Origin of the sequence: Kineococcus sp. G2, assembly GCF_037154035.1 — a bacterium.
In the GTDB taxonomy this organism is placed as follows: Bacteria; Actinomycetota; Actinomycetes; order Actinomycetales; family Kineococcaceae; genus Kineococcus.
In genome coordinates this window covers 1-43,099 of the sequence record NZ_JBBBEM010000114.1, presented here as the reverse complement: position 1 = coordinate 43,099, position 43,099 = coordinate 1, and the positions used below count along the sequence as shown (strand labels likewise).

40 protein-coding genes and 1 riboswitch are annotated in these 43,099 nt (G+C 76.3%); of the genes, 15 read left to right on the top strand and 25 right to left on the bottom strand.

The window, feature by feature from the left end; all coding sequences use genetic code 11:
- Positions 1-69: 69 nt before the first annotated feature.
- Together V9U69_RS16420 and V9U69_RS16415 are read right to left on the bottom strand one after the other, a co-directional pair.
- Complete coding sequence (locus V9U69_RS16420; RefSeq protein WP_337062931.1) at positions 70-1,155, bottom strand: arabinan endo-1,5-alpha-L-arabinosidase; 1,086 nt, start codon at positions 1,153-1,155, stop codon at positions 70-72.
- Between the two features lie 129 nt (positions 1,156-1,284).
- Positions 1,285-2,100 carry an MBL fold metallo-hydrolase gene (locus V9U69_RS16415; RefSeq protein WP_337062930.1) on the bottom strand — a complete coding sequence of 272 codons (816 nt, stop codon included), beginning with the start codon at positions 2,098-2,100 and terminating at the stop codon, positions 1,285-1,287.
- A gap of 86 nt (positions 2,101-2,186) precedes the next feature.
- Between V9U69_RS16415 and V9U69_RS16410 the strand changes: the two genes are divergently transcribed.
- Positions 2,187-2,738, top strand: a complete 552-nt coding sequence (locus tag V9U69_RS16410) for a hypothetical protein (RefSeq protein ID WP_337062929.1) — start codon at positions 2,187-2,189, stop codon at positions 2,736-2,738.
- A gap of 95 nt (positions 2,739-2,833) precedes the next feature.
- On the opposite strand, the gene V9U69_RS16405 is transcribed toward V9U69_RS16410, so the two are convergent.
- The 10 genes from V9U69_RS16405 to V9U69_RS16360 are packed head-to-tail and all read right to left on the bottom strand — an operon-like array spanning position 2,834 to position 13,718.
- Positions 2,834-3,823 carry a methyl-accepting chemotaxis protein gene (locus V9U69_RS16405; RefSeq protein ID WP_337062928.1) on the bottom strand — a complete coding sequence of 330 codons (990 nt, stop codon included), beginning with the start codon at positions 3,821-3,823 and terminating at the stop codon, positions 2,834-2,836.
- Between the two features lie 27 nt (positions 3,824-3,850).
- The gene (locus tag V9U69_RS16400; protein WP_337062927.1) at positions 3,851-4,219 is read right to left on the bottom strand and encodes a response regulator; all 369 of its coding nucleotides are present in this window, start codon (positions 4,217-4,219) and stop codon (positions 3,851-3,853) included.
- Positions 4,216-4,539, bottom strand: a complete 324-nt coding sequence (locus V9U69_RS16395) for a hypothetical protein (RefSeq protein ID WP_337062926.1) — start codon at positions 4,537-4,539, stop codon at positions 4,216-4,218. Before V9U69_RS16395 ends, V9U69_RS16400 begins: the two co-directional genes overlap by 4 nt.
- Positions 4,520-6,970, bottom strand: a complete 2,451-nt coding sequence (locus V9U69_RS16390) for a chemotaxis protein CheA (RefSeq protein WP_337062925.1) — start codon at positions 6,968-6,970, stop codon at positions 4,520-4,522. Before V9U69_RS16390 ends, V9U69_RS16395 begins: the two co-directional genes overlap by 20 nt.
- The gene (locus V9U69_RS16385) at positions 6,967-7,422 is read right to left on the bottom strand and encodes a response regulator (RefSeq protein ID WP_337062924.1); all 456 of its coding nucleotides are present in this window, start codon (positions 7,420-7,422) and stop codon (positions 6,967-6,969) included. Before V9U69_RS16385 ends, V9U69_RS16390 begins: the two co-directional genes overlap by 4 nt.
- Positions 7,419-8,297: a CheR family methyltransferase gene (locus V9U69_RS16380; protein ID WP_337062923.1), complete on the bottom strand. Its 879-nt coding sequence runs from the start codon at positions 8,295-8,297 to the stop codon at positions 7,419-7,421. Before V9U69_RS16380 ends, V9U69_RS16385 begins: the two co-directional genes overlap by 4 nt.
- On the bottom strand, positions 8,294-8,908 hold the full coding sequence (locus V9U69_RS16375; RefSeq protein ID WP_337062922.1) for a HEAT repeat domain-containing protein: 615 nt from the start codon (positions 8,906-8,908) through the stop codon (positions 8,294-8,296). The genes V9U69_RS16380 and V9U69_RS16375 overlap by 4 nt, the downstream gene beginning before the upstream one ends.
- A gap of 57 nt (positions 8,909-8,965) precedes the next feature.
- On the bottom strand, positions 8,966-10,078 hold the full coding sequence (gene cheB, locus V9U69_RS16370; RefSeq protein WP_337062921.1) for a chemotaxis-specific protein-glutamate methyltransferase CheB: 1,113 nt from the start codon (positions 10,076-10,078) through the stop codon (positions 8,966-8,968).
- A 17-nt stretch (positions 10,079-10,095) separates the two neighbouring features.
- On the bottom strand, positions 10,096-11,757 hold the full coding sequence (locus V9U69_RS16365; RefSeq protein WP_337062920.1) for a chemotaxis protein CheW: 1,662 nt from the start codon (positions 11,755-11,757) through the stop codon (positions 10,096-10,098).
- A gap of 26 nt (positions 11,758-11,783) precedes the next feature.
- Positions 11,784-13,718, bottom strand: coding sequence for a methyl-accepting chemotaxis protein (locus tag V9U69_RS16360; protein WP_337062919.1), 1,935 nt, complete (start codon positions 13,716-13,718; stop codon positions 11,784-11,786).
- Between the two features lie 211 nt (positions 13,719-13,929).
- On the opposite strand from V9U69_RS16360, the gene V9U69_RS16355 reads away from it, so the two are divergent.
- Positions 13,930-14,358 carry a hypothetical protein gene (locus V9U69_RS16355; protein WP_337062918.1) on the top strand — a complete coding sequence of 143 codons (429 nt, stop codon included), beginning with the start codon at positions 13,930-13,932 and terminating at the stop codon, positions 14,356-14,358.
- A gap of 247 nt (positions 14,359-14,605) precedes the next feature.
- Positions 14,606-16,009, top strand: a complete 1,404-nt coding sequence (locus tag V9U69_RS16350; protein WP_337062917.1) for a glucose-6-phosphate dehydrogenase — start codon at positions 14,606-14,608, stop codon at positions 16,007-16,009.
- A gap of 9 nt (positions 16,010-16,018) precedes the next feature.
- On the opposite strand, the gene gcvP is transcribed toward V9U69_RS16350, so the two are convergent.
- Positions 16,019-18,853 carry an aminomethyl-transferring glycine dehydrogenase gene (gene gcvP, locus V9U69_RS16345; protein WP_442907796.1) on the bottom strand — a complete coding sequence of 945 codons (2,835 nt, stop codon included), beginning with the start codon at positions 18,851-18,853 and terminating at the stop codon, positions 16,019-16,021.
- A 148-nt stretch (positions 18,854-19,001) separates the two neighbouring features.
- Positions 19,002-19,091: riboswitch (glycine riboswitch) on the bottom strand.
- A 96-nt stretch (positions 19,092-19,187) separates the two neighbouring features.
- On the opposite strand from gcvP, the gene V9U69_RS16340 reads away from it, so the two are divergent.
- Complete coding sequence (locus tag V9U69_RS16340; protein WP_337062915.1) at positions 19,188-19,973, top strand: ParA family protein; 786 nt, start codon at positions 19,188-19,190, stop codon at positions 19,971-19,973.
- A gap of 144 nt (positions 19,974-20,117) precedes the next feature.
- Positions 20,118-20,840, top strand: coding sequence for a hypothetical protein (locus V9U69_RS16335; RefSeq protein ID WP_337062914.1), 723 nt, complete (start codon positions 20,118-20,120; stop codon positions 20,838-20,840).
- A gap of 69 nt (positions 20,841-20,909) precedes the next feature.
- Here V9U69_RS16335 and V9U69_RS16330 read toward each other — a convergent pair whose 3' ends face one another.
- The 9 genes from V9U69_RS16330 to V9U69_RS16290 all read right to left on the bottom strand — a co-directional run bounded on the left by V9U69_RS16330 (position 20,910) and on the right by V9U69_RS16290 (position 26,743).
- On the bottom strand, positions 20,910-21,509 hold the full coding sequence (locus tag V9U69_RS16330; protein WP_442907793.1) for a MerR family transcriptional regulator: 600 nt from the start codon (positions 21,507-21,509) through the stop codon (positions 20,910-20,912).
- Between the two features lie 118 nt (positions 21,510-21,627).
- A complete protein-coding gene (locus V9U69_RS16325; RefSeq protein ID WP_337062913.1) occupies positions 21,628-22,110 on the bottom strand; it encodes a bifunctional nuclease family protein in 483 nt (160 codons plus the stop codon).
- 72 nt (positions 22,111-22,182) lie between these two features.
- Positions 22,183-22,878, bottom strand: coding sequence for a transcriptional regulator FtsR (gene ftsR / locus V9U69_RS16320; protein WP_442907795.1), 696 nt, complete (start codon positions 22,876-22,878; stop codon positions 22,183-22,185).
- A 44-nt stretch (positions 22,879-22,922) separates the two neighbouring features.
- Positions 22,923-23,447 carry an FHA domain-containing protein gene (locus tag V9U69_RS16315; RefSeq protein WP_337062911.1) on the bottom strand — a complete coding sequence of 175 codons (525 nt, stop codon included), beginning with the start codon at positions 23,445-23,447 and terminating at the stop codon, positions 22,923-22,925.
- 168 nt (positions 23,448-23,615) lie between these two features.
- Positions 23,616-24,002, bottom strand: coding sequence for a glycine cleavage system protein GcvH (gene gcvH / locus V9U69_RS16310; protein WP_337062910.1), 387 nt, complete (start codon positions 24,000-24,002; stop codon positions 23,616-23,618).
- Positions 24,003-24,068: 66 nt separating this feature from the next.
- A complete protein-coding gene (locus V9U69_RS16305) occupies positions 24,069-24,863 on the bottom strand; it encodes a DUF881 domain-containing protein (RefSeq protein WP_337062909.1) in 795 nt (264 codons plus the stop codon).
- A gap of 10 nt (positions 24,864-24,873) precedes the next feature.
- Positions 24,874-25,206, bottom strand: coding sequence for a small basic family protein (locus V9U69_RS16300; protein WP_337062908.1), 333 nt, complete (start codon positions 25,204-25,206; stop codon positions 24,874-24,876).
- A complete protein-coding gene (locus tag V9U69_RS16295) occupies positions 25,203-26,087 on the bottom strand; it encodes a DUF881 domain-containing protein (protein ID WP_337062907.1) in 885 nt (294 codons plus the stop codon). Before V9U69_RS16295 ends, V9U69_RS16300 begins: the two co-directional genes overlap by 4 nt.
- Positions 26,088-26,149: 62 nt before the next feature.
- A complete protein-coding gene (locus tag V9U69_RS16290; RefSeq protein WP_337062906.1) occupies positions 26,150-26,743 on the bottom strand; it encodes a CDP-alcohol phosphatidyltransferase family protein in 594 nt (197 codons plus the stop codon).
- A gap of 167 nt (positions 26,744-26,910) precedes the next feature.
- Here V9U69_RS16290 and V9U69_RS16285 point away from each other — a divergent pair, with 167 nt between their 5' ends.
- From V9U69_RS16285 to V9U69_RS16255, 7 genes are read left to right on the top strand one after another with little or no spacing between them, the layout of a single operon-like run.
- Positions 26,911-28,587: a carbamoyltransferase family protein gene (locus tag V9U69_RS16285; RefSeq protein WP_337062905.1), complete on the top strand. Its 1,677-nt coding sequence runs from the start codon at positions 26,911-26,913 to the stop codon at positions 28,585-28,587.
- The gene (locus V9U69_RS16280) at positions 28,584-30,131 is read left to right on the top strand and encodes an HAD-IIIA family hydrolase (RefSeq protein WP_337062904.1); all 1,548 of its coding nucleotides are present in this window, start codon (positions 28,584-28,586) and stop codon (positions 30,129-30,131) included. The genes V9U69_RS16285 and V9U69_RS16280 overlap by 4 nt, the downstream gene beginning before the upstream one ends.
- On the top strand, positions 30,128-31,195 hold the full coding sequence (locus tag V9U69_RS16275; protein WP_337062903.1) for a glycosyltransferase family 9 protein: 1,068 nt from the start codon (positions 30,128-30,130) through the stop codon (positions 31,193-31,195). The genes V9U69_RS16280 and V9U69_RS16275 overlap by 4 nt, the downstream gene beginning before the upstream one ends.
- Positions 31,192-32,163 (top strand): glycosyltransferase, encoded by a 972-nt coding sequence (locus tag V9U69_RS16270; RefSeq protein WP_337062902.1) that lies wholly within the window; start codon positions 31,192-31,194, stop codon positions 32,161-32,163. Before V9U69_RS16275 ends, V9U69_RS16270 begins: the two co-directional genes overlap by 4 nt.
- Complete coding sequence (locus tag V9U69_RS16265; RefSeq protein ID WP_337062901.1) at positions 32,160-34,055, top strand: glycosyltransferase; 1,896 nt, start codon at positions 32,160-32,162, stop codon at positions 34,053-34,055. Before V9U69_RS16270 ends, V9U69_RS16265 begins: the two co-directional genes overlap by 4 nt.
- The gene (locus V9U69_RS16260; protein ID WP_337062900.1) at positions 34,052-35,458 is read left to right on the top strand and encodes a PfkB family carbohydrate kinase; all 1,407 of its coding nucleotides are present in this window, start codon (positions 34,052-34,054) and stop codon (positions 35,456-35,458) included. The genes V9U69_RS16265 and V9U69_RS16260 overlap by 4 nt, the downstream gene beginning before the upstream one ends.
- A complete protein-coding gene (locus tag V9U69_RS16255) occupies positions 35,455-36,411 on the top strand; it encodes a glycosyltransferase family 9 protein (protein ID WP_337062899.1) in 957 nt (318 codons plus the stop codon). The genes V9U69_RS16260 and V9U69_RS16255 overlap by 4 nt, the downstream gene beginning before the upstream one ends.
- Positions 36,412-36,453: 42 nt before the next feature.
- Here V9U69_RS16255 and V9U69_RS16250 read toward each other — a convergent pair whose 3' ends face one another.
- Both V9U69_RS16250 and V9U69_RS16245 read right to left on the bottom strand, forming a co-directional pair.
- Positions 36,454-37,920 carry a protein adenylyltransferase SelO gene (locus tag V9U69_RS16250; RefSeq protein WP_337062898.1) on the bottom strand — a complete coding sequence of 489 codons (1,467 nt, stop codon included), beginning with the start codon at positions 37,918-37,920 and terminating at the stop codon, positions 36,454-36,456.
- 26 nt (positions 37,921-37,946) lie between these two features.
- A complete protein-coding gene (locus tag V9U69_RS16245; RefSeq protein ID WP_442907794.1) occupies positions 37,947-38,891 on the bottom strand; it encodes a UDP-glucuronic acid decarboxylase family protein in 945 nt (314 codons plus the stop codon).
- 159 nt (positions 38,892-39,050) lie between these two features.
- Here V9U69_RS16245 and V9U69_RS16240 point away from each other — a divergent pair, with 159 nt between their 5' ends.
- Complete coding sequence (locus tag V9U69_RS16240) at positions 39,051-39,935, top strand: glycosyltransferase family 2 protein (RefSeq protein WP_337062896.1); 885 nt, start codon at positions 39,051-39,053, stop codon at positions 39,933-39,935.
- Complete coding sequence (locus V9U69_RS16235; protein WP_337062895.1) at positions 39,932-40,888, top strand: glycosyltransferase family 2 protein; 957 nt, start codon at positions 39,932-39,934, stop codon at positions 40,886-40,888. Before V9U69_RS16240 ends, V9U69_RS16235 begins: the two co-directional genes overlap by 4 nt.
- On the opposite strand, the gene V9U69_RS16230 is transcribed toward V9U69_RS16235, so the two are convergent.
- Positions 40,879-41,907: a LacI family DNA-binding transcriptional regulator gene (locus tag V9U69_RS16230; RefSeq protein WP_337062894.1), complete on the bottom strand. Its 1,029-nt coding sequence runs from the start codon at positions 41,905-41,907 to the stop codon at positions 40,879-40,881. The genes V9U69_RS16235 and V9U69_RS16230 overlap by 10 nt on opposite strands.
- 121 nt (positions 41,908-42,028) lie before the next feature.
- Between V9U69_RS16230 and V9U69_RS16225 the strand changes: the two genes are divergently transcribed.
- Entirely contained in the window at positions 42,029-43,054 is a 1,026-nt protein-coding gene (locus V9U69_RS16225; protein ID WP_337062893.1) for a Gfo/Idh/MocA family protein, read from the top strand.
- Positions 43,055-43,099 lie beyond the last annotated feature (45 nt).

The window sequence follows — 43,099 nt, the reverse complement described above, 5'->3', positions numbered from 1 at the left end:
GCGGCCGGCGCCCCGGTGGGCGCCGGCCGCGCGGGCCCGGGGAGCCGGGGTCGACTCGCCCGGGCGGCCTCACGACGGCGGCGCGCCGTCGCCCGGGCCGTAGCTGAAGTACGGCCAGCCGTCCCGCCACTCCACCTCGCGGATCTGCATGCGGATGGTGCCGCCGGTGGCGGCGTCGTAGTAGTGGTGCACGGCGTAGGTGCGCCCGCGGTCGTTGAGCACGTCGAGGGCTCCGGTGCCGACCTGGTTCCCGCGCCGGTCCAGCAGCAGGGTGCCACCACCGTCGGTCATGGGGACGCCGTCGCGGTCCACGAACGGGCCGGTGGGGCTCTTCGAGCGGCCGACGACGGTCTTGTAGGTGCTGTTCACGCCCTGGCAGCAGGAGTCCCAGGACACGGTGAGGTACCAGTACCCGCCGCGCTTGAAGACCTGCGGGTTCTCGATCGCGTTCGGCGGGTCGACCGGGTTGCTGGCCAGGTCCATCACGGGCCCGGTCGGGGTGAACATGTCCGCCAGCCGCTGGATCTTCACGCCGGTCCAGAAGGAGCCGAAGGCGATGTACCACTGGCCGCCGGAGGAGAAGACCTGCGGGTCGATGGCGTTGAAGTCGTCGTCGGTGTCCGAGCGCAGCACGGGGCCGTGGTCGACCCAGCTGTCCAGGTCCCCGGGGGTGCGGGTGGTGGCGACCCCGATCGCGGAGTTGTTGGAGCCGAACGAGGACGCCGCGTAGTACAGGTAGAAGGTGTTGCCCCGCTGCACGACGTGCGGAGCCCACAGGTGGCCGACGCCGTACGCCTTCGTCCACTCCGGCAGCTCGATCGCGCCGACGGACTCCCACGGACCGGCCAGGTCGGTGGCCTTGCGCACGAAGACGCCGCCCGGGTCCTCGGGGTTCGCCACGCCGGTGGAGAACACGTAGTAGGTGCCGCGGTCGCTGAACAGCGTGGGGTCGTGCACGGGGTCGTCGACGACGCCGGGCACGTAGTTCCCGGTGTCCCCGCTCATGGGCAGCTTGCCGCTGGGCGGGGGGCCGGACGGCGCGGCGTTCGCGGTGGCGGCACCGGTCAGCAGGCACAGCGCCGCGGCGGCCGCGGCCAGGGTGCTGCGGCGACGCCGCACGGGGACCGTCTCGTCGCCGGTCGTGGGTCGGGGCACGGGTTTCCTCCTGCTCCTCGTCGAGCGCACTGCGTGCGAGTGCCCTCGCAGCATGCCCGGTGCTCACAACGTTGTAAAGGCGACGGCCCGCGAGTTCGGCCGGTGCGCTCCCCGGAGCGGTTGGTGCGGTCAGCGGGGGTCGAACACCGCGGTCTGCCCGCGCGCGAGGTAGCGCACCACCTCGGCCATCCCCCGGCGCTCCACCTCCCGGCGGAAGTGCGAGAGCGGCGAGCGGAAGAGGCGGTAGTCGTCCACGTGCACCGGCACGGCGCGCACCGGGTCCACGACCTGCAGCAGGTCCGCACCCTGCACGCCGCCCATCGTCACCACCAGCCCGCCCGGCAGGGTGGTGCCGCCCAGGTGCAGCACCGCCAGGTCCACCTCCGGGTAGCGCAGCGGCACCTCCCGCAGCTCGGGGACGTTCAGCGTGTCCCCGGAGACGTAGACGGTGAACTCGGCCCGCCCGCCCACCGGGCCGAACTCCCACACGCTGCCCATCACCGGCGGCAGCAGGCGCTGCCAGGGTTCCGGCGCGTGCCGCCCGGGCGCGGCCGTCACCCGCACCTCGGCGTCGCCGCGGCGCAGGGTGCGCGACTCCCACGTGCCCAGCCCCGTGACGTCGGTGAACCCGTGCACCCCGGCGAGGCGGCGGCGGGCGTGCGGGGTGGTCAGCAGCGGCACGTCCTGCGGCAGGCCCCGGCGCGCCACCCGGTCGAAGTGGTCGCCGTGCAGGTGCGAGAGGACGACCCCGTCCAGCGGGGGCAGGTCGCCCACGTCCAGCGCCGGGTCGGTCAGCCGCTTCGCGACCAGGCCCTTGCCCAGCCAGGCGTACTGCCCGCGGTGCAGGAAGTTCGGGTCGGTCAGCAGCGTCAGGGGGCCGTAGCGCACCAGCGTCGTGGCGGTGCCGACGAAGGTCAGGGACAGCTGCCGGGGCGAGGGTTCCACACCGCTCCCCTACCCCGCCACCACCGCGCGGAACCGCGCGCCGGCGAGCGCGGTTGCACCCGCCCCCGCGCGGGTAGTGCACCGGCGTGGACGACGATCGCACCCCCTCGCCGGACCGGCAGCACCTGCTGGCCATCTACCTCAACGACCACCTCGCCGGGGCGACCGCCGGCCGGGCGCGCTTCGCCCGCGCGGCCCGCAGCCACCGGGGCACCGACGCCGGCAGCGCCCTGGGGCGCCTGACCGCGGAGGTCGACGAGGACCGGCGCACGCTGACGCGCCTCATGCGCACGCTGGGGGTCGAGCCCGACCGCCGGCTGCAGGCGCTGGGCCGGGCCGGCGAGGCGCTGGGGACGCTGAAGACGAACGGCCGCCTGCTGCGCCGCTCCCCGCTGAGCTCGGTGGTCGAGCTGGAGATGCTCTCGCTGGGCGTGCAGGGCAAGGGGGCGTTGTGGCGCGCGCTGCGGGAGCTGGCGCTGGAGGACGCCCGGCTGGACGCGGAGGAGCTGCAGGAGCTCGCGCACCGCGCCGACCGGCAGGCCGCGGAGCTGGAGTCGCTGCGGCGCACCGCCGTGGTGGAGGCGCTGGGGTCCGGCCGCACCGGTGGGCAGACCGCGGTGCCGCCGCAGGCCGGGTAGCGCCCCGCCCCGGCAGCGCACGCACGACGCCCCCGGCCGGAGAACCGGCCGGGGGCGTCGTGCGTGTCACCCAGGGGGTCGGGACGATCGAGCGGTCAGAACAGCTCGATCGCCGCGGTGACCGCCTCGACCCGGCCACCGGTGCGCTGCGCGTGCACCGCGCGCTGGCGCTGGGACACGTAGGAGGAGCGCAACGCGCCCACGGCGTCGTCGAGCTGGGCCAGCGCCGCCGCGTCCGCGCTGCCGCGCAGGTGCTCCGCGACAGTCGCCAGCTGCCCGGCGAGCGCCCCCAGCGACGCCACGACGCCCTCGACCGCCTGGCGCGTCATGTCCTGGAACTGCGCCTGCCCCAGGACGGCCGTGGTGCGCAGGCCCAGCGCCTCGATGGAACCGGCGATGCGGCCGGCCGCGTCGCGGGTGCCCTCCACCGAGGTGGACAGCACGGCCGCCGCCTCCTGCTGGGCGGCGGCGATGCTCTCGAGCTTGGCGCTGATCTGCGCGGAGCCGGCACCGCCGGTGCCGGTGCCGGAACCGATGCGGGCCTCCATGAGCGAGGTGACCCGGGTGATGCCGGCGCGGATGCTCTCGGCGGCCTGGGCCGACTGCCGGGACAGCTCGCGCACCTCGTCGGCGACGACGGAGAAGCCCTCCCCCGCGTCCCCGGCGCGCACGGCCTCGATCTTGGCGTTGAGCGCCAGGATCGTGGTGGCGTGCGCGACGGCGGCGATGGCGTCGACCTCGTGGTCGAGCGCCCGCACCTCGCCGACCAGGTCCATCACGGCGCTGTCGCGGTCGGTGACGATCTGGACGAGCTCGGCGACGTCGGCCGCGCTGGCGCGGGTGCGGTCGGCGACCTGGCTGGCGCCGTCCGCGCTGAGCCGGACGAGGTCCTGCGCGAGGCTCGAGAGGGCCTCCACCTCGCCGTCGACCTGCTGGACCTCGGACATGACCCCGAAGGCGGCCTCCTCGGTGACGGAGACGACGTCGCCGAGCTGGTCGGACAGGATCCCGATCAGCTCCTGCGAGCGCCCGAGCACCTCGGCCGAGCGTTCGGCGTCGACCGGGGCGGGCGACTGCTCCGCCACGGGAGCCCCCTTCCTGAACCAGGACACTCAGGCCCCCGGCACGACCTGCCGGATGACGGTCATGAGCGCCTCCGGCTGCACGGGCTTGACGAGCCAGCCGGTGGCGCCGGCGGCCTTGGCCTCGTCGCGCTTGGACTGCTCGGACTCGGTGGTGAGCATCAGGATGGGCGTGAAGCGCAGTCCGGCCCTGCGGGCCTCGCGCACGAAGCTGATGCCGTCCAGGCGGGGCATGTTCACGTCGCTGATGACGAGGTTCGGCTTCAGGCCGCCCCTGATGCGGTCCAGGGCCTCCTGGCCGTCGCCGGCGGTCTCGACGGAGATGCCGGCCTTGGTCAGGACGGACTTGATGCTCATCAGCATGGTCGGGGAGTCGTCGACCAGCATCACGGTGGTCATGAGGGGACCTCTTCGGGTGCGAGGGTTTCGGCGGGGGTCTCGGCGAGGGGCTCAGCGGGGGTCTCGGCGGATTCCTCGGCGGGGGCCGGGCCCAGCAGCGGCAGGACCCAGGCCCTGAGGAAGTCATCGGCAGGTGCGGCGGCCACCTTGACCCGCGCTGCCAGCAGCGCCTGCAGGGCGGCGGTGTGCAGGTGCTCGCACCCGGCGAGGTCGACGGCGGGACCGTCGGCGGCGCGCAGCCACGCGGCGAGGGGTTCGGCCTCGTCGACGACCACGGTGCCGGTCAGCACGGCGGTGCCCTCAGCGAAGTGCAGCGGCACGGTTGTTCAGCTCCTTGACGTCGAGGACCAGCAGGACGAGGCCGTCTCCCAGCAGGGCGGTGCCGCAGTAGCCGGGGGTGCCGGCGAGGAAGCCCTCCAGGGGCTTGAGGATGACGTCGGTGTTCTGGTGGAAGCGGTCCACGACGAGGCCCAGCGGGCCCGTGGTGGTGCGCACGACGAGGACGCTGAGCGCTTCCGCGCCCAGGTCGCCGCCGGTGCCGAGCAGGCCGCCCAGGGACACCAGGGGCACGACGTCGTCGCGCAGCGCGAGCACGGGGTGCCCGGCGACGCGGGTGACGGCCGAGCCGTCGACGCGCACCGTCTCGACCACGTCGTCCAGCGGGACGCCGAAGCGCTGCCCGCCGGCGGTCAGCAGGAGCACCCGCGAGACCGCCATGGTCAGCGGCAGGCGCAGGCGGACCGTCAGGCCCCGGCCGCGGCGGTTCTCGGTCGTGACGGAGCCGCCGAGGCGCTCGATGGAGCTGCGCACCGCGTCCATGCCGACGCCGCGGCCGGAGACGTCGGAGACGACCTCCGCGGTGGAGAACCCGGGCGCGAAGATCAGCTGGGCGGCGTCCTCGTCCGGCATGGACTCCAGCGCGTCCTCGCTGATGAGCCCGCGCTCGTACGCCTTGCGGCGCACCGCGTCGGTGTCGATGCCGCGGCCGTCGTCGACGACCTCGACCAGGACCGCGTCGCCGTCGGGGGCGGCCCGCAGCAGGAGCGTGGCCTCCTCGGGCTTGCCGGCGGCGGCGCGCTGCTCGGGGGTCTCGATGCCGTGGTCGAGGCTGTTGCGGACCAGGTGCACGAGGGGCTCGGTGAGCATCTCGATGACGTCCTTGTCCGCGGCGGTGTCCTCGCCCTCCTGCACGAGGCGCACCTTCTTGCCCAGCTTGCGCGACAGGTCGCGCACCAGGCGGGGGGCGCGGGCGAAAGCGGTGGACACCGGCAGCATGCGCACGTCCATGACGGCCTGCTGCAGCTCCTCGCTGACGCGGCTGACGACGGCGTACTCGTCCATGACGCGGCGCGCCAGGGCGCGCGAGCCGGCGTCCTCGGCCTCCTGCGCCACGAACGGCAGCGCGTTCTTGGCGACGACGAGCTCGCCGACCAGGTCGAGCAGCTTGTCGACCTTGGCCTGCTCGACCTTCAGCACGCGCGAGGCGCGCGCGGGGTCCTCGCCGTGGGCGGCGTCCGCAGCCGCGGCGGGTTCCGCGGTCCGCGCGGTGGGGCCCTCGGGAGAGGTGCGCGGGGCGGGCAGGCTCGCGGCGGCCGCCTCGCCCTGCTGGGCGAGAGTCGGGGCCGGGGTCCCGGCGCCGGCGGCGGTCCCGGCGATCCAGTCCACCAGGGGACCGGGGGAACCGGTGGCGAGGAACTCCTCGAGGGCGGCGACGCCGGGGGCGGTGTCGATGCCGGCGGCCGTGGCGATGCGCAGCGCCACCCCGGCGGCGGAGCGCACGCGCGCCGCCCCGGCCGGGGGACCGTCCGCCACGTCGTCGCCGTCGGCGCCGACGCGCGCCAGCAGGCGGCACTGGGCCTGCAGCAGCAGCGCGTGCAGCGGGTCCGCGGCGGGTGCAGCGGGGGCCGCGTCCTGCTCGGCGGGCGCGTCCGGCTCGGCGGGGGTGCCGTCGAGCAGGCGGCCGAGGTTGGCGGCGGAGACCTCGACGACCTCGACCTGTTCGGGCACGTAGCGGAAGACGTGCGCCAGCTCGCCGGCGGCGGCGCGGGTCAGCGCGGTGAAGCGCAGCACGCACTCGTACTCGTCGACCTCGTCGATGCCGGCGAACGGCTCGGCGGGCGCGGTGTGCAGCAGTTCGAGGGCCGGCACCTGGCGGAACAGGTTCAAGGGGTCCTCGCCGCGGAAGAAGCACTCGGTGTCGGGTTCGTAGCGCACCGCGCGCAGGGTCGAGGACGTCGTCGCCAGCCAGGTGCGCAGCTGCTCCAGGTGCCCGGCGGGCAGGTCCAGCACCCAGCGGGGCAGGTCGGTGGGCGCCTCGGGCGCGACCGGCCCGGTGGGCGCGACCTCGTGCACCACGGGTGCGGGCTCGCCCAGCCACGAGCGCAGCATCGCCGACTGGGTGTCGGCCTCGCGCCCGGCGTCCTCGGGGGTGCGGCCGGTCGCCTCGATGACGGGCATCCAGCGGCGCACGGTGTCGAACGCCCACAGCAGGGCGTCGACCATCTCACCGCTCAAGGCGAGCCGGCCGGCGCGCACGGCGTCGAGGAGGTCCTCGGCGGCGTGGGTCAGCCGGGTCAGCTCCGGCAGGTCGAACAGGCCGGAGGAACCCTTGAAGGTGTGGGCCGCGCGGAAGACGGCGTTGACGAGGTCGGCGTCGCCCGGGTCGGCCTCCAGGCGCAGCAGGCCCTCGTCGACGTCGGCGAGCAGGTCGGCGGACTCGGCGACGAACTGCACGAGCAGGGGGTTGGTCACGACCGGCTCCCGGTGGTCGGGCCGGCTGCGGCTGAGGCCGGCAGGGGCGAGGTGAACAGGTCCGCGACGCGCGTGAGCAGGTCGGGCGCGACGGGCTTGACGAGGTACAGGTTCGCGCCGGACGCGTAGGCGGCGTCGGCGTCGGACTCCTGCGACTCGGTGCTGATGGTGATGACGGGCACCGAGCGCGTCAGCGCCTCGGCCCGCAACCGGCGCACCAGGGCGTAGCCGTCCAGGTGGGGCATGTTCACGTCGGTGACGACGAGGTCGTAGCGCTGCGCCAGCAGCATCTCCAGCGCCTCGAAGCCGTTGGCGGCCTCCTCGACGGTGAAACCGGCCGAACGCAGGACGCCACCGTGGTACAGGCGCACCGTCGGCGCGTCGTCGACCACGAGGGCCAGGCCCCGCGACGGCTGCCCGTCGTGCCCGGGGTTCTCGGTGGGGGTGCTCATGCCGTGGCTCCGATCGCGGGACGCTGGTAGGCGATCCCCTCCGGCAGCCGGACGGGATCGAAGATGGGCGAGATGCGGCTCATGGACTCGGAGTGGCCGAGGAAGAGGAAGCCTCCGGGGCGCAGGGCGCCGAAGAGGTTCTCCGCGGCGCGGCGCGAGGAGATCTCGTCGAAGTAGATGAGCACGTTGCGGCAGAACACGACGTCGAAGGCCCGGAAGGACCGCATCTGCGCCGTGTCGGTCAGGTTGGCGAGGGTGAAGTCGATGGCCTCGCGCACGTCCCCGCGGACGCGGTACCGTTCCCCCTCGGTGCGCTCGAAGAACTCCGAGCGCACGGCCGGCGGGACGCGGTGCATCGAGCGGGCCCCGTACTCGCCGCGCTGCGCCTGCTCGAGCACGCGGGTGTCGATGTCCGCGGCGACGATCTCGACGTCGAACTCCTCGATGCCGGGCCAGTCCGAGAGCAACCGGATCGCGATGGAGTACGGCTCCTCCCCGGTGGAGCAGGGGACGGACAGGATGCGGATCGGGCTGCCGTCGCCGGTCGCGCGGCGGCGCTGCGCGATCCCCGGCAGCACCGAGCGCACCAGGGAGTCGAACTGGTGGTCCTCGCGCAGGAAGTACGTCTCGTTGACCGTCAGCTCGTTGACGAGCTGCTGCGCGACGCGCTCGTTCGCTCCGGTGCGCAGGGAGGCGAACCACAGGTTGAAGTCGCCGCCGTTGTCGCGCACGCAGTTGGTGACGCGCTTGTCGACGAAGTACCGCTTGTTGTCGCCGAACTGGATGCCGGTGCGTCGGTACACCCACTCGCGCACGCGGGCGAACTGCGCGTCGGTGAGCCGGCCACCGACGGCGCTGGTGCTGGCCAGGCTCATCGAGCACCCGCCGCCAGGGTGGCGAGGAACTGCAAGTAGGGGTTGGCGGGAAAGCGAGCGGCAGCCGCGGTGGCCAGCTGCCGCGCCAGGTCGTCCTCCAGCTGCTGGGCGGTGTCGACGGCCGCGGCCACGACGTTCTCGTCGGGGTCGGCGTCGACGACCGCCTCCAGCCAGTCGGGCACGCCCGGGTGGACGAGCGCGCTGATCACCATGACGGCCAGGGTCCGCACCCGCGCGTCACCGGTCACCAGGAGGTCGTCCAGGACGGCCGCCGCTCCGGTGGGCATGGCCTGGAGCGTCACCACCGCGGCGTTGCGCCGGGCGGCGTCGTCGTCACCGAGCCAGCCCGCGAGCTCGCGGGCCACCTCGGGCAGGTCGTGCGCGGCGAGCGTGGTGAGGACCGCGTCGCGCACCGTCGGCTGCTGCTCGGCCCGGGCGGCCGTCAGCAGGGCGGGCACGGCCTCGGCGACGCCTGCCAGGTCGAGGGCGGCGCGCCGGCGCTCCTCGGGGTCGGCGCTGCGCAGCTGCGCCAGCAGACCCTCCGGGTCGCGCCCGGCGTCGCGCCGGTCTTCGGCCGGCGCCTCGGCGGCGGCCTTCTTGACCAGGCCCATGACATCTCCTCGGGGTGGTGCGGGAAAGGGGGACGCGCGGGGGCGCGCGGGAGCCGGTCAGCTCCAGGCGACGACCTGCGCCGCGATCTGGTCGGCGTGCAGGACGCGGGTGGCGCCGTCACGGGCCACGAGCTGGCCCGGCATGCCCCACACCACGGCCGACTCCTCGGACTCGGCGACCGTGCGCCCGCCGCGGGCCTTCAGCTGCGCCATCTGCTCGGCGCCGTCGTCGCCCATGCCGGTGAGCAGGACGCCGACGGTGCGGCGCGGGTCGACGTGCTCCAGCGCGCCGGCGACCATCCGGTCGACGCTGGGGTGCCAGCGGTACGCCGCGCCGGCGGGTGCGGGGCGGACCGTGAGGTCCCCCCCGCGCCGGCCGAGCACCACGTCGGCGTCGCCGCGGGCGACGTACACGTGCCCGGGCAGCACCGGCACCAGGCCGGTGACCTCCTGCACCGGGAGCGAGCAGGAGGCGTCCAGCCGGTTCGCCAGCGCGCCGGTGAACGACGCCGGCATGTGCTGGGCGATGACGACCGGCGGGGCGAAGTCGGCCGGGAACCGCGACAGCAGCGCCGACAGGAGCGCCGGGCCGCCGGTGCTGGACCCGATCAGGACCAGGTCGGTGGTGCCGGCGCGCGTGGTGTCCGGCGCCCCGGCGCCCACCGCACCGGCCACCGTGCGCGCCCGTGGGCGCACCGGGCGCGAGGAGGCGTACGCCTCCTCGCGCTGGCGGCGCAACCGCGCCGTCAGCGACCCGGGACGCACCCGCGCGGCGGCCGCGCGGCGCACCTTGCGGCGGATCTCCTCGGCGGCCTCCGACAGGTTCATCGAGACCGTGCCGCCGGGTTTGGCGACGTAGTCGACAGCGCCGAGCTCGAGGGCCTCCAGCGTGACCACGGCCCCCTGTTCGGTGATCGAGGAGACCATGACCACCGGGACCGGGCGTTCCTGCATGATCCTGGACAGGCAGGTCAGCCCGTCCATGACGGGCATGTTGACGTCGAGGGTGACGACGTCGGGCTGCTCGCGCTCCAGGACCTCGAGGGCGTCCTCGCCGTTGCGGGCGAGGACGACCTCGACGTCACCGTCGGCGGTGAGCATGTTCTTCAGCGCCTTGCGCATGAGGGCGGAGTCGTCGACGACGAGCACCTTCAGGTTCGAACCGACCACCGGTACGACTCCTCCGCTCAGGCCGCGGTGGGCGAGTCCGGCACCTCGTCCGCGAGCCGGGCGACCTGCTCGCCGGCCAGCAGCTGGCCGGGTTCCAGGACGAGGAGCATGCGCTCCTGACGGGGCAGGTTCGCCACGCGGGTGACGACCTCGGCCTGCTCCGGCGACAGTTCCGGTGCCAGCTCCAGCTCGGCGCCGGAGACGCGCAGGACCTCGGCGACCGAGTCCACGACGAACCCAGTGCGCACGCCCCCGATGATGAGCACCACGATGCGCTGGCGCTCGTCGCGGGCGCTGCGGTCCAGGCCCAGGCGGGTGCGCAGGTCCACGACCGGGAGCACCGCGCCGCGCAGGTTGACCAGGCCCTCGACGAAGTCGAGGGTCTTGGGAACCCGGATCAGCGTCTCGGGGACGCGGATGATCTCCTGCACGGCGTCGACCGCCACGCAGTACTCCTCGCCCTGCAGGCGGAACACGACGAGCAGCTCGTCGTCCCCGCGGCCGTCGTCGACCACGTCACCATCCTCCTCGTCGCGCTTGCGGGTCACGACCGACGCCGTGTCGCCGACCTCGGACAGGTCGCCGACGTCGACCAGCGAGTCGGCCGACAGGACCGACACCAGGCGCTTGCCGTCCTCCAGCCGGCACACCGACTGCACCTCGCGGTTCCTGCCGCCGCCGGAGACGACGTGCGGCAGTGCGCCGACCAGTTCCGCCGGAACCCGCAGCACCTCGCGCACGGTGTCCATGACGACGCCCACGAGGGACTCGCGGCCCTCGCGCTCGACCGTCACCACGACGATGCGGTTGTGCGCCTGCAGGGCCGGGACCTCCAGGCCGAACACCTGGCGCAGGCTGACGACGGGCAGCAGCCCGCCGCGCAGGTCCATGACGCCCAGGACGCGCTCGGCCGCGTTGGGCACGGCCGTGACGCGCTCGGGCGCCTGCACGATCTCCTGCACGCGGTCGATGGGCAGCGCGTACTCCTGCCCGTCGACGGCGAAGCTGACCAGCTCCAGGGTGTCGGAGGAGTCCTCCTCCGCCACCGCCGAGGACGGCGACCAGCCGCTGGACCCGCCGCTCGCGGCGACCCTGCGGGCCAGGACGGCGAACTCGGTCTGCACCAGGCGCTGCACGTCCAGCACCGTCGTCATGCGGCCCGAGCCCTGCTTGCCGGAGGTGCCCTTCAGGACCGCGGCCAGCAGCTCCGAGCGCACGGTGCTCTGCACGCCGTCGGCGCTCTCCAGCTGGTCCGGCTCCACCGACACGACCGCGGTGACGCGGTCCACCACGAGGCCGAGGGTGGCGCCCGCGGCCTCGATGACGACGACGCGGGTGGCCTCGTCGTGCTCGGTGCCGGCCAGCCCGCAGCACGAGCGCAGGCTCACCACCGGCAGCACCCGCCCGCGCAGGTTGGCCAGGCCCTCCAGCGCGGCGGGGCCCAGCGGGACCCGGATCAGCTCGGGCATCCGGATGATCTCCTGCACGCGCTCCATCTGCAGCGCGTAGGACTCCCCCGCCATCTCGAACGTCACGAAGTCGTTCGTGCCGTCGGCCTCGTCCTCACCGGTGGGGCTCTCGGGCCCACCGGTCGTCAGCGGCTCCTCGTCCCAGCCCGCCGCCTCCGCCGCGGCACGCGCGGCGGTCCCCTCCTCCAGAGGGGCTTCCATGGTGCTCATCGCACTCCTCGTCGGTACGGCGCGGGTCAGGGCTGCTGCAGCTCGTCGGCCAGGGCGGCGATCTCCTCGATGGCGGTGGCGAGCTCCTCGGCGCCGGTGGACTGCTGACGGGCGGCGGCGGAGGCCTGGCCGGACAGGGTGTCGGCCTGGTTGGCCGCCGAGGAGATCTGGTCCAGGGCGGTCTTGACCTGCGCGAGCGCCGAGGCGATCTCGGCCGACGCGGCACGCACCTCCTGGTTGCCCTCGCGCACGTCGGCCATGTCGCGCTCGACCTCGACGAGGCGGGCGGTGCTGGCCTTGGCGCGCTCGACCTCCACGAGGGCCTGGCGGGAGGTCTCCTCCAGGTCCGCGCGCACGGCGGCGATGCGGTCCTGCACCTCCTTGACGAGGTCCTTGATGCGCTCGGCGTTGTCGGCGGAGTCGCGGGCCAGGTTGCGGATGTCGGTGGACACGACCGCGAAGCCCTTGCCGTACTCGCCGGCGCGCGCGGACTCCACGGAACCGTTGACGGCCAGCATGTTCGTCTGGATGGAGACGTTGGCGATGGCGTCGACGATCTTGTCGATCTTGCGGGAGACGATCTCCAGCTCGACGACCTGCTTGACGCTGTCCTTGGCGGCGGCCGACGCGGCGGTGATCGCGGTGATCATGGCGTCGACGGCGTCCTTGTTGGTGCCCAGCTGCGCGATCATCTCGCCGGCCTTCTCCACGGCCACGCCGGCGCGGCTCTCGGCGAGCTGAGCGCCGGACTCGATCTGGTTGATGGCGCTGGAGGACTCCTGCGTCTTGGCGGACTGCGCCTGCGCACCGCTGGAGATCTCGGTGATGGCGGTGGAGATCTGCGTCGCGGCGCGGTTGATCTCCTCGGCGGCGGCGGCCAGCTCCTCGGCGGAGGCGGCGACCTCCTCGGCGCTCTTGCCGATGTCGGCGCTGCCGCGCAGCTCGTCGGCGATCTCGGAGAGCTGCTCAGCGGCCTGCTCGCTCTGCTGCAGCGCGGCGCCCTGCTGGTCGACGGTCTGCAGGACCTCCTCGGCCGCGGCGGACTGCTGCTCGGCGGCGGCGGCGATCTCCTCGGCGCGCAGCTGCGCGTCCTGGGAGGCCTTCTCCGCCTGGGCGGCGGCGGCGGCGATCTCGCCGGCCCCGTCGAGGATGACGACCATGTCGTCGCGGATCTGCGCGAGCTGGGCGGTGACGGCGCGGCCCTTCTCCACCTCGCCGCGGGAGGTGTCGGCCGAGGCCTGCACGCCCTCGGCGACGGCGGTGACGCCGGTGCGGATGGAGTCGATGAGCTCGCGGATCTGGCTGGCGGAGCGCTCGGAGGTCTCGGCCAGGGTGCGCACCTCGTCGGCGACGACGGCGAAGCCCTTGCCGTGCTGGCGGGCGCGGGCGGCCTCGATGGCGGCGTTCAGGGCCAGCAGGTTCGTCTGGTCGGCGATGCGCGCCACGGCGGCGACGATCGTGCCGATCTCCTCGGCCTGCTTCTCCAGCTCGGTGATCATCTCCACCGACGCGGTCTGGCGGTCCGCGGCCTCACCGACGTTGGCGACCAGGTTGCTGATGCCCTCGGCGGTCTCGCCGAGCAGCGTCTGCAGCTTGGCGGTGGTGGCCTGGACGCGCTTGCTGGTCTCCTGCTGGGTGCGGATGCGACCGGCGACCTGGTTGGTGGCGGCCAGCGACTCCTGCGTGGCGCCCGAGGCCTCCTCGGCGCCGGCGGCGATCTGCTGCATGGCGTCGCGCAGCTGGCGGGAGGCCTCCGCGGACTGCGCGGTCGAGGCGGCCAGCTCGGTGGTCGCGGCGGCGATGCGCTCGGCGGCCTGCTGCTGCTTGGCGACCGTGCGGGCGCGGCGGCGCGCCTCGTCGGACTCACGGGCGTCCTTGCGGGGCGCCGGAGCGGCGGGGGTGCTGAGGGCGCTCCGGGCAGCGGGGACGCTCGCCTTGACGCCGTTCTTCGTGAGGGGCATGGAAGCCGCTTCCTTCGAGGTGGAGGGTCCGCTGGGGCCAGCGGCGGTAGAAGCCCTCGCTCCCGCTGGTGGAGCCGGGGCGCTTCACCACATCCATCGGCCGGGCGGGACGTCGTCTTGAACCCCCGTTGCAAGGGCGGCTCGAGGAACGGTTCGACGAACGGTCCGGGGAAGGGGTTCAGGAACGGCACCCCGGTGCCGAGGACAGCGCATGAGCACTCCACTCGTCCGCCCCGGCGCAGAGGCGGACGACCCGACCGCGCAGGCGCTGGCGCACCTGCGCGAGCAGGCCCTGGCCACCATCGAACTGCTGGAACAGGTCGTCGCCCGCGCCGACCTGGTCGCGCAGCACCGCGCCGCCGGAGCGCCCTACGCCCGGATCCTCGCCGGCAAGCAGCGGCCGCTGATCGTGGAACTGCTCAGCAGCGCCGCGCGCACCCTGAGCGACGCGGGCGGCCGCTACCGGCGTGAGCAGGCGCAGGCGCTGGCCGACGAGGGCCTGCACGTCGAGGAGATCGCCCACCTGTTCGGCGTCACGCGCCAGCGCGTGTCCGCGCTGCTGAAGTCCCGCACGCCACCGGCGACCGGCGCCCGCCGGCGGGTCACCCCTCTCGCGGTGGAACCCCGGCCGTCCCGCTGACCCTGCGGGTGGCGCCCCCGGCCTCGCGCGCCGGCGGGTGCCTCGGCCACGCGCCGGCGCCGCGGTGCGGCACCACCGTCCGGGCAGCCGTCGACACCGGTGGCCGGAGAGCGGGGCCCAACGGGTCCCGCAGCCGCTCCACGGCGATCACCCCGCGGTGGTCCCCGGGCGCTGCCCGGCGCGCGGGCGGGGCGCGCAGCTGGTGTGCTGGTGCGCGGACGCACCAGAACGACCGTGAGGAGCTTCCGTGACCGCGCAGTTCGTCGTCCTCGGCGCCACCGGGGACCTGACCGCCCGCTACCTGCTGCCCGCCCTGGCCCAGGTCGTCCCGCTGCACCCGGACGGGGTTCGCCTGGTCGGCGTGGCCCAGGACGACCTCGACGACGACGCCTTCCGCCGCCACGTGCGCGGCGCCCTCGACGAGGGCGCCGGCGACGCACCGCAGGAGGTGCGCGAGGAGCTGGCCGGCACCGCCGCCTACGTCCACGGGGACGTCACGGACCCCGCGGTGCTGCGCAGCGCCCTCGAGCGCGCCGGCGACGGCGAACCGGTGGTGGTGTACCTGGCGCTGCCGCACGTGCTGTTCGAGCGGGTCGTCGCCGCGCTCGGGGAGTGCGACCTGCCGCCGCACGCGCGCGTCGTCGTGGAGAAGCCCTTCGGGGAGGACCTGGCCGGCGCCGAGCGCCTGAACGCGGCGCTGGGGCGCGTGGTGCCCGAGGACCGCACGTTCCGGGTGGACCACTTCCTGGCCAAGCAGACCGTCCTGAACGTGCTGGGGCTGCGCTTCGCGAACCGCCTGTTCGAGTCGGTGTGGAACCGCACCCACGTGGAGTCCGTCGACATCGTCTTCGACGAGACCGTGGACGCGCAGTCCCGCGCCAGCTACTACGACCGCTCCGGGGCGCTGCGGGACATGGTGCAGAACCACCTGCTGCAGCTGCTGGCGTACGTGGCGATGGAGCCGCCGCAGTCGATGCGCCCGGCGGACCTCAGCGCCCGCAAGGTGGACGTGCTGCGCGCCGTGCGGACCCTCGACGACGACGAGGTGGCCCGCTGCACCGCTCGCGGGCGGTACACGGCGGGCACGGTCGACGGCCGGCACGGCCGGCGCGAGGTGGCCGCCTACGCCGACGCGCCCGGCGTCGACGCCGGGCGCGGCACCGAGACGTACGCCGAGGTGGTGCTGCACGTGGACACCTGGCGCTGGGCGGGCGTGCCGTTCCGGCTGCGCACCGGCAAGGCGCTGGGGGCCGACCGGCGCGAGGTGGTCGTGCGCTTCGCGGAGGTGCCGCACGCGGTGTTCGAGGGCCCTCGCCCGCACCGCAACGAGCTGCGCCTGCAGCTGGACCCCGACCGGGTCTCGCTGCGCTTCGACCTCAACGGCGCCGGTGACCCGTTCGAGCTGGAGGCCGTGGAGATGGGTGCCGACCTGGCGCGGCAGGAACCGGGCCCGTACGGGCAGCTGCTGCTGGCGGTCCTGGCCGGTGACACGCGGCTGTCGGCGCACGCGGCGGAGGCCGAGGAGGGCTGGCGGATCGTCGAGCCGGTGCTGACGGCCTGGCAGCGCGGGGCGGCGCCGCTGCAGGAGTACCCGGCCGGCAGCGACGGCCCCGCCGGCCCGCCCGCCCTCGCCGGGGCGGACGGGCGCTGACCGCGTCGCTCACCCCTCGGCGAGCTCCTCCAGCGGCGGGCAGGAGCACACGAGGTTGCGGTCGCCGGCGGCGCCGTCGATGCGGCGCACCGGCGGCCAGTACTTCGCGCGCGGGTCGGCACCGCCCGGGTAGACGGCCTCCTCGCGGCTGTACGGGTGGTCCCACTCCCCCGTCAGGGACGCGGCCGTGTGCGGGGCGTTGCGCAGCGGGGAGTCGGCCACCGCCCAGCGGCCGCGCTCGATCTCGCGGACCTCGGCGGCGATGGCGAGCATCGCGTCGCAGAACCGGTCGATCTCGGCGAGGTCCTCGCTCTCGGTGGGCTCGACCATGAGGGTTCCGGCGACGGGGAACGACATCGTCGGCGCGTGGAACCCGAAGTCGATGAGCCGCTTGGCGACGTCCTCGACGGTGACGCCGGTGGTCCTCGTCATCGGCCGCAGGTCCAGGACGCACTCGTGGGCGACGAACCCGCCGGGCCCGCGGTACAGCACCGGGTACGCCTCCTGCAGCCGGGCGGCGACGTGGTTGGCGCTGAGCACGGCCTGCACCGTGGCGGCGCGCAGCCCCTCGGCGCCCATGAGCCGCACGTACGCCCACGAGATCGGCAGGATCCCGGCGGAGCCGAACGGCGCGGCGGAGACCATGCCGACGCGCTCGGGGTCGGCGTCCGGGGAGGTGGCGGGCAGGAACGGCGCCAGGTGCGCGCGCACCGCGACCGGGCCGACGCCGGGGCCGCCACCGCCGTGCGGGACGCAGAACGTCTTGTGCAGGTTCAGGTGCGAGACGTCCGCGCCGAACCGGCCGGGGCGGGCCAGGCCCACCAGGGCGTTGAGGTTCGCGCCGTCGACGTACACCTGCCCGCCGGCGTCGTGCACCAGCGCGCACACCTCGCGGATCGACTCCTCGTACACCCCGTGCGTGGACGGGTACGTCACCATGATCGCCGCGAGGTCGTCGGCGTGCTGGGAGACCTTCGCGCGCAGGTCGTCCAGGTCGACGTTCCCCTCGTCGTCGCACGCGACGACGACGACGCGCAGGCCGGCCATGACGGCGCTGGCGGCGTTCGTGCCGTGCGCGGAGCTGGGGATCAGGCAGACGGTGCGGTGCGCCTGGCCGCGGGAGCGGTGGTGCGCGCGGATCGCCAGCAGCCCGGCGAACTCGCCCTGCGAGCCGGCGTTGGGCTGCAGCGAGACCGCGTCGTAGCCGGTGACCTCCGCCAGCCAGCGCTCCAGGTCGGCCACGAGCTGCGCGGTGCCGGCGAGCTGGTCGGCCGGGGCGTACGGGTGCAGGTCGGCGAACTCCGGCCAGGACACCGGTTCCAGCTCGGTGGTGGCGTTCAGCTTCATCGTGCACGAGCCCAGCGGGATCATCCCGCGGTCCAGGGCGTAGTCGGCGTCGGAGAGGCGGCGCAGGTAGCGCAGCATCGCCGTCTCCGAGCGGTGCTGCGAGAACACGGGGTGCGTCAGGAACCCGGAGGTGCGCAGCAGCGGCGCCGGCAGCGCGTGGGCGGGCGCCTCCCCGGCCGTGGTCAGGCCGAAACCGGCCAGCGCCGCCGCGACGTGCTCGGCGGTGGTGGTCTCGCCGCAGGTGAGGCCGACGTGGTCGTCGTCCACGAGCCGCAGGTTCACCCCGGCCGCCAGCGCCGCGGCGACGACCTGACGGGCGCGGCCGGGCACGCGGGCCAGGACGGTGTCGAAGAACTCCTCGTGCACCACCTCGACACCACCCGCGCGCAGCGACGCCGCCACCCGCGCGGCGGTGCCGGCCACCTGCGCGGCGATCGCGCGCAGACCCCGCGGGCCGTGGTGCACGGCGTAGCAGCCGGCCATCACCGCCAGCAGCACCTGCGCGGTGCAGATGTTGCTCGTGGCCCTGTCGCGGCGGATGTGCTGCTCGCGCGTCTGCAGCGCCAGCCGGTACGCGCGAGCCCCGTCGGCGTCCCTGGAGACGCCCACCAGCCGGCCCGGCAGCGAGCGTTCCAGCCCGGCGCGCACGGCCATGAACGCGGCGTGCGGGCCCCCGGCGAACATCGGCACCCCGAAGCGCTGCGCGGAGCCGACGGCGACGTCCACGCCGAACTCGCCGGGGGCGCGCAGCAGCGCCAGCGCCAGCAGGTCCGCGGCGGCCACGGCCACGGCACCGCGCTCCTTCGCGGCGGCCACGACCGGCTCGAGGTCGCGCACGCGCCCGCAGGTGCCGGGGTACTGCACGAGCAGCCCGAACAGCGCCCGCTCCCCCAGCACCGCCAGCGGGTCCGGCGCGTCCAGGTCCACGCTCACCAGCTCGATCCCCACCGGCACCGCACGGGTGCGCAGCACCGCCAGCGTCTGCGGCAGCACGTCCGCGTCCACGGCGAACACCGCACCGGCGGGCGCCTTCGAGACGCGCCGGGCCAGCGCCATCGCCTCCGCGGCGGCGGTGCCCTCGTCCAGCAGGGAGGCGTTCGCCACGGCCAGGCCCGTCAGGTCGGCCACCGCGGTCTGGAAGTTCAGCAGGGCCTCCAGGCGCCCCTGGGAGATCTCCGGCTGGTACGGGGTGTAGGCGGTGTACCAGGAGGGGTCCTCCAGCACGTTGCGCCGCACCACCGCCGGGGTGCGGGTGCCGTGGTACCCCAGCCCGATCATCGAGGGCACCACCCGGTTGCGGCCGGCCAGCTCGCGCAGGGCCGCCGTCACCGACGACTCGTCCAGGGCGGGCGGCAGGTCCAGGGCACCGGGGGCGTCGAGGATCCCCGCCGGCACGGCGCGGCGCACGAGCTCCTCGGCGTCGGCGACGCCGACGGTGGCGAGCATCCGGGCGGCCTCGGCGGCGTCCGGGCCGGTGTGGCGGGCGCTGAACGGCAGCGGGCCCGGCGCGTCGAGGGCGGTCGGCGCAGCGGTGGTTCCAGCGGGTGCGGTGGCGGGTGCGGTGGCGGTCACGGGAGCTCCGGGGGTTCGCGGCGATCGGGACGCCCCCGTCTGTCGGTGCGCGCGGCGCCACCTCCAGAGCGGCCTGTCCCCCGCGGTCCTTCCGCCTGAGAGGTTCCGGGGATGTTGCCCCTTCGGCGCCCCAGTGGGCCGGGGTCTCTCCCGCGCGGGATGCGCAGCCAGTCTTCACCCCCACTGTAGGCCATCGGGGCCGTGCCGCGGAGGTGTCGCCGGTCCCCGAACCCCCGGCCCGCAACGGTATCCTCCCGCGGTGATCACCGTGGCCGTCTGCAGCGCGAAGGGCGGTGTGGGCAAGACGTCGGTGGTCCTGGGACTGGCGTCGGCCGCCCTGCACCGCTCCGTCAGCACCCTCGTCGTCGACCTCGACCCGCAGGCCGACGCGACCTCCGGGCTGGACGTGACGGCCCAGCGCTCGCACGACGTGGCGGCGGTGCTGCGCACCCCCAAGCGGCGCGTGGCGGAGTCGGCGGTGGCGCCCAGCGGGTGGGTGGACGACCACCCCGGCCTGCTCGACGTGGTCAGCGGCTCGGCCGCCTCCGCGCGGCTGGACGCGCCCGACCACGAGCAGGCCGACCTCGACGGGCTGCGCCGGGCGCTGCGCAAGCTCGACGACCACGAGCTGGCGCTGCTGGACTGCCCCCCGTCGCTGGGCGGGCTGACCCGGTCGGCCTGGCGCGCCAGCGACGCCGTGCTCGTGGTCTCCGACGCCAGCCGGTTCTCGGTGGCCGCCGTGGGCCGCACGCTGGACGAGGTCGAGGCGCTGCGCTCCGGCCCGCGGGTGGCCGGGGTGCTGGTCAACCGCTACGCGCCGCGCTCGGGCGAGCAGCGCTTCCGGCTGGAGGAGCTGCGCTCGCTGTTCGGCGAGCTGGTCCTGGAGCCCCTGCCGGACCGGGTGGCCATCCCCCAGTCCCAGGGCGCGGGCAAACCCCTGCACTCCCTGCGGGCCGTGGCCGCGCGCCGGGTCGCCGCGCAGTTCGACACCGTCCTGGACGCCCTGCTGACCCCGCGACCCGCACGGTCTCGTCGCGGCGGGTGATCGGAGGGATGCTGTGCGGAACCTGAGGAGCGCCTCAGGCGTCGAAGTGCGTGGAGGGACGCCACCGCCTACCGTGCCCTGACGGTGCGGGACGGCCCTCCGCGCGCACCGGCCAGCACCACCCCGCGGGTCCGAGGAGGTTCCGTGACGCCCAACGCCCCCACCGACCGACCCCGCCTCGTGCGCGCCGCCCGGACCAGCCCCGCGCCCGGTCCCGCTGCCACCGCGCACGGGCCCGCGCTGCCCGCGCCGCAGCGCTCCGGCTCCGCGGCGCTGCTGCGCAGCGGCGAGGAGGACACCGAGGTCACGCGCGTCCTGCAGCTCGTGGACGTGCTGCGCGCCCGCTGGACGCGCGCCGGGGCGGACATCGCCAGTCGCCTGCTGCCCGGTGTCGACGAGGCCGCGCTCGACGCGGTCGAGCACCAGATGGGCCTGCTCGTGCCGCGCGCCGCCCGCACCTGGTGGCGCTCGGTCGGCGGCGTCGAGCCCGTGCGCACCCGCTACCGCGCCAGCCGCCCCACCGTCGGACCCGGCGGCTGGGTGCCGCTGGGGCTGGAGGAGGCGGTGCGCCGCGCCACCGGGCAGGGTCCCGGGCCCGGCGCGCCGCCCGGCCTGCTGCCGCTGTTCGCGCGCGACGAGGAGCTGCTGGCCGTGCGGCTGGGCTCCTCCAGCGCCGTCGTGGAGCAGCTCGTCCTGGACGAGGCCGGGGACGCCTACCAGCACGGGTGGCGGGCACCCCTGGAGGTCCTGCTGTCGACGTGGGCGGACGCGCTGCTGGCGGCGGTGCTGTGGCTGCCCGACAGCCACGACTGGGTCGTGGATCCCTTCGCCCGCCAAGCCCTGCCCCACGCGCACCTGCTCGACTGAGAGCGCGCACGCGAACGCGCCCCGGCCGCAGTCGGCCGGGGCGCGTTCGCGTGCGCTGCCGCGGGTCCCTCAGCCGGCCTCGCGGGCACGGCGCCGGGCGCTCAGCTCGTCGGCCAGCACCACCGCCGGCACGGCCACCTCGGTGCGCTCGGCGAGGCGCTCGCTGGGCAGGGACGCCAGCTCCCCCTCGACCTCGCGCCACACCCGGCCCACGGCGATGCCGAACACGCCCTGCCCGCCCTGCACGAGATCGATCACCTCGTCGGCGGAGGTGCACTCGTACACGCTGGCGCCGTCGCTCATCAGGGTGATCTGCGCCAGGTCGTCCACGCCCCGCTCGCGCAGGTGCGTCACCGCCGTGCGGATCTGGTGCAGCGAGACGCCGGTGTCCAGCAACCGCTTGACCACCTTCAGCACGAGGATGTCGCGGAACCCGTACAGCCGCTGCGACCCGGACCCCGTGGCGCTGCGCACGCTCGGCTCCACCAGCCCTGTACGGGCCCAGTAGTCCAGCTGCCGGTACGTGATCCCCGCCGCCTTGCACGCCGTCAGGCCGCGGTACCCGACCTCCTCGTCCAGGTCCGGCAGGTCCTCGGTGAACAGGAGACCCTGCGCGGGCACCGGCTTCCTGCCGTGCGACGACCCCGCGTCCGCCTCGCCTCTGCTCACGCCGGCCTCCTCATCATCGCCCCGGCCCGATCGTCGATGCCGTGCCGACCGGGAGCGTCCTGTCAACTGACCGTAGAGTCGCACCCGCGGAGCGTCAACGAGGCGCGCGGCGCGCCGCTCACCGCTCCGGTCCGGAACCGGACTCGAAGTCCTCCGGGGTGATGTGGTCGAGGAACTCGCGGAACTTCTCGACCTCGTCCTCGTCCTCGTCGGGCACCGGCACGCCACCGGAGTCCAGGACCTCCTCGGCCCCCACGATCGGGCAGCCCACCCGCAGCGCCAGCGCGATCGCGTCCGACGTGCGCGAGCTGACCGTCGCGCCGCCGTCGAACGCCAGCTCCGCGAAGTAGACGTTGTCGCGCACCTCCACGATGCGCACCTCCTCCAGCCGCCGGCCCAGGGCTTCGACGACGTCCTTGAGGAGGTCGTGGGTCAGGGGCCGGGGCGGCACCACGCCCTGCTGCGCGAAGGCGATGGCGCTCGCCTCGGGCGCCCCGATCCAGATCGGGAGGTAGCGGTCCCCGTCCCGCTCGCGCAGCAGCACGATGGGGTTGTTGGAGGGCATCTCGACCCGGACGCCGATGACATCGAGCGCTCGCACGTCCTCACCGTACTCCCCCGACGGCCACCGCGGCGGGTGGCACCCCGCACCGCGCGCCGAAGCGGCAGCGGATCAGCTCGTGGCGCGCGCCAGGGCGCCGGCCACCAGCGCGGTGTGCAGGCGCAGGCACGCGGCGGCGATCTCGCGCGCGACCTCCTCGGCGCGCACGGCGGAGTCCCCCGCGCGCTGGCGCCGCAGCGGGGCGGCGACCTGCTCGGCCAGCGCCACCTCGCGGTCGGCGGCCGTGCGGAACACGCGCAGGTGGCGCGCCTCGATGCCGTGCGCGGCCAGCGCGGCGGCCGCGCGCAGCACCTCCAGCGCCTCGCCGTCGTACCAGGGGCCGCCCGGCACCGGGGCGAGCACGCCGAACCCCTCGAGGGCGTCCAGCAGCTCGGCGTCGACCCCGCTCTCGCGCACCAGCTCGGTGCGCGTCAGCCGCAGCTGCGCCGCGCTGCCGTCGAAGCGCTGGGCGGCGGGCGAACCCGGCGCGTCGGGCACGCGCGGGGCGGCCCCGGGGTGCTCGGGCGCCTGCAGGCCGCGGTCCATCGCCTGCAGGTTCTCGCGGATGACGCGCAGCGGCAGGTAGTGGTCGCGCTGGGCGGTCAGCACGTACCGCAGGCGGTCCACGTCCGAGGAGGAGAACTTGCGGTAGCCGGCGGCGGTGCGCCGCGGCTCCACCAGGCCCTGCTCCTCCAGGAAGCGGATCTTGGAGATGGTCACGTCGGGGTAGTCCGGCGCCAGCAGGGCCATCACCTCACCGATGGTCATGCGCGGCGCGTCCGGGTCGAAGGCCGCCCGCGAGGCCGCTGCGCTCACGCGGTCCGCCCGCCCCCACCCGCCGCGGCCGGCGACGACTGCGGGCTCGGGTGGTAGACCATCCGGTACTTGCCGATCTGCACCTCGTCCCCCGCGCGCAGCAGGACGTCGTCGATGCGCTCGCGGTTGACGTACGTGCCGTTCAGGCTGCCGACGTCGCGCACCCGGAACCCCGGACCCGCCGCCGGGTCCGGTGCGCGCAGGAACTCCGCGTGCCGGCGGGAGACGGTGACGTCGTCGAGGAAGATGTCGCTGTCCTGGTGCCGGCCGGCCGAGGTGGACTCCGCGTCCAGCAGGAAGCGCGCGCCCGCGTTCGGCCCGCGACGCACCACCAGCAGCGCGGAACCGTGCGGCAGGGCCTCCACGGCCGCCAGGTCGTCACCGCCGAGACCGCCCTCCACGGCCTCGTGGACCTCCGGGGCGGCCAGACCCGCGAAGGACATCGTCGAGTCGGCGGGACGCTCGTCCGCTCCCGGCCCAGGGGTCGCCCCCTCCTCCGGGGACGTGCCCGACGGAGACATCGCACCACCTCTCGCAACACCGCGGACGGCACACCGCCGCGGTCCTCCGCGGCGGGTCCGGCCCGCTCCTGACGCTGATCGCCAGCCTAGCCGGGGCGTGGAACCGGCTCCACACTCCCCGTGCACACCGCTCACCCGGACGGGCGAGCGGCCCCCTCGCGCACGACCTCAGCCGGCGTGGGAGCGGTACGCCTCCGCGTCCAGCAGCCCGTCCAGCTGGGCGGGGTCGGAGACGGTGACGGTGAACATCCAGCCCTCGCCGTACGGGTCGGAGTTCACCAGGTCCGGGCGCGTCTCCAGGCCCGGGTTCTGCGCGGCGACGACCCCGCTGACGGGGGCCGTGATCTCGCTGACGCTCTTGGTGGACTCCACCTCGCCGCAGGCCGTCCCCGCCGTGACGGTCTCGCCCTCGGCGGGCAGGGAGACGTACACCACGTCGCCCAGGGCGCCCTGGGCGTGGTCGGTGATGCCCACGCGCACCGTGCCGTCCTCCTCGGCGCGCACCCACTCGTGCTCGGCGGTGTAGCGCAGGTCCTCGGGCACGCTGGAGGCCATGGGGCGTCTCGCTCCTCGTCGTGGGGCCCGCGGCGCGCTCGCCGCGGGCCGGTCGAAAGCTGCCGGTCACTCGCTGCCGGCGGTGGCCCCCGGCGACGCCGGGCGAGCGTACTGAGGGGGCGAGACGGCGTGCAAGGCGCTCACCCGGACCTCCTGGGAGGTCTCGACCGACAGCTCGGCACCCAGCTGCCGCAACGACTCCCGCACCCCGCCGGGGATGTCCAGGGCGGTGGCGAGGGTCTGCGGGTCGCCGACGACGCGCACCTCGTACGGCGGGGTCAGCAGCTCGCCGTCGACGACCACGCCCGTCGTCCCGGCGCCGGCGGGCGCCTCCTCGAAGGCGGTGCTGGCCACCACGCGCACGTCGCCGACCTGGATCGCCTCGGCGCCGGCGTCGCGCAGCTCCTGCACGAGGCTGACGAACGCGGCCGCGCCCACCTCCCCGGCGGGGTCGGCGATCGTCGCCGTGATGCCCGGGCCGGCCGCCGGGACGGTGCCCGCCAGCAGACCGAGCTCCAGCGCGCGCTGCTCGGCGGCGCGCGCCGCGGCCTCGGCCGAGTCGCTGCCCGCGGTCAGCTCCGACCGGGTGCGCTCCAGCTCGCGCACCTCCTCCGCCAGCCGGTCGCCCCGCTCACCCGTGTCGTCGAGGATGCGCACCAGGTCGCTCTCGCGCAGGTCCGCCAGGCCGGCCAGGTCGGTCTGGCGCACCTGCACCACGACGCCGAAGCCGAGGGCCGCGCACAGCAGGCCTGCCAGCAGCTGCGCACGGGTGGCGCGCGGGCGCGCGGCGCGCCGCAGGCGCCGCCACGGCGAGTCCGCGGGCCGCGCACCGGGCGGGCGGGGGCCGGGGGCGCCGCTCACGCCGGGGACCTCACGCCTTGAACAGGTGGCGGCGGATCGCGGCCGCGTTGGAGAAGATGCGCACCCCCAGCACGACCACGACCCCCGTGGACAGCTGCGAGCCCACGCCCAGCTGGTCCCCCAGGTAGACGATGAGGGCGGCCACCACCGCGTTGGACAGGAAGGAGACGACGAAGACGCGCTCGTCGAAGATGCCGTCGAGCACGGCGCGGACACCGCCGAAGACGGCGTCCAGGGCGGCGACCACGGCGATCGGCAGGTACGGCTGCAGGAACACCGGGACCTCCGGGTGCAGCAGCACCCCGGCGACGATGCCCACCAGCAGCCCCGCGGCCGCGATCACGGCGCTCCCCCTCCCGCGTCCGCACCGGCCGTCGCGCCGGTCCCCGGCACCGTACCCGCCGCCCCGCTCGCGCCCGCACCGCCGGGCGGCTCGGCGACGCGCAGCTGCAGGCGCGCGGCCGCCGGCAGGGTCAGGGAGTCCTCGCCGGAGCGGGCCCGCACCTGCACGCCGATGCCGTAGTTGTCCTCCAGCACCTGCAGGTAGCGCCCGGCGACCGAGGACGCCAGCCGGGTCTGCAACCGCACCGGGTCGCCGATCGCGGTGACCCGGTACGGCGGGGTGAGGGGCCGGTAGTCGACCAGGACCGCCTCGCCCGCGGCGCGGATCGACGACAGCGAGGACAGGCGCAGCCCGTTGACGGCCACGGCCTCCGCGCCGGCCAGCCAGAGCCCGTTGACGAGCAGCTGCAGGTCGCGGTCCACGACGCGCCCCGAGGAGGCGGGCGCGGCGGCGGTGGGGTCCGGCTCGGCGTCGCGCAGGACGACCTCCACGCCCGGTCCCGTCACCGGCACCGCGCCGGCGGCCACCGCGAGCGCGTCGGCCGCGGCGCCGGCGGCCGCGGCGGGCGCCCCGCCGAGGCGGGTGGCGAGCTCGGCGTTGGACGCGCGCAACCGCGCCGCCCGCGCGGCGAGGTCGTCGGCGCGCTCGGTGGCGGCCCGGACGCGCTCGAGCAGGCCGTCGCGCCCGCGGTCGGCCTCGGGGGCGCCGGCTGCCGCGCGCACGCCGGCGACCGCCAGCAGGGCGCCCACGGCCAGGGCCGCCAGCGCGGTGAGCGCGCGCGGCCGGCCGGGACGGGTCTGCCCCGCGGCCCGGCGGCGTTCCGCGGCGGCGGCGTACCCCGGGTCCAGGGGCCGCTGCATGACCTCGGTCAGCAGGCTCATGCTGGCGTCGGGGCGCACCGGTCCCGACGCACCCGACGCACCCGGCGGGGCGGGCGGGTGGGTCACCCGCCGCCCGCCCGCTCCGCGCGCACCAGCCCGGCCACCTGCTGCAGGTAGAGCACGCCCGCCCACCAGTACAGGCCGGTGCCCCACAGCGCGAACGCCCAGCCGAGGGGGCCCGCCACGTCCGACAGCGCGGGGCTGACCTCCCCCAGCAGCAGCAGGGGGAAGGCGTACAGCAGGCAGAAGGTGCCCGCCTTGCCGAGGAAGTGCACCTGCAGCGGGCCGTGACCCACGCTCGCCAGCACCGGCAGGGTGCAGGCCATGACCACGTCGCGGGCGACGAGGACGGCCACCAGCCACCACGGCACCAGCTCGCGCCAGGCCAGCCCGAGCAGCGTGGTGAAGATGTACAGGCGGTCGGCGAAGGGGTCGAGGACCTGCCCGAGCCGGGTGACCTGGTCCCACCGCCGGGCGAGGTGACCGTCGAGGTAGTCGCTGGCACCGCTGACGGCCAGCACCAGCAGGGCCCAGCCGTCGTGGCCGCGGGCGATGAGGACGGCGAAGACGGGCACGAGCAGCAGGCGCAGGAGGCTGAGCAGGTTGGGCAGCGTCCAGACGCGGTCGCTGACCTCATGCCGACCCGCCGTGGCCACCGCACACCCCCTGTGGTTGTCTTCGACTCCGCCGCGCCGCGCCGGCACCCCGATGGGCACCTGTCGGTCCGCTCTGGCAGCCTACGGCCCTGCCGGCCCGGGATCGCCGAGCCGGCGGCGGGACGCTCGAGGGACGGGCGCACACATCGGACGAGAGGGTCGACCCCATGCGCGTGCTCGGCGTCAACGCCGTCTTCCACGACCCCGCCGCGGCCCTCGTGGTCGACGGCGAAGTGGTCTTCGCCGCGGAGGAGGAGCGCTTCAGCCGCCGCAAGCACGGCAAGCGGCCCGTGCCGTACTCCACGTGGGAGCTGCCCGAGCTGGCCATCGGGCACGCCCTGGCGGCCGCCGGCCTGCGACCGCAGGACCTCGACCTCGTCGGCTACTCCTACGACCCCTCGCTGGTGCTGCCCAGCTCCGAGCTGGACCTGGGCGACCCCGACGACGCCATCCGCACCCGCTACGCCGAGCGCGCCGCCGAGGCGCTGGCCACCGCCCTGCCCGGGCTGGACCCGGCGAAGGTGCGGCACGTGCCGCACCACGTCGCGCACGCCGCCTCGGCGGCGCTGGCCTCCCCCGAGGCCGCGCGCGAGGGCGGCTGCAGCGTGCTCACCGTGGACGGGCGCGGCGAGGCGATCTCCTCCCTGGCCGGGCGCTACCGCGGCGGGTCCCTGGAGGTGCTGGCCAGCCAGCGGCTGCCGCACTCCCTGGGCCTGCTGTACGAGTCCCTGACCGCGCACCTGGGCTTCCTGCACTCCTCGGACGAGTACAAGGTCATGGCGCTGGCCTCCTACGGCAAGCCGCGCTTCGCCGACGAGCTGGCCGAGTTCGTGCACGCCACCGGCGACGGCGGTTTCGTCGCGCAGGCCCCGGACTGGTCGCGCTGGGCCCCGCGGCTGCTCGACGGCGAGCAGTGGGACCCGCGCCGCGACACCGACCACGCCGACCTGGCCGCCAGCGTGCAGGAGGTGCTCGAGCGCACCCTCGTGGACGTCGCCACCTGGCTGCACGGGCAGACGGGCGACAAGGTGCTGGCGATGGCCGGCGGCACGGCCCTGAACTGCGTGGCGAACTCCCGCATCTGGCGCGAGTCGCCGTTCGAGGAGGTGTTCGTGCAGCCCGCCGCGGGCGACTCCGGCACCGCGCTGGGGGCCGCGCTGCAGCTGGCCGCGGACGCCGGCGACACGATCGTCCCGATGCACGACGCCGCCCTGGGCCGCTCCTGGAGCGACGAGGAGCTGGCGCAGTGGCTGCGCACCGCGCGCCTGCCCTTCACCACGCCGGACGACCTGGCCGGTGAGGTCGCCGACGTGCTGGCCGCCGACGGGGTCGTCGCCTGGTTCGACGGCCGGGCGGAGTTCGGCCCGCGCGCGCTGGGGCACCGCTCCCTCATGGCGCACCCGGGGAGGAAGGAGAACCTCGAGCGCCTCAACGACGTCAAGGGCCGCGAGCAGTTCCGCCCGGTGGCGCCGATGGTGCTCTCGGAGCGGGCGCGGGAGATCTTCTCCGACGGGCCGTTCCCGAGCCCGTACATGCTCTTCGTCCACGACGTCGCGCCCGAGTGGCGCGAGCGCATCCCCGCCGTCACGCACGTCGACGGCACCGCGCGGATCCAGACGATCGACGACGAGCGCACCCCGAAGGTGGCGGCCCTGCTGCGCGCGTTCGAGGAGCGCACCGGCCTGCCCGTCGTGGTGAACACGAGCCTGAACACCGCCGGCCGCCCGATGGTCGACGACCCGCGCGACGCGCTGGAGCTGTTCGGCTCCGCACCGGTGGACCTGCTGGTGCTCGGGCCGCACCTGGTGCGGCGCAGCACGTTCGCCACCGGCGCCGGCGCGTGACGCCCGCCGCACCGGCGTTCTCCGTCGTCGTCCCCACGGTCGGCCGGCCGAGCCTGGACGTCCTGCTGGGCACCCTGGCCGGCCAGCGCGGGCCGCGGCCCGAACTCGTCGTGGTGGTCGACGACCGCCGCGGCCGCGACCGCGCGGACGACCCGTGCGAGGCGGCCTGCGCGCGCGCCCGCGGGCGCGGCCTGCCGGTGCGCCTGGTGCGCTCCGGTGGGCGCGGTCCGGCCGCCGCCCGCAACGCCGGGTGGCGCCGCACGGCGACGGAGTGGGTCGCGTTCGTCGACGACGACGTGGAGCTGCCCGAGGACTGGTCGCAGCTGCTGGTGGCCGACCTGGCCGCGGCGCCGGGACGGGTGGCCGGGGTGCAGGGGCGGATCACCGTGCCGCTGCCGGCCCACCGGCGCCCCACCGACTGGGAGCGCGGTACCGCCGGCCTGGCGGACGCGGCGTGGATCACCGCGGACATGGCCTACCGGCGCAGCGCGCTCCAGGAGGTGGCGGGTTTCGACGAGCGGTTCCCGCGCGCCTTCCGCGAGGACGCCGACCTGGCCCTGCGGGTGCTCGCCGCCGGGTGGGAGCTGGTGCGCGGCGAGCACGGCGCGGTGCACCCGGTGCGCCCGTCGGACGACCTGGCGAGCCTGCGCCAGCAGCGCGGCAACGCCGACGACGCGACGATGACGGCGCTGCACGGACGCGGCTGGCGCGAGCGGGCGCGCTCGGCGGTGGGCCGCCTGCCCGGGCACGTGGCGACCACCGCGGCCGCGGCGACCGCGCTGGCCGGAGCGCTGGGCGGTCGCCGCCGGGTGGCCGCGGGCGCGACCCTGGTGTGGGCGGGGCTGACCGCGGAGTTCGCGTGGCGGCGCATCGCTCCCGGCCCCCGCGACGCCGCCGAGGTGCGCCGGATGCTCGTCACGAGCGCGGCGATCCCGCCGGCGGCGGTGTGGCACCGGGTGCGCGCGGAGCTGCGCTGGCGGCGCCGGCCCCCGGCCCCGTGGCCGCCGCCGGTGCGCGCGGTCCTCTTCGACCGCGACGGCACCCTCGTGCACGACGTGCCCTACAACGGCGACCCGGAGCTCGTGGAACCCGTCGACGGCGCCGCGGAGGCGCTGGCGCGGGTGCGCGCGGCGGGGCTGCGCACCGGGCTGGTGACCAACCAGTCCGGCGTGGCCCGCGGGCTGCTCACCCGCGAGCAGGTCGACGCCGTCAACGCCCGCGTCGCGCGGCTGCTCGGTCCCTTCGACACGGTGCAGGTGTGCACCGACGGGCCGGACGAGCCGTCCTCGCACCGCAAGCCGGAACCCGGCATGGTCGTCGACGCCGCCCGGCGGCTGGGCGTGCTGCCGGCGGAGTGCCTGCTGATCGGGGACATCGGCGCCGACGTGGAGGCGGCGCTGTCCGCGGGGGCGCGCGCGGTCCTGGTGCCCACCCTCGTCACGCGGCCCGAGGAGGTCGCCGCCGCACCGGTGGTGGCCGCCACGCTCACCGAGGCGGTGGAGGTGGCGCTGGCCGCGGCGGGCGGCACCGGGAGCGCCTCGTGAGGATCCTCGCCGCGCGCCTGGACAACGACGGCGACGTGCTGCTGACCGGTCCCGCGGTGCGGGCGCTGGCCGCGGCCGGGACGGTGGACGTGCTGGCCTCGCCCGCCGGTGCTGGTGCCGCGCGGCTGCTGCCCGGCGTGGCCGACGTGCTGGTGTTCGACCCGCCGTGGAGCGGGTTCTCCCCCGCGCCCGTGGACCCGCGCGCCGCGGAGGACCTCGTGGCCCGGGTGCGCGAGCGCGGCTACGACGAGGCCGTGGTGTTCACCTCCTTCCACCAGAGCCCGCTGCCGCTGGCGCTGCTGCTGCGGCTGGCCGGGGTGCGGCGGATCAGCGCCACGAGCGAGGACTACCCCGGCTCCCTGCTGGACGTGCGGCACCGGCGCGAGGGCACGCCGCGCGCCGACGTCGGCGAGGCGGTGGCCGCGCTGGACCTGGTCGCCGCGGCGGGGTTCGCGCTGCCGGACGGCGACGACGGCCGGCTGCGCGTGCTGACGACCGCCGCGCCGCCGGACGGGCTGCCGGCCTCGTACGTCGTGGTGCACCCGGGGGCGTCGGTGCCGGCGCGCGCGCCGCTGCCGGAGCAGGCCGCGGACCTCGTGGAGGCCCTCGTGCACGCCGGTCGCGACGTCGTCGTCACCGGTGGGCCCGGCGAGCGGGAGCTCACCGCCGCGGTCGCCGGTGGCCGCGCGGTGGACCTGGGCGGTCGCACCGACCTGCCGGGGCTGGCCGCGGTGCTGGCCGGCGCGCAGGTCGTGGTGGTGGGCAACACCGGGCCGGCGCACCTGGCGGCGGCCGTCGGCACCCCGGTGGTCTCGCTGTTCGCGCCGGTGGTGCCCGCGGCGCGCTGGGCGCCGCACGGGGTGCCGCACGTGCTGCTGGGCGACCAGGGCGCACCGTGCCGCGGCACGCGGGCGCGCGAGTGCCCGGTGCCCGGGCACCCGTGCCTGGCCGGAGTGAGCGCGCGCGAGGTCGTGGCGGCCGTGGACGGGCTGGCGCCGCCGGTGCCCGGGGCGGTCGTGGAGGAAGCGGTGCGGGAGAACGCTCCCGCGGGGAGGACGTCGTGAGGGTCCTGGTCTGGCACGTGCACGGGTCGTGGATGACCGCGTTCGTCTCCGGTGCGCACGAGTACCTGCTGCCGCTGGTGGACGACCGCGGCCCGGACGGTCGCGGCCGCGCCCGCACCTGGGACTGGCCGGCGAGCGCCGTCGAGGTGCCGGTGGCGGACCTGCGCGCGGCCGAGTTCGACGTCGTGGTCCTCCAGCGCCCCGAGGAGCTGGAACTGGTGGAGCGCTGGACGGGCCGGCGGCCCGGGCGGGACGTGCCGGCGGTGTACGTCGAGCACGACGCCCCGCGGGCGGGCGCCGCGGACAGCCGGCACCCGCTGGCCGACCAGCGCGCGGTGCCGATCGCGCACGTGACGAGCTTCAACCGCCTGTACTGGGACTGCGGCGAGGCGCGCACCGCGGTGGTCGAGCACGGCGTGATCGACCCCGGCCACCGGTACACGGGCGCAGCGGCGTCGCTGGCCGCGAGCGTGAACGAGCCGGTGCGGCGCTGGCGCACGGCGGGCACGGACGTGCTGCTGCGCGTGGCCGAGGAGGTGCCGGTGGCGCTGCACGGCATGGGCGTGCGCGCGCTGGCCGAGCAGGTGGCGGGCACGGCGGCCGGGGCGGGCCTGACGGTGCACGAGGACCTGCCGCAGGCGAGCCTGCACGAGGCGCTGGGCGCGCACCGCGCGTACCTGCACCCGTACCGCTGGACCAGCCTGGGCCTGTCGATGATCGAGGCCATGATGATCGGGATGCCGGTGCTGGCGCTGCCCGCCACGGCGGCGCCGGAGGCGGTGCCGCCGGCCGCCGGGGTGCTCTCCAGCGACCCGGAGGTGCTCGTCGCCACCGCCCGCCGCTGGCTGGCCGACCCGGACGAGGCCCGCGAGCGCGGTGAGGCGGCGCGCCGCCACGCGCTGACGGCGTTCGGGGTGGAACGCTTCCTGGCGGACTGGGACCGACTGCTCGAGGAGGTGGTGGCATGACGGCCCCCGCAGGGACCGGCGCCGCGCGCACGCCGCGGCGGATCGCGATGGTGTCCGAGCACGCGAGCCCCCTGGCGGTGCTCGGCGGCGTGGACGCCGGCGGGCAGAACGTGCACGTGGCGGCGCTCGCGTCGGCGCTGGCCGACCGCGGGCACGAGGTCGTGGTCTACACGCGCCGCGACGCGGCGGACCTGCCGGCGCGCACGACGCTGCGGCCGGGCGTGGAGGTCGTGCACGTCGAGGCCGGGCCGGCCGAGCAGGTGCCCAAGGACGACCTGGTGCCGTTCATGCCGGCGTTCGCCGACGTGCTGCGGGCGGAGTTCGCGCAGCGACGGCCCGACGTGGTGCACGCCCACTTCTGGATGTCGGGCACGGCGGCGCTGTCGGCGGCGCGCGAGCACGGCGTGCCGGTGGTGCAGACCTTCCACGCCCTGGGCAGCGTGAAGCGCCGCTACCAGGGCAGCGCGGACACCAGCCCGCCGGAGCGGCTGGACGCCGAGCGGCGGCTGGCCCGCGACGTGGACCTGGTCATCGCCACCTGCCGGGACGAGGTCGCGGAGCTGCGCGCGGCGGGGGCGTCGCCGCGGCGGGTGCAGGTCGTCCCGTGCGGGGTGGACACCGCGCGCTTCGCGGACCCGGGCGAGGTGCCGGCCGACGTGCTCGGCCCGCGCCGGCCGGGGTGCCGGACGCGGCTGCTGAGCGTGGGGCGGCTGGTGCCGCGCAAGGGCGTGGAGGCCGCGGTGCGCGCCCTGGAGCTGCTGCCGGACGCCGAGCTCGTCGTCGCCGGCGGCCCGGCGGCGCACGACCTGGACGGCGACCACGAGGCGGTGCGCCTGCAGAAGGTCGCCGTGGAGCTGGGCCTCGCGGACCGGGTGCGCCTGGTGGGGCGGGTCTGCCCCGCGGACCTGCCGGCCCTGCTGTCCTCGGCGGACGCGCTGCTGGCCACGCCCTGGTACGAGCCGTTCGGCATCGCGGTGCTGGAGGCGATGGCGGCGGGGGTGCCGGTGGTGGCCTCCGCGGTCGGCGGGATGCTCGACACCGTCCGCGACGGCGTCACCGGCCGGCTGGTGCCGGTGGACGACGGCGGGCGGGTGGACCCGGTGCAGCTGGCGGCGGCGGTGCGCTCGGTGGTGGAGGACCCGGCGGTGGCGGCCCGGCTGGGCGCGGCGGGCCGGGAGGTCGCGGTGGAGCGCTACGACTGGGCGCGGGTGGCGGCTGCCACGGAGTCGGCGTACGAGCTCCTCCTCGAGGGCGCCGGTGCCGCGGGGACCCGCGAGTACGTGCGCGAGCACGTCGCCGAGCTGCACGGGGTGCTGGCCGCGCTGCAGCGGCAGGCGGACCGGCTGGACCGGTGGGGCCGTGAGCTGGTGCGGGTCGTCGACGGCGGCGGCCGGTTGCTGGTGGCGGGCAACGGGGGCAGCGCCGCCGAGGCGCAGCACCTGACCGCGGAGCTGGTGGGGCGCTTCCTCGGCGAGCGGCGGCCGCTGTCGGCGATCGCGCTGCACGCGGAGACCTCGACCGTGACGGCCATCGCCAACGACTACGGCGTCGAGGAGGTCTTCGCCCGGCAGGTCGAGGGGCACGGGCGCCCGGGCGACGTGCTGCTGCTGCTGTCGGCGAGCGGGCGCAGCCCGAACCTGCTGCGTGCGGCCGAGCGCGCCCGCGAGGGCGGGCTGCGGGTGTGGGCGATGACGACGTCGGCGCCGAACCCGCTGGTGGACCTGGCCGACGACGCCGTGGTGATGCCCGGGCCGTCGACCTCGGCGGTGCAGGAGGGGCACCTGATGGCGGTGCACACGCTGTGCGTGGCGGTGGAGGCGCACCTGCCGGTGGCCCGGGCGGCGCGTTCGCTGGACCTGGCGGCCGTGGCGGCGCGGGAGGAGAGCGCGTGAGCGAGCGAGGGGGCGCCCGCGCCCTGCGGCGGGTGGTGGTCGTCGGCGACGTGCTGCTGGACCGCGAGGTCCTCGGCGGGGTGCACCGGATCGCCCCGGACGCGCCGGCGCCCGTGGTGGACGTGACGGAGGTGCGCGAGTCCCCGGGCGGCGCGGGGCTGACGGCGCTGCTGGCCGCGCTGGACCCCTCGGTGGAGGTGGTGCTGGTGGCACCGCTCGCCGAGGACGAGGCCGGGGCGCGGCTGCGCGGGCTGCTGCGCGGGGTGGACGTGGTGGCGCTGCCCCACGCGGGCGGCACGCGGCGCAAGTCGCGGGTGCGCGCCGACGGGCAGGTGCTGGTGCGCCTGGACGACGGCGGCCCGGGCACCCCCGAGCTGGACGGGGACGCCGTGGAGCGGGCGCGCGCCGCGCTGGCGTCGGCGGACGTGGTCCTGGTGTCCGACTACGGCGCCGGCACCACCCGCGAGCCGCGGCTGCGCGAGGTGCTCGGCGAGGCGGCGCGGCGGGTGCCGGTGGTGTGGGACCCGCACCCGCGCGGCGGTGCGCCGGTGCCGGGGTGCGCGGTGGTGACGCCGAACCTGGCCGAGGCCCGCGGTTCGCTGGCCGCGCACCGCCCGGACCCCGCACCGCTGGGACCGGACGAGCTCGCCGCCGAGCTGCGCACCCTGTGGGACGCGGTGGCGGTGTGCGTGACGGCGGGCTCGCGCGGGGCGTACTGCGCGGTGGCGGGCAGCGAGGCGCTGCACCTGCCGGCCGCCCCCGCCACGGGCGACCCGTGCGGGGCCGGTGACCGGTTCGCGGCGAGCACGGCCGTGGAGGTGGCGCGCACGGGGGCGCTGTCCCCGGCGCTGGCGCGGGCGGTGCGCGACGCCTCGGCGTGGGTGGCCGCGGGCGGCACGAACGGGTTCTTCGCGCCGGCAGCGGCGCCCGTGCAGGAGCGCCCGGCGGGGGCGAGCCCGGCGGAGGTGGCGGCGCGGGTGCGCGCCGCCGGCGGCACGCTGGTGGCCACCGGCGGCTGCTTCGACGTCCTGCACGCCGGGCACGTGGGCTGCCTGGAGGCGGCGCGCGGGCTGGGCGACGCGCTGGTGGTGCTCATCAACTCCGACGACTCCGTGCGCCGGCTGAAGGGCCCGGGGCGTCCCGTGGTGGGTCAGGAGGACCGCGAGCGGGTGCTGCGCGCGCTCGCGAGCGTGGACGCGGTGGGCGTGTTCACCGAGGACGACCCCCGCGCTGCGCTGGCGGAGCTGCGGCCGGACGTGTGGGCCAAGGGCGGCGACTACGGCGGCGCGGAGCTGCCGGAGGCGGAGCTGGTGCGCAGCTGGGGCGGGCGCGTGGTGCTGCTGCCGTACCTGGACGGTCGCTCGACGACGTCGATCCTGGCCGCCGGGGCCGGGCGCGCGTGAGCGCACCGGGAGCGCCGTCACCGCGCGAGCTGACCGGTGACGACCTGCTGGTGCTGCGCGCTCTCGGGCTGGGCGACCTGCTGGCGGGCGTGCCGGCGCTGCGCGGGCTGCGGCGGGCGTTCCCGGACCGGCGGCTGGTGCTGGCGGCACCGGCGGGCACCGGCGGTCTGCTGCTGCGTCGCGGGGTCGTCGACGAGGTGCTGGTGACGGCCGGTCTGGGACCGCTGGACGCGAAGGGTTCCGGCCACCTGGCGGTGGACCTGCACGGCAACGGGCCGGCCAGCCGCGATCCGCTGGCCGCGACGGGCCCGGCGGACCTGCTGGGTTTCGGCACGGACGGGTACGAGGGCCCGGTGTGGGTGCGCGACGAGCACGAGGTGGCGCGCTGGTGCCGCCTGGTGTCGGCGTGGGGCGCGCAGTGCGGCCCGGAGGACCTGCGGCTGCGCCCGCGCGCCGCGGTGCCCGCCGCCGGGCCGGTGGTGGTGCACCCCGGTGCGGCGTTCGCGTCCCGGCGCTGGCCGGTGGACCGGTGGGCCGCGGTGGTCGCGGAGCTGACCGGCGCGGGCCACCAGGTGCACGTGACGGGCACCGCCGACGAGGCGGGGCTGGGAGCGGCGCTGGCCGCGGCCGGTGCCGTGGACCGCTGCGGCGCGCTGGACCTGGAGGGTCTGACGGACCTGGTCGGCTCGGCGCGCCTGGTGCTGTCCGGCGACACCGGCACCGCGCACGTGGCCACCGCCCTGGGCGTGCCGTCGGTGCTGCTGTTCGGCCCCACCCCGCCGCACTGGTGGGGGCCGGCGATCGACCCGGACCGGCACGCGGTGCTGTGGCACGGCGACCCGGCGGCGACCGACTACGTCGGCGACCCGCACGGCGCCGACGTCGACCCCACGCTGGCGCGGATCACCGTCGGTGAGGTCCTCGCGGCGGCCGCCCCGTTCCTGGCGGCCTGACGCCCGCGGGGGCACGCGCCGCGGGGCACGCGCTGTGAGGCGTCAGGTGCCGCAGAAGGTGCGGTAGGCGCCGAAGTCCGGCGGTGCCGGGGCGGCGTAGCGCTCCAGGCCGGGGCGCTCGTCGAAGGGGGCGCGCACGACGTCCAGCAGCTGCTCGAACGGGGCGAGGTCGCCGTCGGTCGCCGCGGTGAGCGCTTCCTCGACGAGGTGGTTGCGGGGGGTGTAGAGCGGGTTGACGCGGTCCATCGCGTCCGGGTCCGGCTCCAGGGCCCGCCAGCGGCCCACCCAGTCGTCGAGCGCGTCGACGTCGAGGACGTGGCGGTGCAGGGGCCCGGTGTCGCCGCGAGCGGCGTCGGCGAGCGCCCGGAAGGAGGACGTGAGGTCGGCGCGCGAGGCCTGCAGGACGTCGAGGAGCTCCTCGGCGAGCGCCGCGGCGAGCGCGGGGTCGGTGTCCGCGGGCAGGCCGAGCTTGGCCCGTGCACCGGCCGACCAGGCGGCCTGGTAGCGGTCGCGGAACCCGCCGAGCGAGGCCACGGCGAGCTCGACGGCCCGTTCCTCGTCGTCGTGGATCAGGGGCAGCAGCGCTTCGGCGAGGCGGGCGAGGTTCCACTGCGCCGCGGCCGGCTGGTTGCCGTAGGCGTAGCGCCCGCCGTGGTCGATGGAGCTGTAGACGGTGGCCGGGTCGTAGGCGTCGAGGAACGCGCAGGGGCCGTAGTCGATGGTCTCGCCGGAGATCGTCGTGTTGTCGGTGTTCATGACGCCGTGGACGAACCCCACGAGCATCCACCGCGCCACCAGGGACGCCTGGGCGGCGACGACCGCTTCGAAGAGCGCGAGGGCGCGGTTCTCGGCCGCGGCCGCACCGGGGTGGTGCCGGCTGATCGCGTGGTCGGTCAGGCGCCGCAGCAGGTCGGGGTCCCCGGTGGCGCGGGCGTACTGGAAGCTGCCGACGCGCAGGTGGCTGCTCGCCACCCTGGCGAGCACGGCACCGGGCAGGAGCTCCTCGCGGCGCACGGTGCGCCCGGTGGCCACCACGGCCAGGGAGCGGGTCGTGGGGATGCCCAGGGCGTGCACGGCCCGGCTGACGAGGTGCTCGCGCAGCATCGGCCCGAGGGCGGCCAGGCCGTCGCCGCCGCGGGCGAACGGGGTGCGCCCGGAGCCCTTCAGGTGCAGGTCGCGGACGTGGCCGTGCGCGTCGGTGAGCTCGCCGAGCAGGAGGGCGCGCCCGTCGCCGAGGCGCGGGGAGAAGCCGCCGAACTGGTGCCCGGCGTACGCCTGCGCCACGGGGGTGGCACCGGCGGGGACGGCGGTGCCGGTGAGCAGCTGCAGCCCGTCGGGGCTGCGCAGCCAGCCGGCGTCCAGGCCGAGCTCGGCGGCCAGGTCCTCGTCCAGGACGACCAGCCGGGCGTCGGGGGCCTGCTCACCGCGCCAGGGCACGGCCATCTCGGGCAGTTCGGCGGCGAAGCGGCCACCGAGGACGGCGACGGGGCGGGCGGGTGCGACGCTCACCCCGTCGACCCTACGCCCGTCGCCGCTCAGGCGCCGGTGGTGCGGAACCACTCCACGGTGCGGCGCAGCCCCTCGGCCCAGTCGACCTGCGGCTTCCAGCCGAGCACGGTCTGCGCGAGGGTGGTGTCCGGCCGGCGCACCTGCGGGTCGTCCTGGGGGCGCGGGACGAACTCGATCCGCGAGGTGGAACCGGCGGCGCGGACGACGTCCTCGGCGATCTCCTTGACGGTGAGCTCCTCGGGGTTGCCCACGTTCATCGGGCCGGGGTGGCCGCTGGCGGCCAGGGCGAGGATGCCGGTGACGAGGTCGTCGACGTAGCAGATGGAACGGGTCTGCATGCCGTCGCCGGCGACGGTGACGGGTTCACCGGCGAGCGCCTGGCGGATGAACGTGGGGATGGCGCGGCCGTCGGCGGCGCGCATGCGCGGCCCGTACGTGTTGAAGATCCGCACGATCGCCGTGTCGACGCCGTGGGTGGTGCGGTAGGCGGTCGTGAGCGCCTCCGCGTACCGCTTGGACTCGTCGTACACGCCGCGCGGGCCGACGGGGTTCACGTGTCCCCAGTACGTCTCCGGCTGGGGGTGCACCTGCGGGTCGCCGTACGTCTCGGAGGTGGAGGCCAGCAGGAACCGGGCGCCCTTGTCCTTGGCGAGGCCGAGGGCGTGCCAGGTGCCGGTGGCGCCGACCTTGAGCGTCTCCAGCGGCAGCTTGAGGTAGTCCACGGGCGAGGCGGGGGACGCGAAGTGCAGCACGAGGTCCACGTCGCCGGGCACGTGCACGTACTCGGTGATGTCGCAGCGGCGCAGGGTGAAGCCGGGGCGCTGGGTGAGGTGCTCGACGTTGACCGGGCCGCCGGTGAGGAAGTTGTCCAGGCAGACGACCTCGACCCCGGCGTCCAGCAGCGCCTCGCACAGGTGGCTGCCGAGGAAACCGGCACCGCCGGTGACGACGGCGCGGGAGAAGCGCCGCACGTCGAGGGTTCCCGAGGGGGCGGAGCGCGCGGGCGTCTCGTCCTCGGCTCGGGCGCGGTCCGGGGTCTGGGTCACGGGGGTGATGCAACCACTGCCCGCTCCGACACGCCCACCCACCCCGCCGCGCCGCCGCTGCGTGTCGCCACTACCGTCCGGCGGGTGAGTGCCGCTGCCCCGCCCGAGGACGTGACCGTCGTCGTCGCCACGCGCGACCGCGCCGAGGACCTGAGCCGCACCCTGCCGCGTCACGAGGGCCCGGTGGTCGTCGTGGACAATGGCTCCGGCGACGGCAGCGTGGACGTGGTGCGGGTGGAGGCGCGCCGGCGCGAGCAGCGCGCCCTGCCGCCGCTGCGGCTGCTGCAGCCGGGCCGGAACCTGGGGGCCACCGCCCGCAACCTGGGGGTGCGGGCAGCGCGCACGCCGCTGGTGGCGTTCGCCGACGACGACTCCTGGTGGGAGCCGGGGGCGCTGGCGCGCGCGTCGGAGGTGTTCGCCGCGCACCCGCGGCTGGCGCTGCTGGCGGGGCGGACGCTGGTGGGTCCCGAGGAGGAGCTGGACCCGATCTGCGCGGACATGGCCTCGGCGCCGTGGGGGCGCAGCCCGGACCTGCCGGGCCCGGACGTGCTGGGTTTCCTGGCGTGCGCGGCGGTCGTGCGCCGGGAGGCGTTCCTGGCGGTGGGGGGTTTCGACGACGTGGTGTTCTTCGCCGGTGAGGAGGAGCGCGTCACGTACGACCTGGTGGCCGCCGGGTGGGGGCTGGCCTACGTGGAGGACGTGGTGGCGCACCACCACCCGTCGGTGAGCCGCTCCCCCGCGCACGTGCGCCGCGAGCTGCTGGGCCGAAACGAGCTGCTGACGGCGTGGATGCGCCGGCCGCTGCCGGTGGCGGCGGCGACGACCGCGCGCTGGCTGGCCGAGGGGGGCGAGCACCGGCGCTCGGTGCTGGCGGCGGCGCCGCGGGTGCCGCGGGCGCTGCGGGCGCGGCGGCGGCCCGCGGCGGAGGTCGAGCGGCGGTTGCGGGTCCTCGCGGAGCGCGGGGCGTGAGCGCGGTGGCGCAGGACCTCGGCCCGGTGCCGCAGGGCCCGCCGGACGAGCGGGTGACGGTGGTGCTCATCACCTGGCAGCGCCGCGACGAGGCGGTGCTGGCGGTGGACCGGTTGCTGCGGCTGCCGGAGCGGCCGCGGGTGATCGTGCTGGACAACGGTTCCACGGACGGCACGGCGGACGCGCTGCGCCGGCGCAACCCGCGCGGCACGGCCGGTGGGGACCGCCTGGACGTGGTGGTGCTGCCGGAGAACCAGGGTGCGGTGGCCCGCAACACGGGTGTGGCGAGCGCGAGCACGCCGTACGTGGCGTTCTGCGACGACGACACGTGGTGGGAGCCGGGGTCGCTGGCGCGCGCGGCGGACGTGCTGGACGCGGACGCGCGCGTGGCGGTGCTGACGGCGCGGATCGTGGTGGAGCCGGGGGCCGTGGAGGACGGCATCGTCGCCGAGCTGCGCGACTCCCCCGTGCGCGGTGCGCCGGGGTTGCCGGGCCCGGCGCTGGGCAGCTTCCTGGCGGGGGCGTCGGTGGTGCGCCGCGACGCGTTCCTGCAGGTGGGGGGTTTCTCGAAGCGGCTGTGGCTGGGCGGCGAGGAGGAGCTGCTGGCGGCGGACCTGGCGGCGGCGGGCTGGGAGCTGTGCTACCTGGAGGAGCTGACGGTGCACCACCAGGCGTCGGTGCTGCGCGAGTCGCTGCTGCGCCGGCGGCACGGTGTGCGCAACACGCTGTGGTTCACGTGGTTGCGCCGGCCGGTGCCGGCGGCGCTGCGGCGCACGGGGTTCCTGCTGCGCACGGTGCCGCGGGACCGCACCAGCGCCCTCGGCGTGCTGGACGCGGTGCGGGGGGTGCCGTGGCTGGTGCGTGAGCGGCGGGTGCTGCCGCCGCACGCGGAGGCGCGGTTCGCCGCGCTGGAGGAGGCGCAGCGCACCTCCACCTCCCGGCACTACGGCTGAGCGTCCCGGTCCCCGCCGCGCCCGGGTGCGGCGGTGGTGGACCGGGGCACCAGGCGCGGCGGCAGCAGCAGGGTGCGGGGCGGCCGGGCCGGGTCGGCGAGGCGCTCCAGGAGCAGGTCCGCGGCGCGGCGGCCCACCTCGGCGCTGCGGTTGTCGACGCTGGTGAGCGAGATCCGCCGCAGGGCGGCGAGGGCGGTGTCGTCGTACCCGGCGACGGAGACGTCGTGCGGCACGCGCAGGCCCAGGTCGTCGGCGGCGGCGAGCACGCCGAGGGCGGAGACGTCGTTGGCGGCGAGCACGGCGGTGGGCCGGTGCGGGCGGCGCAGCAGGTGCAGCGCGGCGCGGTGGCCGCCGTCCTCGGTCATGTCGGCGTGCGCCACCTCGGCAGTCGCGCCCGCGGCGCGTGCGGCGTCCTCGAAGGCGCGGCGGCGCAGCCGGCCGACGGCGCCGGTGCCGGCGACGTGGGCGATCCGCCGGTGCCCGAGCGCGGCGAGGTGCTCGACGGCGAGCCGCACCCCGGCTTCGCCGTCGTCGGCGACGAGGTCCACGGGGGTGCGCACGGCGTCGCGGGTGCCGGCCAGGACGGTGGGCACGGCGGCGGCGACCTCCTCGACCGCGGCGAGGTCGTCGCGGGTGCCGACGACGACGAGGCCGTCCACCCGCAGGCGGGCGAGGTCGCGGGCCGCGTCGGGTTCGGCCCGGGTGTCGGCGAGCACGGGGCGCAGCCCGGCGGCGCGCAGGGCGGGGCGCAGGCCGTCGAGGAGGTCGACGAACCAGGGGTTGCGCAGGTCGTCGAGGACGACGCCGACGGTGCGGGTGCGCCGCTCGGCCAGGCTGCGGGCGGCGGGGTCGGGGCGGTAGCCGAGCTCGGCGACGGCGGCGAGCACGGCGCGGCGGCTGTCCTCGCCGACCCTGGGCGAGCCCTGGAGCACCAGGGAGACCAGCGACTTGGACACGCCCGCGCGCTCGGCGACGCTGCGGATCGTGGGGCGCGACGCCCCGTCGGCCGTGCCCGCCACCGGTCCCTCCCCGCATCCGTCCACCGCGCCGGCGGGCGCCTTGACACCCGTTCGCCCGGACCTCCAGGGTAGTCGCCGTTGGACCGGTCCAACACTTCGTCCCCGCCCCTGGAGGTTCCCCGTGCCCGACCTGCACCTCGGCCTGGCCGGCGTCGGCCGCATCGGCGCGATGCACGCCGCCAACATCGCCACCACCGCCGGGGTCGCCCGCCTGACGCTGGCCGACGTGGACGCCGGCCGCGCCGGGACGGTCGCCGCGAGCCTGACCGGCGGCACCGCCGAGGTCCGCGCCACCGACGGCGTGGAGTCGCTGCTGCGCAGCGGGATCGACGGACTGGTCATCGCCTCCGGCACCGCGGCGCACCCCGAGCTCATCCGCGCCGGGGTCGACGCGGGGATCCCGGTGCTGTGCGAGAAGCCCGTCGCCCCCGACGTGGCGAGCTCGCTGCCGGTGCTGGAGCACGTCGCGGCCCGCGGCGGGGTCGTCCGGATCGGCCACCAGCGCCGCCACGACGCCGGGTACCGCGAGGCCAAGCGCGCCTTCGACGCCGGGGAGCTGGGCTGGCTGCACGCCGTGCGGGCCGTCACGTGCGACGCCGCCCCGCCGCCGGTGGCGTTCATCGCCACCTCGGGCGGACTGTTCCGCGACTGCAGCGTCCACGACTTCGACGTGCTGCGCTGGATCACCGGCCGGGAGGTCGTGGAGGTCTGGGCGCGCGGCTCCAACAACGGCGACCCGGAGATCGGCCGGGTCGGGGACGTCGACTCCGCCCTGGCGGTGTGCACGCTGGACGACGGCACCCTCGCCGTCGTGACGGCCTCGCGGTACAACGGCGCCGGGCACGACGTGCGCCTGGAGCTGCAGGGATCGCGGGGCACCCTGCTGGTCGGCATGGACGACGCGATGGCGGTGCGCTCGGCCGAGGCGGGGGTGTCCTTCCCCGCCGGTCCCGCGCACACGACGTTCGCCGAGCGCTTCGCCGCCGCCTACCGCGCCGAGGTCGCCGCGTTCGTCGCCCTGGTGGAGGGGACCGGGGAGGACGACCTGTGCCGGCCGGAGGACGCGGTGGCGGCCTCGCGGGTGGCCGACGCCGCGCAGGACTCGCTCGTGAAGGGGGTGCCGGTGCAGGTGGAACCGCTCGCCTGAGCACGGGCGCGCGGACGGGCCCGCGGCACACTCACCCGTGCCGCG

Excerpts from the sequence above, each read along its gene's own strand:
- V9U69_RS16400 (WP_337062927.1), bottom strand. The coding sequence starts at position 4,219 with ATGACCACCGTGATGCTGGTCGACGACTCCCCGACCATGCTGATGAGC.
- V9U69_RS16295 (WP_337062907.1), bottom strand. The coding sequence starts at position 26,087 with ATGAGCCTGCTGACCGAGGTCATGCAGCGGCCCCTGGACCCGGGGTAC.
- V9U69_RS16385 (WP_337062924.1), bottom strand. The coding sequence starts at position 7,422 with ATGAGCACCCCCACCGAGAACCCCGGGCACGACGGGCAGCCGTCGCGG.
- gcvH (WP_337062910.1), bottom strand. The coding sequence starts at position 24,002 with ATGGCCTCCAGCGTGCCCGAGGACCTGCGCTACACCGCCGAGCACGAG.
- V9U69_RS16375 (WP_337062922.1), bottom strand. The coding sequence starts at position 8,908 with ATGGGCCTGGTCAAGAAGGCCGCCGCCGAGGCGCCGGCCGAAGACCGG.
- V9U69_RS16360 (WP_337062919.1), bottom strand. The coding sequence starts at position 13,718 with ATGCCCCTCACGAAGAACGGCGTCAAGGCGAGCGTCCCCGCTGCCCGG.
- V9U69_RS16380 (WP_337062923.1), bottom strand. The coding sequence starts at position 8,297 with ATGAGCCTGGCCAGCACCAGCGCCGTCGGTGGCCGGCTCACCGACGCG.
- V9U69_RS16285 (WP_337062905.1), top strand. The coding sequence starts at position 26,911 with ATGCGCGTGCTCGGCGTCAACGCCGTCTTCCACGACCCCGCCGCGGCC.
- V9U69_RS16365 (WP_337062920.1), bottom strand. The coding sequence starts at position 11,757 with ATGAGCACCATGGAAGCCCCTCTGGAGGAGGGGACCGCCGCGCGTGCC.
- ftsR (WP_442907795.1), bottom strand. The coding sequence starts at position 22,878 with ATGACCATCGGTGAGGTGATGGCCCTGCTGGCGCCGGACTACCCCGAC.
- V9U69_RS16315 (WP_337062911.1), bottom strand. The coding sequence starts at position 23,447 with ATGTCTCCGTCGGGCACGTCCCCGGAGGAGGGGGCGACCCCTGGGCCG.
- V9U69_RS16355 (WP_337062918.1), top strand. The coding sequence starts at position 13,930 with ATGAGCACTCCACTCGTCCGCCCCGGCGCAGAGGCGGACGACCCGACC.
- V9U69_RS16265 (WP_337062901.1), top strand. The coding sequence starts at position 32,160 with ATGACGGCCCCCGCAGGGACCGGCGCCGCGCGCACGCCGCGGCGGATC.